At 66.7% G+C, this 55,866-nt stretch carries 50 protein-coding genes and 4 pseudogenes (2 of these 54 only partly in view); 21 read left to right on the forward strand and 33 right to left on the reverse strand.

The genetic code is table 11. The features are described from left to right. The 9 genes from MBENS4_RS20835 to MBENS4_RS20870 form a co-directional block, all read left to right on the forward strand. Positions 1 to 134: the 3' end of an NADP-dependent isocitrate dehydrogenase gene (locus tag MBENS4_RS20835; protein ID WP_039394385.1), read on the forward strand. It extends 1,096 nt beyond the left edge of the window; only the last 134 of its 1,230 coding nucleotides appear in the window; the start codon falls outside the window, past its left edge; the stop codon is at positions 132 to 134. A gap of 302 nt (positions 135 to 436) precedes the next feature. Then, positions 437 to 976: a PAS domain-containing protein gene (locus MBENS4_RS24945; RefSeq protein WP_084592268.1), complete on the forward strand. Its 540-nt coding sequence runs from the start codon at positions 437 to 439 to the stop codon at positions 974 to 976. Then, positions 937 to 1,317 (forward strand): PAS domain-containing protein, encoded by a 381-nt coding sequence (locus MBENS4_RS24950; protein WP_084592269.1) that lies wholly within the window; start codon positions 937 to 939, stop codon positions 1,315 to 1,317. Before MBENS4_RS24945 ends, MBENS4_RS24950 begins: the two co-directional genes overlap by 40 nt. A gap of 98 nt (positions 1,318 to 1,415) precedes the next feature. Then, positions 1,416 to 1,892 (forward strand): hypothetical protein, encoded by a 477-nt coding sequence (locus MBENS4_RS20845; RefSeq protein ID WP_039394387.1) that lies wholly within the window; start codon positions 1,416 to 1,418, stop codon positions 1,890 to 1,892. A gap of 207 nt (positions 1,893 to 2,099) precedes the next feature. Then, positions 2,100 to 2,591: a TadE family protein gene (locus MBENS4_RS20850; protein ID WP_084592270.1), complete on the forward strand. Its 492-nt coding sequence runs from the start codon at positions 2,100 to 2,102 to the stop codon at positions 2,589 to 2,591. A gap of 11 nt (positions 2,592 to 2,602) precedes the next feature. Beyond that, positions 2,603 to 4,255: a pilus assembly protein TadG-related protein gene (locus MBENS4_RS20855; protein WP_039394390.1), complete on the forward strand. Its 1,653-nt coding sequence runs from the start codon at positions 2,603 to 2,605 to the stop codon at positions 4,253 to 4,255. 140 nt (positions 4,256 to 4,395) lie between these two features. Continuing rightward, positions 4,396 to 5,466 carry a PA0069 family radical SAM protein gene (locus tag MBENS4_RS20860; protein ID WP_039395696.1) on the forward strand — a complete coding sequence of 357 codons (1,071 nt, stop codon included), beginning with the start codon at positions 4,396 to 4,398 and terminating at the stop codon, positions 5,464 to 5,466. Between the two features lie 115 nt (positions 5,467 to 5,581). Then, the gene (locus MBENS4_RS20865) at positions 5,582 to 6,076 is read left to right on the forward strand and encodes a hypothetical protein (RefSeq protein WP_144401019.1); all 495 of its coding nucleotides are present in this window, start codon (positions 5,582 to 5,584) and stop codon (positions 6,074 to 6,076) included. A gap of 117 nt (positions 6,077 to 6,193) precedes the next feature. Continuing rightward, positions 6,194 to 6,493 carry a hypothetical protein gene (locus MBENS4_RS20870; protein ID WP_039394392.1) on the forward strand — a complete coding sequence of 100 codons (300 nt, stop codon included), beginning with the start codon at positions 6,194 to 6,196 and terminating at the stop codon, positions 6,491 to 6,493. An 83-nt stretch (positions 6,494 to 6,576) separates the two neighbouring features. Here MBENS4_RS20870 and dnaE read toward each other — a convergent pair whose 3' ends face one another. Then, the gene (gene dnaE, locus MBENS4_RS20875) at positions 6,577 to 10,179 is read right to left on the reverse strand and encodes a DNA polymerase III subunit alpha (RefSeq protein WP_039394393.1); all 3,603 of its coding nucleotides are present in this window, start codon (positions 10,177 to 10,179) and stop codon (positions 6,577 to 6,579) included. A 456-nt stretch (positions 10,180 to 10,635) separates the two neighbouring features. Between dnaE and MBENS4_RS24410 the strand changes: the two genes are divergently transcribed. Beyond that, positions 10,636 to 11,919, forward strand: a complete 1,284-nt coding sequence (locus tag MBENS4_RS24410) for a GGDEF domain-containing protein (RefSeq protein ID WP_144401020.1) — start codon at positions 10,636 to 10,638, stop codon at positions 11,917 to 11,919. A 7-nt stretch (positions 11,920 to 11,926) separates the two neighbouring features. Here the strand turns inward: MBENS4_RS24410 and MBENS4_RS20885 are convergent, their stop codons facing one another. The 4 genes and pseudogenes from MBENS4_RS20885 to MBENS4_RS20900 all read right to left on the reverse strand — a co-directional run bounded on the left by MBENS4_RS20885 (position 11,927) and on the right by MBENS4_RS20900 (position 14,781). After that, positions 11,927 to 12,415, reverse strand: coding sequence for a glutathione peroxidase (locus MBENS4_RS20885; protein ID WP_039394394.1), 489 nt, complete (start codon positions 12,413 to 12,415; stop codon positions 11,927 to 11,929). Next, entirely contained in the window at positions 12,408 to 12,692 is a 285-nt protein-coding gene (locus MBENS4_RS20890; RefSeq protein ID WP_039394395.1) for a hypothetical protein, read from the reverse strand. The genes MBENS4_RS20885 and MBENS4_RS20890 overlap by 8 nt, the downstream gene beginning before the upstream one ends. Before the next feature lie 140 nt (positions 12,693 to 12,832). Beyond that, positions 12,833 to 13,547, reverse strand: a pseudogene (locus MBENS4_RS20895) (ABC transporter ATP-binding protein). Then, positions 13,540 to 14,781, reverse strand: coding sequence for a lipoprotein-releasing ABC transporter permease subunit (locus tag MBENS4_RS20900; RefSeq protein WP_039394398.1), 1,242 nt, complete (start codon positions 14,779 to 14,781; stop codon positions 13,540 to 13,542). Before MBENS4_RS20900 ends, MBENS4_RS20895 begins: the two are co-directional and overlap by 8 nt. A gap of 315 nt (positions 14,782 to 15,096) precedes the next feature. On the opposite strand from MBENS4_RS20900, the gene purF reads away from it, so the two are divergent. The 3 genes from purF (at position 15,097) to MBENS4_RS20915 (ending at position 17,707) form a co-directional block, all read left to right on the forward strand. Further along, positions 15,097 to 16,533: an amidophosphoribosyltransferase gene (gene purF / locus MBENS4_RS20905; RefSeq protein WP_039394401.1), complete on the forward strand. Its 1,437-nt coding sequence runs from the start codon at positions 15,097 to 15,099 to the stop codon at positions 16,531 to 16,533. After that, on the forward strand, positions 16,530 to 17,258 hold the full coding sequence (locus MBENS4_RS20910; protein ID WP_039394403.1) for an SDR family NAD(P)-dependent oxidoreductase: 729 nt from the start codon (positions 16,530 to 16,532) through the stop codon (positions 17,256 to 17,258). The genes purF and MBENS4_RS20910 overlap by 4 nt, the downstream gene beginning before the upstream one ends. A gap of 95 nt (positions 17,259 to 17,353) precedes the next feature. Continuing rightward, the gene (locus MBENS4_RS20915) at positions 17,354 to 17,707 is read left to right on the forward strand and encodes a PilZ domain-containing protein (RefSeq protein ID WP_039394406.1); all 354 of its coding nucleotides are present in this window, start codon (positions 17,354 to 17,356) and stop codon (positions 17,705 to 17,707) included. A gap of 113 nt (positions 17,708 to 17,820) precedes the next feature. Here MBENS4_RS20915 and MBENS4_RS20920 read toward each other — a convergent pair whose 3' ends face one another. Continuing rightward, positions 17,821 to 19,197, reverse strand: a complete 1,377-nt coding sequence (locus MBENS4_RS20920; protein ID WP_039394407.1) for a cryptochrome/photolyase family protein — start codon at positions 19,195 to 19,197, stop codon at positions 17,821 to 17,823. A 71-nt stretch (positions 19,198 to 19,268) separates the two neighbouring features. Between MBENS4_RS20920 and MBENS4_RS20925 the strand changes: the two genes are divergently transcribed. After that, on the forward strand, positions 19,269 to 19,970 hold the full coding sequence (locus MBENS4_RS20925) for a phosphatase PAP2 family protein (protein ID WP_242405032.1): 702 nt from the start codon (positions 19,269 to 19,271) through the stop codon (positions 19,968 to 19,970). Here the strand turns inward: MBENS4_RS20925 and MBENS4_RS20930 are convergent. Beyond that, positions 19,942 to 20,919 (reverse strand): metal-dependent hydrolase, encoded by a 978-nt coding sequence (locus tag MBENS4_RS20930; protein ID WP_084592271.1) that lies wholly within the window; start codon positions 20,917 to 20,919, stop codon positions 19,942 to 19,944. The two genes, MBENS4_RS20925 and MBENS4_RS20930, sit on opposite strands and share 29 nt — an antisense overlap. A gap of 276 nt (positions 20,920 to 21,195) precedes the next feature. Between MBENS4_RS20930 and MBENS4_RS20935 the strand changes: the two genes are divergently transcribed. Continuing rightward, complete coding sequence (locus MBENS4_RS20935) at positions 21,196 to 21,678, forward strand: RNA pyrophosphohydrolase (protein WP_039395706.1); 483 nt, start codon at positions 21,196 to 21,198, stop codon at positions 21,676 to 21,678. 91 nt (positions 21,679 to 21,769) lie between these two features. Here the strand turns inward: MBENS4_RS20935 and MBENS4_RS20940 are convergent, their stop codons facing one another. The 5 genes from MBENS4_RS20940 to MBENS4_RS20960 all read right to left on the reverse strand — a co-directional run bounded on the left by MBENS4_RS20940 (position 21,770) and on the right by MBENS4_RS20960 (position 26,969). Continuing rightward, a complete protein-coding gene (locus MBENS4_RS20940) occupies positions 21,770 to 22,294 on the reverse strand; it encodes a tetratricopeptide repeat protein (protein ID WP_242405033.1) in 525 nt (174 codons plus the stop codon). A gap of 49 nt (positions 22,295 to 22,343) precedes the next feature. Beyond that, entirely contained in the window at positions 22,344 to 23,516 is a 1,173-nt protein-coding gene (locus MBENS4_RS20945; RefSeq protein WP_039394415.1) for an RsmB/NOP family class I SAM-dependent RNA methyltransferase, read from the reverse strand. After that, a complete protein-coding gene (locus MBENS4_RS20950) occupies positions 23,513 to 23,740 on the reverse strand; it encodes a hypothetical protein (RefSeq protein WP_039394418.1) in 228 nt (75 codons plus the stop codon). Before MBENS4_RS20950 ends, MBENS4_RS20945 begins: the two co-directional genes overlap by 4 nt. A 14-nt stretch (positions 23,741 to 23,754) precedes the next feature. Next, entirely contained in the window at positions 23,755 to 25,212 is a 1,458-nt protein-coding gene (gene guaB / locus MBENS4_RS20955; RefSeq protein WP_039394420.1) for an IMP dehydrogenase, read from the reverse strand. A gap of 176 nt (positions 25,213 to 25,388) precedes the next feature. Then, positions 25,389 to 26,969 (reverse strand): M28 family peptidase, encoded by a 1,581-nt coding sequence (locus tag MBENS4_RS20960; RefSeq protein WP_242405034.1) that lies wholly within the window; start codon positions 26,967 to 26,969, stop codon positions 25,389 to 25,391. Positions 26,970 to 27,250: 281 nt separating this feature from the next. On the opposite strand from MBENS4_RS20960, the gene MBENS4_RS20965 reads away from it, so the two are divergent. After that, on the forward strand, positions 27,251 to 27,913 hold the full coding sequence (locus MBENS4_RS20965; protein WP_039394423.1) for a hypothetical protein: 663 nt from the start codon (positions 27,251 to 27,253) through the stop codon (positions 27,911 to 27,913). Positions 27,914 to 27,974: 61 nt separating this feature from the next. Here the strand turns inward: MBENS4_RS20965 and MBENS4_RS20970 are convergent, their stop codons facing one another. From MBENS4_RS20970 to sdhC, 6 genes are all read right to left on the reverse strand, one after another. Then, positions 27,975 to 29,654, reverse strand: a complete 1,680-nt coding sequence (locus tag MBENS4_RS20970) for a M56 family metallopeptidase (protein WP_039394425.1) — start codon at positions 29,652 to 29,654, stop codon at positions 27,975 to 27,977. Beyond that, entirely contained in the window at positions 29,651 to 30,049 is a 399-nt protein-coding gene (locus tag MBENS4_RS20975; protein ID WP_039394427.1) for a BlaI/MecI/CopY family transcriptional regulator, read from the reverse strand. The genes MBENS4_RS20970 and MBENS4_RS20975 overlap by 4 nt, the downstream gene beginning before the upstream one ends. A gap of 120 nt (positions 30,050 to 30,169) precedes the next feature. Then, complete coding sequence (locus MBENS4_RS20980) at positions 30,170 to 30,781, reverse strand: HdeD family acid-resistance protein (protein ID WP_039394428.1); 612 nt, start codon at positions 30,779 to 30,781, stop codon at positions 30,170 to 30,172. A gap of 241 nt (positions 30,782 to 31,022) precedes the next feature. Continuing rightward, positions 31,023 to 32,843 (reverse strand): succinate dehydrogenase flavoprotein subunit, encoded by a 1,821-nt coding sequence (sdhA, locus tag MBENS4_RS20985; RefSeq protein WP_039394430.1) that lies wholly within the window; start codon positions 32,841 to 32,843, stop codon positions 31,023 to 31,025. A 4-nt stretch (positions 32,844 to 32,847) separates the two neighbouring features. Next, complete coding sequence (gene sdhD, locus MBENS4_RS20990) at positions 32,848 to 33,228, reverse strand: succinate dehydrogenase, hydrophobic membrane anchor protein (protein ID WP_039394432.1); 381 nt, start codon at positions 33,226 to 33,228, stop codon at positions 32,848 to 32,850. Between the two features lie 16 nt (positions 33,229 to 33,244). Next, positions 33,245 to 33,637 (reverse strand): succinate dehydrogenase, cytochrome b556 subunit, encoded by a 393-nt coding sequence (gene sdhC, locus MBENS4_RS20995; protein WP_039394434.1) that lies wholly within the window; start codon positions 33,635 to 33,637, stop codon positions 33,245 to 33,247. 158 nt (positions 33,638 to 33,795) lie between these two features. Here sdhC and bla point away from each other — a divergent pair, with 158 nt between their 5' ends. Both bla and MBENS4_RS21005 read left to right on the forward strand, forming a co-directional pair. Next, positions 33,796 to 34,764, forward strand: coding sequence for a subclass B3 metallo-beta-lactamase (bla, locus tag MBENS4_RS21000; RefSeq protein ID WP_242405035.1), 969 nt, complete (start codon positions 33,796 to 33,798; stop codon positions 34,762 to 34,764). Beyond that, entirely contained in the window at positions 34,761 to 35,675 is a 915-nt protein-coding gene (locus MBENS4_RS21005) for a 50S ribosomal protein L11 methyltransferase (protein WP_039394438.1), read from the forward strand. Before bla ends, MBENS4_RS21005 begins: the two co-directional genes overlap by 4 nt. Before the next feature lie 193 nt (positions 35,676 to 35,868). Here MBENS4_RS21005 and MBENS4_RS21010 read toward each other — a convergent pair whose 3' ends face one another. Then, positions 35,869 to 36,144 carry a PilZ domain-containing protein gene (locus tag MBENS4_RS21010; protein WP_052322586.1) on the reverse strand — a complete coding sequence of 92 codons (276 nt, stop codon included), beginning with the start codon at positions 36,142 to 36,144 and terminating at the stop codon, positions 35,869 to 35,871. Positions 36,145 to 36,377: 233 nt separating this feature from the next. Here MBENS4_RS21010 and sciP point away from each other — a divergent pair, with 233 nt between their 5' ends. Further along, entirely contained in the window at positions 36,378 to 36,680 is a 303-nt protein-coding gene (sciP, locus tag MBENS4_RS24955) for a CtrA inhibitor SciP (RefSeq protein ID WP_084592273.1), read from the forward strand. Positions 36,681 to 36,788: 108 nt separating this feature from the next. Here sciP and ligA read toward each other — a convergent pair whose 3' ends face one another. The 6 genes and pseudogenes from ligA to MBENS4_RS21040 all read right to left on the reverse strand — a co-directional run bounded on the left by ligA (position 36,789) and on the right by MBENS4_RS21040 (position 43,702). Next, a complete protein-coding gene (gene ligA, locus MBENS4_RS21015) occupies positions 36,789 to 38,936 on the reverse strand; it encodes an NAD-dependent DNA ligase LigA (RefSeq protein ID WP_039394440.1) in 2,148 nt (715 codons plus the stop codon). Between the two features lie 76 nt (positions 38,937 to 39,012). Then, positions 39,013 to 39,393 (reverse strand): hypothetical protein, encoded by a 381-nt coding sequence (locus MBENS4_RS21020; protein WP_039394443.1) that lies wholly within the window; start codon positions 39,391 to 39,393, stop codon positions 39,013 to 39,015. Between the two features lie 95 nt (positions 39,394 to 39,488). Next, positions 39,489 to 40,386: pseudogene (locus MBENS4_RS21025) on the reverse strand (histone deacetylase family protein). Positions 40,387 to 40,467: 81 nt separating this feature from the next. Continuing rightward, entirely contained in the window at positions 40,468 to 40,803 is a 336-nt protein-coding gene (locus tag MBENS4_RS21030; protein ID WP_039394445.1) for a hypothetical protein, read from the reverse strand. Continuing rightward, positions 40,803 to 42,467 carry a DNA repair protein RecN gene (gene recN / locus MBENS4_RS21035; protein WP_039394449.1) on the reverse strand — a complete coding sequence of 555 codons (1,665 nt, stop codon included), beginning with the start codon at positions 42,465 to 42,467 and terminating at the stop codon, positions 40,803 to 40,805. Before recN ends, MBENS4_RS21030 begins: the two co-directional genes overlap by 1 nt. A gap of 437 nt (positions 42,468 to 42,904) precedes the next feature. Then, positions 42,905 to 43,702: an outer membrane protein assembly factor BamD gene (locus MBENS4_RS21040; RefSeq protein WP_039394450.1), complete on the reverse strand. Its 798-nt coding sequence runs from the start codon at positions 43,700 to 43,702 to the stop codon at positions 42,905 to 42,907. 182 nt (positions 43,703 to 43,884) lie between these two features. On the opposite strand from MBENS4_RS21040, the pseudogene MBENS4_RS21045 reads away from it, so the two are divergent. Continuing rightward, positions 43,885 to 45,679 (forward strand): annotated as a pseudogene (locus MBENS4_RS21045) (cation:proton antiporter domain-containing protein). Continuing rightward, the gene (locus MBENS4_RS21050; RefSeq protein ID WP_039394452.1) at positions 45,676 to 46,113 is read left to right on the forward strand and encodes a GNAT family N-acetyltransferase; all 438 of its coding nucleotides are present in this window, start codon (positions 45,676 to 45,678) and stop codon (positions 46,111 to 46,113) included. The pseudogene MBENS4_RS21045 and the gene MBENS4_RS21050 overlap by 4 nt, the downstream one beginning before the upstream one ends. A gap of 119 nt (positions 46,114 to 46,232) precedes the next feature. Here MBENS4_RS21050 and MBENS4_RS21055 read toward each other — a convergent pair whose 3' ends face one another. From MBENS4_RS21055 to ilvD, 8 genes and pseudogenes are all read right to left on the reverse strand, one after another. Further along, the gene (locus MBENS4_RS21055; protein WP_039394454.1) at positions 46,233 to 46,436 is read right to left on the reverse strand and encodes a hypothetical protein; all 204 of its coding nucleotides are present in this window, start codon (positions 46,434 to 46,436) and stop codon (positions 46,233 to 46,235) included. Between the two features lie 116 nt (positions 46,437 to 46,552). After that, on the reverse strand, positions 46,553 to 47,479 hold the full coding sequence (locus tag MBENS4_RS21060) for a glutaminase (RefSeq protein ID WP_039394456.1): 927 nt from the start codon (positions 47,477 to 47,479) through the stop codon (positions 46,553 to 46,555). Positions 47,480 to 47,669: 190 nt separating this feature from the next. Further along, positions 47,670 to 48,623: pseudogene (locus tag MBENS4_RS27670) on the reverse strand (acyltransferase family protein); the annotation flags it as partial. A 372-nt stretch (positions 48,624 to 48,995) separates the two neighbouring features. Then, entirely contained in the window at positions 48,996 to 51,653 is a 2,658-nt protein-coding gene (alaS, locus tag MBENS4_RS21065; protein WP_039394459.1) for an alanine--tRNA ligase, read from the reverse strand. Positions 51,654 to 51,754: 101 nt separating this feature from the next. Next, a complete protein-coding gene (locus MBENS4_RS21070; protein ID WP_039394463.1) occupies positions 51,755 to 53,041 on the reverse strand; it encodes a class I SAM-dependent RNA methyltransferase in 1,287 nt (428 codons plus the stop codon). Continuing rightward, positions 53,038 to 54,456 carry a bifunctional ADP-dependent NAD(P)H-hydrate dehydratase/NAD(P)H-hydrate epimerase gene (locus MBENS4_RS21075; RefSeq protein WP_039394464.1) on the reverse strand — a complete coding sequence of 473 codons (1,419 nt, stop codon included), beginning with the start codon at positions 54,454 to 54,456 and terminating at the stop codon, positions 53,038 to 53,040. The genes MBENS4_RS21070 and MBENS4_RS21075 overlap by 4 nt, the downstream gene beginning before the upstream one ends. Beyond that, positions 54,443 to 54,832 (reverse strand): hypothetical protein, encoded by a 390-nt coding sequence (locus MBENS4_RS21080; protein ID WP_039394467.1) that lies wholly within the window; start codon positions 54,830 to 54,832, stop codon positions 54,443 to 54,445. The genes MBENS4_RS21075 and MBENS4_RS21080 overlap by 14 nt, the downstream gene beginning before the upstream one ends. An 11-nt stretch (positions 54,833 to 54,843) precedes the next feature. Further along, a protein-coding gene (gene ilvD, locus MBENS4_RS21085) for a dihydroxy-acid dehydratase (RefSeq protein ID WP_039394470.1) crosses the window boundary here: on the reverse strand, positions 54,844 to 55,866 show its 3' portion. Its footprint extends 834 nt past the window's final position; the window shows 1,023 of its 1,857 coding nt (coding positions 835–1,857); its start codon lies beyond the right edge, outside the window; the stop codon is at positions 54,844 to 54,846.

Consider the following 55,866-nt stretch of genomic DNA (forward strand, 5'->3'; position numbering starts at 1 on the left):
TCGAGAGCGGCAAGATGACCAAGGACCTCGCGCTCCTGATCGGTCCGGATCAGAGCTGGATGACCACCGAGCAGTTCTTCGAGGCGATCGTCGAGAACCTCGAGAAGGAAATGAAGGCCCAGGGCCTCGGCTAAGCCGAAACCCGGCTTCCTTCATCGGAACCGACACGCGGGGCGGGCTGGACATCCAGCCCGCCCCGTTTGCGTTGGGACGAGGCACATAGGCGGCCAATACGTTCACTATGGATCATAGTGGCTGCCCGAAATCTTAAAATAGTGTTATACACTTGGCTCGTACCCTGCCCTTCGGGATCGCAACGTTCGAGACGCAGCAGGGCCATGGATCCATGTGAACGTGGACCACACGAGACCCCTGCTGCCCGTTGCAGTGGACCTGGCCAAGGCCGGGTTGGAGAGAGAAAGAGGGCACGCCAGGTATGGGCTACGTCTCAGCGGCCGAATTCGTGCGCAAGTTCGCGCGGTTTCGCGATGAATCACACGATTCGCCGGTTTTCATCACCCACCACGGGCGCGAGACGCACGTGCTTTGCCCGATTGACCTGTGGAACCGGATCGGCGGCGGCGAACCGGGCGAGAACCCGAAGCAGCGCAACGAATCGGCCAATTTCGCGCTGGCCGACTGGATCGACGATGGCATCATCGCCTGCGACGAGAACATGCGTGTGGTCTACGCCAACCGCAATGCCCACGCCCTGACCAAGTCGCAGCCCGGCACGCTGATCGGCCCCGCCCTGATCGAGGCCCTGCCCTGCATCAGCGGCAGCCTGCTCGAAGTCCAGGCCCGCCAGACGCTGGTGCACGGCCACCCGAACATGGCCGACATCCCCTCCCCCTTCGTCGAGACGCCTGGCTGCGCTTCCAGACCTTCCCGCTCGAGGACCGTCTGGCCATCCGCCTCCACGACATCACCCAGGAGGTGGAGCGCCACTTCAAGGCCAACGTCAAGGAAGCCATGATCGAGGCGCTCAACAAGCATGGCGGCGTGGCCTATGCCCGCGTCTCCGTGCGCGGCACCATCGACCGCGTCGATGCCCCTTTCTGCGAAATGCTCGACCTGCCAGAGGAGCGTCTCATCGGCGTCGCCCTCACCGACCTGGTCGATCTGCCCGACAAGGTCACCTTTCGCGAAACGCTCGAAGGCGTGCTGCGCGGCGGCGAGCCGGTCCGCCTGCACACTCACTTCCTCACCAACCGGGGTGAGACGATCCCGCTGTGCATGGCGCTGGTGAAGCTCGAAGGGGTCTACGGCAGCGAAGGTGCCATCGCCGTCCTGACCGACGAGAGCGACAGCGCCTGAAACAACCTGCCTGCAGCGGAGCAAGTGCAGAATGCCGCCGTGATGCGGCCAGCCGCCCGGAGCTTGTCCGATCCGGCTCAGTGTTCCAAGCTTGAGCAATGCCTGTCCCCGACTACCCAACCCACAGCCGCTTATCGACCCTAGCCAAATCCGCAGCAGTGGGAGCCTATGCGGGAACGGCTCTGTTCTTGCTGGCAATTGCCAGCGTTGAAACGCAGCCCTTGTTCACGTCCGCACACGAAGCGTGGATCATCCCGGTTCTCATCGCCGGGTATGGCACGTTCGCCATCCCTTTCACGGCACTCGGGCTCTGTCTCTTCGGCCTGCCTCTCCGCGCGCTTTTGGGCCCCTGGCGCGACGCACCCTGGATGGCTCTGCTCGCCGCACTGTGTGGAGCCGTGGCGGGGCTCATCTTCTTATGGCTTTTCACCGACCTGACTTGGGGGCCACTTACCCTTGCGACCTTCAAGAATGGCGCATTCGGCATCACTTGGGGAGTGCCCACAGGGCTCGCGTATTGGCATTTCGAGAGGAAGGCGTCTGCCCCTCCCGAATTGCTGCGCGGACAAAGGTAAACAGAAAATTGCAGTAACCATCTGTCCAATACGAAGGATGACGGTGCCAAACCTTTTCCTGAAATTAACCAGGCAACCAAAAGCCTCAAAACCGGGGGAATTTCCCCGGGACCTCACTGTGTAAAATACAAGGACGGTCCTTCCGAACCTGCAAACTCTCCTTTGCATTCCGCGCGCATCCTGAACGTGGAGATAAGGAGAGAGACGATGACCAAGGCTATCGGAGGAGCCATTTACCCACGTTACGCGCGGCCTCGCCGCATTCTGGCTCCCGTCGCGCGGCGCCTGGCGCGGATCCGGCGCCTGCCCGCCCACACGGGCGGCGCGGTCCTGGTGGAGGCCGCGCTCGCCCTTCCCGTCCTCATCATGCTGCTTCTGGGCGTTGTGACCTACGGCGGCTGGTTCATGGCCGCCCATTCGCTGCAGCAGGCCGCCAACGAGGCGGCCCGGGCTTCGGTCGCCGGGCTCGACGCGCTCGAGCGGCGCCAGCTGGTCGACACCAGTCTTGCCGACAGCGTCCTGCACGCCGGTACGCTCGATCCGGACCTGGTGACCGTGCGGACCGGCCTCGACGGCCAGTATTACCGCGTCACCCTCGTCTACGATGTCAGCCAGGCGGAAATGTTCAGCAACTCCCTGGTGCCCCTGCCCGGCGACACGATCGCGCGCGTGGCCACCGTCCAGCTTGCCGGGATCTGAGGAGTTGGGCCATGAAAGCACGTACAGCACGCCTTCGCCCCCTTGCCTGCGATAACGAGGGGGCTGTCACCGCCATGCTGGCAGGCTCTCTGCTCATGCTGATGGGAGTGGCAACGGTTGCCGTGGACCTGGGCGCGATCTACCTCGCGGAGCGCCGCCTCCAGGGCCTGGCCGATGCCGCCGCGATGGCCGCCGCGCAGGAAAACGCCATCGAAATGCGCCGCTCCGCCGTCCAGGGCCTCATCGACCAGAGCCGCGAGGCCGACATCGAGATCGCCGAACTCGAAAGCGGCACCTATCGCCAGGACAAGATCGTGCCCCTGGACGAACGCTTCCAGCTTGGCGGGGAGGACAGCGCCGCGCGCGTTCACCTTGTCCAGACGGTCCCGCTCTTCTTCGGACGTGCGCTCGGCTTCGAGACGGCCACGGTGCGCGCGCGCGCGACGGCCGCGCGGATCGACATGGCCGCTTATTCGCTGGGTTCGAGCCTTGCCACCGTGTCGGACGGCATTCCCAATGCGCTGCTCTCGGCGCTGATCGGGACCGAGCTCAACCTCTCGGTTCTCGATTCGCAGAACCTTGCCAGCGCCGATGTCGACCTCTTGGGGTACGCCGAGGCCCTCAAGCTGCAGGTCAATGCGAACGAGGGCACTTACGCCGAGCTGTTCGACACGCCTGTCCCGCTGGGCGATGCGCTGCGCGCGATCGGCTCGACCGCGGTCGACAGCGCCACGGTTGCCCTCATCGACCGGATCGCGGACGAGGCCCCCTTCGTTGAAGTGCGCCTTGCCGACCTCCTCGATCTGGGCCCCTACGGCGCGCTTGACTACGATCCGGGCACGGCGGGCGTGGAGGTCGACGCCTTCTCGCTGGTGCGCATGCTGCTGGAACTCTCGCACGGCGACACGCTCGACATCGAACTGGACCTGGCCGCCACCGGGCTCTCCAGCGTCCATGTGCGTCTCGTACGCGGCTATGGACTGGCGCATTCCCCCTGGCTGACGATCACCGGCGCGCGCGATTACGTCCTGCGCACGGCCCAGGCCCGGCTGCTCGTGTCCGCGCGCGTGGGTACGGGGAGCCCCTGGCTGCCATCCATCGAACTCCCCCTCTACACCGAACTCGCCCAGGCCGAGGCCACCCTCGACGATATCCAGTGCAGCGGCGATCCCGATAGCGACGGCGTGCGGCTCGGCGTGACGCCGGCTATCGGCACCATCGGCATCGGACGGCCCGACGCACAGGACATGGGGGACCTTTCGAGCCCGGTCACGCTTTCGCGCGCCACCCTCGTCAACGTGCCGCTGATTGCGCGCGTTACCGCGCTTTCGGAAGTGTCGCTGGGCGGTACGACCGGCCCGCAGGAGGTCCACTTCACCTTTGCCGACATCCGCGACAAGGTCACCAAGACCGTCTCAACGCAGGATCTGACCCAGTCGCTGGCGACCTCTCTGATCGCGCAGACCGACCTCGAAGCCCAGACGCTGGGCCTCTCGCTCAGCCTGTCCTCTGTCACCAACATCGTCGGCCATAGCCTGGCCACGATTGCCCCGACACTCGATGCGACCGTGTTCTCTCTCACGCAGGCGCTCGGTCTCCGCCTCGGGGCAGCCGATGTCCAGGTCAACAAGGTCCGCTGCGGAGTGCCTACCGTCATCGCCTGACGCATCCGGACCGATCCTCGGGAGAGCCTCCCCCCTTTCTCTCTCCCGACACCTACCGGGCCCGCCGCCAGACCCTCGGCAGCGGGCCCGGTTTCCTGCCTGGCTTGCGCCGCCCAGTCGTTCCCTGTATGTTCCGGTTCATGGAACACGCGAAAGGCAGAGGATCGGTCAGCAACCAGGTCAGCGCGCGCTTTGGCCTCGCCCGCCACGAAGCCGATGGCGACTGGCGCGATGCGCGCACCGACATCGACGGCCCGCTCCCCCCGCTGCGCACCACCGTGACCGAGCTTCGCCCGAAGAGCATCGTCTCCTTCAACCAATCGCCCGACATCCCCTTCGACCGTTCGATCAACGCGTACAACGGGTGCGAACATGGCTGCATCTACTGCTTCGCCCGGCCCAGCCATGCCTACCACGACCTTTCGCCCGGCCTCGATTTCGAAACCAGGCTCTTTGCCAAGCCCGATGCCGCCCGGTTGCTGCGCGAAACGCTGGCCCGCCGGAACTACCGCGTCGCCCCGATTGCGATGGGGACCAACACCGATCCCTACCAGCCGATCGAGCGGCGCTACCGGATCACCCGGGAGATCCTCGACCTGTGCCTGGAAGTCGGCCATCCGGTCAGCCTCGTCACCAAGTCCGACCGCATCCTTGCGGACAGCGACGTACTGGCCGAACTGGCGCGGCGCGACCTTGTCAGCGTCGGGATCTCGGTCACCAGCCTCGACGCGCGCCTTTCGCGCCTGCTCGAACCGCGCACGGCAGCTCCTGCCAAACGCTTTGCCGCGCTCGAAGCCCTGAATGCCCAAGGTATTCCCGCCCACGCCATGATCGCGCCGGTCATCCCCGCGATTACCGACCACGAACTGGAAAGCCTCGTCGAGGCGGCAGCAAAGGCGGGCTCGCGCGGAGCCATGTGGATCATGCTGCGCCTGCCACTTGAGGTCGCCCCGCTCTTTCGCGAATGGCTCGAGACCCATTTCCCCGAGCGCGCGGGCAAGGTCATGGCCATCATCCGCGAAATGCGCGGCGGGCGCGACAACGATCCGCGCTTTGGCGAGCGCTTCCGCCCCCAGAGCCCCTGGGCCGACCTCGTGCGCAGCCGCTTTCGCCTTGCCATGAAGCGCCATGGCCTTGGGCCTCCCGGCGTCCACCTCGATTGCAGCCAGTTCCGCGCGCCCTCGCCCGACGGGCAACTCAGCCTGCTGTAGAGGCCTGGGCACGATCGGGGAGCCACCGCCCATGAAACAATACACTTGCCTAATAACAAGTGCCGTGCGTTCATGGCGCCTTCGCATTGCCCACCGTGCTCCCGGAGGAAAACCCATGAACGCCGCTCTCCTCGCACTGGCTCTTGCCAGTCTTGCCCCGGCTGCGGGCGCGTCCTCCGCGCCGGACGGCCAGGCTAGGCTACCCTCGGTGAGCCGCGCGCAAGCCTGCACCCCGGACTGCCTCTCCACGACCGAGGCGGTCACCTACGCCTCCTATCTGGGCTCGAAAGCGGGCGTTGCCGGGATTTTCGAAATGCCCGTGCGCGCAGTGGGCGCGCAGAACGGTAACATCTACCTGAACTCCGAGCGCGACTACCGTGACCGCAACTGCCTGACGGTCTCCATTCCCATGCGCACTGCGCGGCGTATGTTCGGCAGCGATGATCCCGATAAGATTGCCAAGCAATTGAAGGGGCAGCGCATTTTCGTAAAAGGCATTGCCCGGCAGATCCGCATCAACTTCATCGCGAACGGCCAGCCGACCGAAAAATACTATTTCCAGATCCACGTCCTGGCCGACAAGCCCGAGCAATTGCGGCTCGCGGCCTGACGCGCGCCGCGCTCCCAGACTGCCCGCTGAACACGCGGTAATCTGCGGTTCATGGAACCGGAGGCGCGTATCCTTGGTTATTCCCGGCAACACGAAACAATAACGGGATGCGAAACCATGGCAGATGAATACGTGACCCAGGAGCGCCGCACCACCACCGAGGAACCCGCGGCCGCACAGCCTACCCACACCACCGTGATTCACGAGAGCAAGTCCTCCTCGGGCGGCAGTGGCCTTATCATTGCGCTGGTCCTGCTGGTCGCCGTCGCGGGCGGCTTCTACCTCTTCAGCCAGACGTCCTCGAGCGAGGTCGCGCGCGACAACGCCATTGCCGATGCCGCCCAGGATGTCGGCAACGCGGCCTCGCAGATCGGCGATGCGGCCGAAAGCGCAGCCGAAGGCGCCGCGAACAACTAAGCCGCCGCCCATCACATGCAAAAGGCCCGGCATTCCATATGGAGTGCCGGGCCTTTCTGCGTGCCTGGAAGGGAGCGCGGCAATCAGGCTGCGCGGCGCACGCTCTCGGGGCCCTGGCGGGCGATCAGCGATATGTTCGAGAGCCCCTCGACACTGGCGAGCTGCTCGGCAAATTCGCCATCGAGCGCGAAGTCACGCCCCAGCCGCACCCGCTGGTCACGTCCGTCGCCCAGCTTGAGCGTCGCCATCACCTCGCCCGTCCCCTTGCGCCCCGGACGCATGAGGAGGGCCAGTTCCTGCACCGCCTCGACCGTGCTGATGTCGAGACGCAGCAGCATACGCGCGCCCGCCGTCACTTCGGCCAGCGGGCGTCCGCTGCGCACAGTGACGCGCGGCGGCTCGTCCTCGCTCGGGCTGTCGAGCTCGACCTGAAGGAGCAGGCAGGCGTTTTCCTTGCCCCAGGCCACGAAGGCATCGACCATGTTCTCTTCAAAGCAGCAGGCCGAGAAGTTGCCCGAGGCGTCCGAGTAATCGACCATGACGAAGTCCTTGCCCCGCTTGGTCTTCCGCTTCTGCACGTTCTCGACCATCGCGGCCATGACGGCGCCGGTGCGCCCGCCCTCGCCGCCTCCGGCCATGAGGCTGGTGTAGGTGCGCGCGCCGTTCGCCGAGGCGACCGCACGGAACTGCTCGACCGGGTGGGCGGCGAAGTAGAAGCCGAAGACCTCGCGCTCCTTGGCCATCTGGTCCATGCGGCTCCAGGGCTTGGCATCGACCAGACGCAGGCCCTGCACGGCGTGGTCCTCGTCCCCGAAGAGACCGCCTTGCGTCGAATTGCGCTCGCGCGCGGACATGTCGGCTTCGGCGAGCAGCGTATCGGCGTTGGCGATGACCTTGGCGCGGTTGGGCTCCAGGCTGTCGAGGCCTCCTGCCGCGCCCAGACTTTCCAGCAGGCGGCGGTTCATCGAGCCTGCGGGCGCACGGCGGAAGAGGTCATCGAGGCTGGTGAACTTGCCGTTGGTCTCGCGCTCCTTGACCACCGCGTCCATGGCCTTCTCGCCCACGTTGCGGATGCCAGCCAGCGCATAGCGCACAGCGAGGCTGTCGTGGGTTTCCTCGACGATGAACTCGGCTTCAGACCTGTTGATGTCGGGCGGCGCCACCTCGATGCCGTTGCGGCGCATGTCGTCGACGAAGATCGCCAGCTTTTCGGACTGGTGCATGTCGAAGCACATGGCCGCCGCGTAGAATTCGTGCGGGTAGTGCGCCTTGAACCAGGCGGTGTGATAGGCGAGCAGCGCGTAGGCAGCCGCGTGCGACTTGTTGAAGCCGTAGCCTGCGAACTTGTCGATCAAGTCGAACAGTTCGTTGGCCTTGGGCGCGTCGATGTCGGAGACTTCCTTGCAACCCGCGACGAAGCGCTTGCGCTGCTTGTCCATCTCGGCCTGGACCTTCTTGCCCATGGCGCGGCGCAGAAGGTCTGCATCGCCCAGCGAGTATCCGGCCAGGATCTGCGCGGCCTGCATCACCTGTTCCTGGTAGACGAAGATCCCGTAGGTCTCCTCCAGGATACCCGCCAACTTCTCGTGCGGGTAGATGATCTTCTCCAGCCCGTTCTTGCGTCGACCGAAGAGCGGGATGTTGTCCATCGGGCCCGGACGGTAGAGCGAGACGAGCGCGATGATGTCGCCAAAGTTGGTCGGCTTCACGGCGGCCAGCGTACGGCGCATGCCTTCCGATTCCAGCTGGAACACGCCAACCGTATCGCCACGCTTCAGAAGCTCGTAGGTGCCCGGATCGTCCCAGCTCAGCGTCGAGAGGTCGATCGTGATGCCCCGCCGCTCCAGAAGATCGCAGGCGCGGCGCAGGACCGAGAGCGTCTTGAGGCCAAGGAAGTCGAACTTGATGAGGCCGGTGTCCTCGACGAACTTCATGTCGAACTGCGTCACCGGCATGTCCGAGCGCGGATCGCGGTAGAGCGGGACCAGCTTTTCCAGCGGCCGGTCGCCGATGACGACGCCCGCCGCGTGGGTCGAGGAGTTGCGCGGCATGCCTTCAAGCTGGACGGCAAGGTCGACGAGGCGCTTCACCTCGGGGTCATTGTTGTATTCGCGGAGGAACTCTTCCACCGGCGGCGAGGTGGAGCCGTCCTTCTCCTTCTTGCCGTTGAGCGCCTGGTCGAGCGTCCACGGGTCGGTCGGATGGTTGGGCACCATCTTGCACAGGCTGTCGACGCGGCCATAGCCCATCTGCAGGATGCGCCCGCAGTCGCGCAGTACCGCGCGCGCCTTCATCTTGCCGAAGGTGATGATCTGGGCGACGTGGTCGTGCCCGTACTTCTTCTGCACGTAGCGGATCGTCTCACCGCGCCGGGTTTCGCAAAAGTCGATGTCGAAGTCGGGCATCGAGACGCGTTCCGGGTTGAGGAAGCGTTCGAACAGCAGACCCAGCTTGAGCGGGTCGAGGTCGGTGATGGTAAGCGCCCAGGCGACCAGCGAACCAGCGCCCGAACCACGGCCCGGGCCCACCGGAATGCCGTTGTCCTTCGACCACTTGATGAAGTCGGCAACGATCAGGAAGTAGCCGGGAAAGCCCATGCCTACGATGATGTCGATCTCGAACTTCAGCCGCTTGGCGTAGTCGATGAAGTCCTCGGTGACGCCCTTCTCGCGCAAGGTCTCGTACGCGGCGGTCAGTTCCTCGCCCTCGAGGGCGAGCGCCTCGTCGAGCTCGGCTTCGCTCGCGTCGGGCCAATAGGGGGCAAGACGGCGCGCCAGGCCCCGACGCGAATCGCGCGCGAGCATGGCTTCCTCGCCCTTCTTGTCGCCGGCAAGGCTGGGCAGCAGCGCAGGACGGCGCGGCGGGACATAGGCGCAGCGCTGCGCGACGACGAGAGTATTGGCCATCGCCTCGGGCAGATCGGCGAACATCTCCTCCATGGCCTCGATCGGCTTGACCCAGCGCTCGGGCGAGGAGCGCGGACGTTCGGCGGCATCGACCTGGGTGGAGTTGGCGATGCACAGCATGGCATCGTGCGCGGCGTGAAAGGTGCTTTCCGAGTACTGCGCCGGGTTCGAGGCGACGAGCGGGATGTCGCGCGCGTAGGCGAGATCGATCAGCGCCTCCTCGCTCGCGTCCTCGACCTCCTCGCCGGTGCGGGTGATCTCGATGTAGAGGCGGCCTGGGAAGAAGCGTTCGAGCGCTTCGCAATAGCGGGTCGCCTCGGCGGTATCGCCCTTGGCGAGAAGCCGCGCGAGCGCGCCCTCATCGCCGCCCGAAAGGCAGATCAACCCGTCAGTGTAGCCTTCGAGCGAGTCGAGCTCGACGTGCGGGTCCAGTTCAAGCGGGCGTTCGAGGTGGGCGCGGCTGACATGGCGGCACAGGTTCTCCCAGCCGGTCTCGTTCTGCGCGAAGAGCGCGAGCCAGTCGATCGGGCGGTCCTGCCCCTGCGCCACGGCGCCCGGGCGGGCAACGGCGAGGAACGTGCCGACGATGGGCTGGATGCCCGCCCCCTTGGCCGCCTGGGCATAGGTGGGCGCGGCATAGAGGCCGTTGCGGTCACAGATCGCCATGGCCGGAAAACCCCGGGCTTTCGCCAGTTTCGCCATGGCCTTGGGGTCGATCGAGCCATCCAGCATCGTGTAGCTGGAGAAGATGCGCAAGGGTACGAAAGGAGAGAACGCCATGTCCGCGATCTAGGCCCCGGGCCGCGGACGGATCAAGACCTTGCGGCCATCGAATGGGGGATAGCCGCGCAGGCGGGCGCACGAGGCATGAACGCTGGTTAACGCCAAAGCACGACAATCCAGCGCTCATCCAGCGAACAAGGATACTCGCGCCACTGCGATGATTACAAAATCTTCACAATTATAGAAGCTTACAGCAACAATTTAAGACAGCCCCCCCTCTTTGCAAGCTACGCATAAAGAGTTAAGGATAGTATCCTATAGATACATCCCGGAACGAGAGCGTGCATCGGCGCGACGGACAGCAACACGGGTGAGCCGCAGGCAGCAGGGCTTAGGCCCTGCCCGCTGGCGGATGCACCCGCTCAAGATGAGGACGCCAGTTCGCCGTGCCCGATATTGCACCATCGCACCTCGCTCTTCCGGCTCGCGCCATGGCCCGGCGCTGACCCCGACATGGCGGACATCCCCACCATTGCCGTGTGCAGTACGGCGGCCGCGGCAATCCTGTGCATCGCCATGGTTCTGGCCTGGTTCAAGGACGGCCGCCCGCGCCATTCGGTCTGGCTCTTCTCACCCTTCGCGGTGGCCATCCCCGCGGGCATCCTCTTAAGCTACCCGGACGAGCTGGGCGGTGCGCCCGCGCTCGCCTTCGGCTGGTTCCTCTTCACGCTGATGTTCGGCGCGGCCTGGCAGTGTGCGCGCTATGCCGCGCGTCGACGCCCGCTGCCGATCCCCGCGCTCATCGCCTGCCTTGTCAGCCTCGTCTTCTCGCTGACGCTGGGGAACGATGCCCACTTCCCCGAATGGCGCATGTTGCCACGCACGCTCCTGATGGCGGGTTTCAGCCTGCTGAGCGCGCGCGAGTTCCAGAGCCTGCGCGACCGCCACCTGCCCTCGGCCCAGACGCTGGCCTGGATCTTCTACGCCTTCGGCGCCTACCACGCGCTGCGCGTTCCCTTCACGACGCTCCTCCCGGCCCCCTACGGTTCGCTCGAAACGCAGACCTGGGCCATCGCCAGCTTCAACTTCCTCCTAGTGCTGCAAGGACTTTGTCTGGCCGTCTTCATGACGACGCTGGGGCGCGAGCGGATCGCGCTGCACCATTTCCAGCTGGCCATGGTCGATCCGCTGACGGGCGTGGGGAACCGCCGTGCACTCGACCGGCGGCTCGCACAGCTGGCCCAGGAAGGCAGCGGGAGCGAGGGACAGGTGCTCGCGCTGGCCGTGCTCGACATCGACAACTTCAAGTCCGTCAACGACCGCTTCGGGCATGGCTTTGGCGACGTGGTAATTGCAGGTGCAGCCAATATTGCCTGCGAATTCGTCCATCATCGCAGCGTCTTTCGCCATGGCGGCGAGGAATTTGCCGTGCTCCTCGAGGCCGCCTCGCCGGACAGCGCCTACGCCCGGGTCGAACGCATCCGCGCCGCCTTTGCAGCCCGCGCACATCGCAACGCCGACCACGCGCACCTGGCGACGCTGAGCGCGGGCGTTGCCATCCACACGCCCGGAATATCGCCCCAGCAGCTTCTCGACGAGGCGGACCGGGCGCTCTATCTCGCCAAGGCGCTGGGCCGCAACCGCACGGTCCTGGCCGACGAGGCGGGTATGGCACGGCTGATGGAAGAGGCTCTGCACGCCGAGACCAGCCGCGCACCGGTGCCCCCCGCCGCCGCCACCGACGCGCAGGAAACGCAGGCCCTGGCCCCCAGCGGGCCGGAGCGCCGCCGCGCCTGAGCCTTGCTCAGAGCAGCGTCTCGATATCGCGGGAAAGTGCGACGGGCTTTTCGGTCGGGCCGTAGCGGCGCACGACATGGCCTTCGCGATCAATCAGGAACTTGGTGAAGTTCCACTTGATCGACCTGGTGCCCAGAACACCCGGCGCTTCGGCCTTGAGCCACTGGAAGAGAGGATCGGCGTTCGCGCCGTTGACCTCGATCTTGCCCATCACGGGGAAGGAGATGCCGAAATTGATCTCGCAGAACTGGGCGATATCCTCGGCCGAGCCGGGCTCCTGCCGGCCAAACTGGTTGCACGGAAAGGCCATGACCTCGAACCCGCGCGGACCGTAGGTACGATAGAGGGCCTCCAGGCCCTTGTACTGCGGGGTAAAACCGCACTTGCTGGCGGTGTTGACCACCAGCACCACCCTGCCGAGACGGTCGGCCAGGCCCACCGTCTCGCCAGAAGGCAACCTCGCCGAGAAATCGGCGATGGTGCGTGGATCAGGCATCGCCCTTGGGGAAATCCGAACGGCGGTACAGCGTGATGATCTCGGCGTACTTGAAGGTGCGGTCACCGGCCTTCTGGATCGCGTAGTCCTCACGCTTTTCCTCGGGCAGGTCCATCACGAACTCGATCATTTCGGCCACGGTCCCGCGGCGCAGGACCTTGAAGCGGTGGAACAGGCCGCCGCCGTCCTCGCACTTGTGCAGTTCGGCCGAATCGTTCCAGGCAAAGCCGGAACCGGCGCCTTCACCGCCGTGAATGGTGGAGGGATTGTCGCTCATCGCGCTTGGCCTTTCATGTTCACTCTTATGGGACCGCCCGGTGCTGACGGTAGTTGTACCGAGCTTTTGTTTCCATTTGGCAATGTCGATCGCCAAAATCAACGCGCGCGTGCCCTCGTGCGGACGCGCGCGTGCAATTTTCAGGCAAGCACGCCCTCATGCAGGCGCACCACGCGGTCCATCGCCGCGGCCAGACGCTCGTTGTGGGTCGCGACAAGCGCCGCGCTGCCCTGCCCGCGCACGAGCTCGAGGAACTGGGCAAAGACGGTGTCGGCGGTGGCCTCGTCGAGATTGCCGGTCGGCTCGTCCGCCAGCACCAGCCGGGGCGAATTGGCCAGCGCACGGGCCACCGCCACGCGCTGCTGCTCGCCGCCCGAGAGCTTGCTGGGACGATGATCGAGCCGCTTGCCCAACCCCCAGCGCGGTGAGAAGCTGGGTCGCCCGCTCCTCGCAGGCTCCGCGCGCGCGGCCGGTGATGAGCTGGGGCAGAACCACGTTCTCGATCGCGTTGAAATCGGGGAGGAGGTGGTGGAACTGGTATACAAAACCGATGTGATCGCGCCGCACCGCCGCGCGCGCGTCCTTGCCCAGGTGGCTGGCGTCGATCCCGGCGATCTCGATGCGCCCGCCAAAGCCGCCCTCAAGAAGGCCGATAGCCTGGAGCATGGTCGACTTGCCCGAGCCCGAGGGGCCCAGCAGCGCGACGATTTCGCCCGGCTGCACGGCAAGGTCAACGCCGCGCAGCACGTCGATGCGCACGCCCCCCTGCTCGAAGCTGCGGGTCACGCCTTCGAGGCGCACGACCGGATCGGTGGACGGGTCGGCCGGGGCCGGAACAACGAGGGGATCACTCATAGCGAAGGACCTGGACAGGATCGGTGCTCGCCGCCTTGAACGCGGGGTAAAGCGTGGCGAGGAAGCTGAGGACGAGCGAGAGCACGCAGATGATGACGATCTCGAGCGGATCGGTGCGCGCGGGCAGCTCGGTAAGGAAGCGGATCGAGGGGTCCCACAGGTTCTGCCCCGTCAGCGTCTCGACAAGGCGCACGACCGGCTGGCGGAAATAGAGGAAGACCGCGCCCAGGATCAGGCCCGCGACGGTACCCGCCGCGCCGATGCAGAAGCCCGCGGTCACGAAGACCTTGATCAGCGAGCGGCGCGTCGCGCCCATCGTGCGCAGGATCGCGATGTCGCGCGTCTTGGCGCGCACCAGCATGATCAGCGAGGAGAGGATGTTGAAGACCGCGACGAGGACGATGATCGAGAGGACCACGAACATCGCCACGCGCTCGACCGCCAGCGCCTCGAACAGCGAGGCGTTCATCTGCTTCCAGGTGGTGACGACGGCCTTGCCCTTGAGCTCGCGTTCCAGCGGGGCCAGGAACTCGCTCACCCGGTCGGGATCGGACGTCGTGATCTCGATGGTGCCGATGGTGTCGCCTGACAGCAGGAGCTGCTGCGCGTTGGCCATGGGCATGATCACGTAGCGCTCGTCGAGATCGTAGATCCCGATCTCGAAGATGGCGGTGACCGTGTAGGCGATCTGCCGGGGAACCGTGCCGAAGGGCGTCGGACGCCCCGCCGGGTTGATGATGGTGATGGTATCGCCCACCCGCGCACCCAGGTTCTGGGCCAACTGCGAGCCGATGGCGATGTTGCTCACCCCGTCCGCCAGCGATTTCAGGCTGCCCTCCTGCACCTTGTCGGCCAGGGCATCGATGTCCGCTTGCGTATTGCCGCGCACGAGGATGCCTTCGACCCGGCCGTTGAAGGTGGTCATCAGCGGCTGCTCGATCAGCGGCGAGGCATGGGTAACGCCGGGTGTCTTGCGCGCATTTGCAAGCACTTCCTCCCAGTTCTCCAGACGCCCGCCGTAGGCCTGCACGATGGCGTGGCCGTTGAGGCTGACGATCTTGTCGAAGAGTTCGGCGCGAAAACCGTTCATCACGCTCATCACGATGACGAGCGCGGCAACGCCGAGCATGACCGCCACGAGGCTGATCCCGGCAACGAGCGCGATGAAGCGCTCCCCCTTGCCGGGCAGCATGTAGCGCTTGGCGATGGTCCATTCGAAAGGAGAGAGTAGCAAGCGGGACGCCGCCTTCTGTGAAGAGGTGAAAACCGGATAAAACTGTGCAGGCGCCAAGCCTTAGGGTGAAGGCCTGCGGGAGGCAAGCAAGGAGCGTCCGCGCCCCCCGTGCTCGCCGCCCGGACGTGCCCGCCAGAAGCGCGCGAGACGCGTCCCGGTTCCCGCCCCAGGACGAGAGCCAGTCCGTGTCACATCCGCGCCACCTTTTCCCGTCAAGGGAACAATGGCGATGCTTGCGGGTTCACGCCTCTTGCAATTGCGGCCGATCCCTGCAAATGCGCCCTCGACCTTGACGCAGGCGCGGGCCCTCATTCCATGAACCTTACACACCCCTTTCGTGACGCCGACGGGGACAAACTGCGCGAAGAGTGCGGTGTCTTTGGCGTAATCGGAGCACAGGACGCGGCGAACATCACCGCCGCTGGTCTCCACTCCCTTCAGCATCGTGGCCAGGAGGCGGTGGGCATCACCTGCTTCTCGGGCAGCGACTTCCGGTCGCATCGCGGACTTGGCCACGTGGCCCAGGTCTTCGACAACGACACTCTCGAGACGCTTCCGGGCGCGATGGCCTCGGGCCACGTGCGCTACTCGACCACCGGTGGTTCGGGCCTGCGCAACGTGCAGCCGCTCTACGCCGATCTCGCCGCAGGCGGCTTCTCGATCGCGCACAACGGCAACATCTCCAACGCGATGACGCTCAAGCGCGACCTCGTGATGAAGGGCTCGATCTTCCAGTCGACCTCCGACACCGAGGTGATCATCCACCTCGTCGCGACGAGCCGCTACCCCACCCTTCTCGACAAGTTCATCGATGCCCTGCGCATGGTCGAGGGCGGCTACGCCCTCATCTGCATGACCAACGAGGGCATGATGGCCTGCCGCGATCCGCTGGGTATCCGCCCGCTGGTGATGGGCCGCATCGGCGATGCCATCGTCTTTGCCTCCGAAACGGTAGCCTTCGACGTGATCGGCGCGGAATTCATCCGCGCGGTCGAGCCGGGCGAGCTGGTCCAGGTGGACTTCAAGGGCACGATCTCGAGCCACCGTCCCTTCGGCAGCCCCTCCCCGCGCCCCTGCATCTTCGAGCACGTCTACTTCAGCCGTCCCGACTCGGTGATGGACGGGATCTCGGTCTACCAGGCGCGCAAGCAGATCGGCATGGAACTGGCCAAGGAATCGCCCGCCAACGCGGACGTGGTCATTCCCGTGCCCGACAGCGGCGTTCCCGCCGCCATCGGCTACGCGCAGGAATCGGGCATTCCCTTCGAACTGGGCATCATCCGCTCGCACTATGTCGGGCGCACCTTCATCCAGCCCGGCGACGCAGCGCGCCATTCGAGCGTGAAGCGCAAGCACAACGCCAACCGCGCCATCGTGGAAGGCAAGCGCATCATCCTCATCGACGATTCGATCGTGCGCGGCACGACCTCGATGAAGATCGTCGAGATGATGCGCGATGCAGGCGCGGCCGAAGTGCACATGCGCATCGCCAGCCCGCCCACGCAGCACTCGTGCTTCTACGGTGTGGACACGCCCGAGCGCTCGAAGCTGCTGGCCGCCAAGATGGACACCCAGGCCATGGCCGACTTCATCAAGGCCGACAGCCTCGCCTTCGTCACCATCGACGGTCTCTACCGCGCGGTGGGTGAGCCCAAGCGCGCCAAGAAGTGCCCGCAGTTCTGCGACGCCTGCTTCACCGGCGACTACCCGACCCGCCTAACCGACTTCGAGACCTCGGGCAGCCGGGCATGAGCGCGGCCCCGGCAACGACGTTCGAGGGCCAGATCGCCCTGGTGACCGGCGCCAGCCGGGGCATCGGGGCGGCCACCGCCAAGGCGCTCGCGGCTGCGGGTGCCCACGTGGTGCTCACCGGGCGCGACACCAAGGCGCTGGAAACGGTCGAGGAAGCGATCTTCGAGGCTGGCGGGTCGGCGACCATCGCCCCTGTCGACCTCGTCGAGCCCGACGGCATCGCGCGCCTCGCCACGGCCGTTTCGCAGCGCTGGGGCAAGCTCGACATTCTTGTCATCAACGCCGCGATCCTGCCCGAGCTGACGAGCGTCGCCGACATCGACCAGCGCGTGTTCAACAAGGCGCTGACCACGAACGTGCTCGCCTCGCAGGCGCTCATCGCCAATTTCGATCCGCTCCTGCGCAAGAGCCCGGACGCGCGCGTGATCGGCATGACCACGACCGTGGCCGGCGCCCCGCGCGCCTTCTGGGGCGCCTATGGCGCGACCAAGGCCGCGCTCGAGGTCCTGCTCGACTGCTACGCGCAGGAAACCGAAAAAACCTCGAAGATCCGCGTCGCCATCGTTAACCCTGGGGCGACCCGCACCGCGATGCGCGCACGCGCCTATCCGGGCGAGGATCCCGCGACCGTCAAGACCCCCGAGACCGTCGCCGAGCGCATGGTAGAGCTCCTTACCGAGCCTTTCCCCAGCGGGCACCGCGAATTTCTTAACCAAGCGAAGTAATCTGAGGTAAACTGCTTTCTGACAGCAAAGGCTCTTTCCTCGCGGCCGATTCCGGCCGCGATCGGCAATGCATTCAGGCGCAGGGACCCCTCATCATGGCCAGCACCGGCAAGCAGTTGTACGAGAACGCGGCGCAGGAAGATCGTAGCGCGCCGCGCGAGCGCATCTCCATTCCCGCCTCGCTGCGCGCGTCGGGCGGCAAGGGGTACCAGACCGTCGTGCGCGACCTTTCGATGTCGGGCTTCTCGGCCACGGCCATGAGCCGCATCCACCCCGGCACGTACTGCTGGCTCACCCTGCCGGGCATGGAATCGATGGCCGCCAAGGTCATCTGGTGGGACGAGGGCATGGTCGGCTGCGCCTTTGAGAACCTCATCGCCCCGATCATCTACGAAGACCTCATGGTGCGCTGGCGCCTGAAAGGCTGGCTCGGCAAGAGCGAAGGCTGAACCGGCCGAAGAAGGGGCCACCCCGCCTGTCTCCACCGGCGCCGCACGCTTGGCGTGAGGCTGACAGGTCGGGGAGCCCGAGGGCAATGGCCCTCGGAACTGCTTCCTTCTTCCTATTCCCCCTTGAACCGCTCCCAGGCTCCCAGCGCGCGTTCGCGCCCGGCGCGGTGTTCGATCAGCCTTTGCGGATAGCCTTTGGGGCGCGCCATCGGGGACGGATCGTGGATCTCGCCTGCGGGCAGGTCGGCCAGTTCGGGCACCCACTGCCGGATATAGCCCGCCGCGTCGAACTTCTCCGACTGGCTGAGCGGCGCCATGATCCGCACGAACATGTTCGAATCGACACCCGAGCCCGCGTTCCACTGCCAGTTGACTGCGTTCGAGGCGTAGTCCGCGTCCACCAGCGTGTCCCAGAACCACTTTTCGCCCTCGCGCCAGTCGATCAGCAGGTGCTTGATAAGGAAGCTCGCCGTGATCATGCGCACGCGGTTGTGCATCCAGCCGGTGTGCCACAGCTCGCGCATTCCAGCGTCGACGATGGGATAGCCGGTGCGCCCCTGCTGCCAGGCCTCCAGGTCCTCCTGCGCCTGGCCGCCGCTGCGCCAGGGGAAATCATCGAAGCCCTCACGCGCCGATGTCCCGCCATAGTCAGGGTACTGCAGGATCACGTTCTGTGCGTAGTCGCGCCAGCCGATCTCGCTAAGGAACGTCGCGACCGAGCCGCCCGCTGAAGACGTCGCATGCCACACCTGCGCGGGGGAGATCTCGCCGAAATGCAGATGGGGCGAAAGAAACGAAGTGCCGTTTCGCGCCGGCAGGTTGCGCTGCCCTTCATAGCGCGAGGCTTTCTCGGCGAAAGTCTTCAAGCGCGCCTTCGCGCCCTCCTCGCCCGGCGTCCAGAAATCGCGCAAGCCCCCTGCCCAGTCGGGCCTGGTCGGGAGCAAGCCCCAATCGTCCAGCGCCTCGCTTTCGGGCCAGCTTTCGGGCGCAGCGATGGTATGCGGGCGGTAGAGCGGATCAGGTGGGGGCAGGCGTTCGTGCAGCGCGCGCCAGAACGGCGTGAAGATCTTGTAGGGCTGGCCCGCGCCCGTCGTCACCGATCCGGGCGGCGCCAGGTAGTTGCCGTGATGAAGATGCAGCGTCAGCGCCTTGCCCACCGCCTTCTCGGCGTTGCGCCACCAGGGCTCGTAATGGCGCAGCGCATGAACCTCGCTCGCCCCCACCTCCTTCGCCAGAGCGGGGAGCACGTCCTCGCACCTGCCGCGCCGCAGGATCAGGCGCGAGCCCTTCTCCTCCAGGCCTGCGCCAAGGCTTTCCAGCGAATGGTGCAGCCACCAGCGCGAGGCCCCGCCCATGGCGCGATGCTTGGCCGTCTCGTCATCGAGAACATAGACGGGAACGACCGGCCCCTTCGCGGCGGCCTCGACCAGCGCGGCCTGGTCGGAAAGACGAAGATCCCGGCGGAACCAAACGATTACAGGTGAACTCATGGCTTGCGCAACGCCTCCCTATGCGCTGCGTTCCCTAGACCATGATTCTTTCCGAGCAAACATCCCGCCCCGTGCTTCACAGCCATCCGATCAGCCGCCGCAAGGCCCTGATCGTGGCGATCTTCGCCTGGACGGGCTTTGCGCTTCTGGCCTGGGCGGTGCTGACCGGCCACACCGCCACCATCGACCGCACCGCCCTGCTGTTCTGGCGCGACGGGGACCTGCGCCCGATCGGCCCTGTCCGCCTGCTCGAAGTCGTGCGCGACATCACGGCGCTGGGCGGTGTGCTCTTGCGCAATCTCTTCGCCCTCGCCGCCATCGTCGCGCTCGTCTTCCTGGGGCACCGCCGCGCGGCGAGCCTTCTGGGCCTGACCGTCGTGCTGGGCTGGGTGGTCGAGGTCGTGATCAAGCTGCTGGTCGGACGCCCGCGCCCGGAAATCACGCTGCACCTGACCGAAGCGGGCGGCTCCAGCTTTCCCAGCGGGCACAGCTTCAATTCGGCGGTGGTCTTCCTCGCCATCGCGCTCGCCTTTGCCGGCTTCAGTTCGCGCGAGCGGGTGCGCGTGACGATCCTGGGCGCCGCGCTGGCGACAAGCCTGATGGTCGCCTGGAGCCGGGTCTGGCTGGGCGTCCACTGGCCCGCCGACGCGCTGGCCGGGTGGCTAGGCGGGACGGCGTGGGCCTTCTCGGCCGCCGCCCTGCTCGGCCCGGCGGCGCGGCTCACCGCAGCCAAGAGCGAACGCTTCAGCGGTCCGAGCAGCGCCCTTCACTGAGGGGAAGTTCCACCTCGACCCGGAAGCCATCCGCGAACCCGCCGCGCGCGTAGCGACCGTCTCCGACCGTGACCGTATCGGTGCAGCCCTCACGCGATATGCGGGCGAAGGGCATCTGTGACCACTCGAGGAAATCGCGCAACTCGCCCGATGCCGCTATGGCCCGGCGAACCTCGGGCCGATCCATGTTGTCAGGTTCGGGCGCCAGGACGTCGCTGAGGGTCCCAGGGTCGGACAGCGGATCGTAATTGGCATAGCCGAGCGCGCCGTTCGCCCGCCAGACCACCTCGCGCCGCCAGAAGGCGATCGGGCCGGGGCTGGCAAAGACCCGGTCTGGATGGGCCCGGGGCGGCGCGTTGCGCAGCGCGGCACCCGCCATCTGCGAGATCCCGATGTTCGCGCCGATGAACAGGATTACGCCCCCAAGGCCCGCGATGGCCGCCCTGCCCGCAAAGCCCGTGCCCGCTTTCGCCCTGCGCCGAGCGAGGAAAATCCCCGCCCCCAGCATCGCCAGCAGCCAGGGCGAGACGATGAACAGCCCATCGGTGTGGAACCAGCGCGTGCTGGTGGGGGACAGGAGCTGCACCGCATAGGTATTCTGAAGGTCGAGCAAGGGATGGGTGAGCGCACCCAGATAGCACAGCGCCAGAAGCCACCAGGGACGCATCTCCAGCCCGCTCGCAAAAGTGTTCCCCCGCTTTACCTGCCAGCGATCGAGCAGCCACAGCAGCCCGGCCAGCAACGGGGGCATCACCAGCACGCCGCCGACGAGGCCATGGGTGAAGCCGCGGTGCATCGCCAGCGGCGCCCAGGGCGCCCAGCCGAAGAACACATCGATATCGGGCATGTTTGCCGCCAGCACGCAGGCCGCAAGGCCCTTGCGCGTCCGCCGCTTGAGGCCGGTTTCCGCGAGCGCCCAGCCGGTCAGGCTGTGGGTGATGTTATCCATTTTTTCCCGTATCTTGAGCGAGGTTCTGCACGGTGTATCGCGGCACACAGCCGCGCTGGCAAGGGTACTGCGGCTAACGCGCCAGGACCTCCACGGTGCCCCACCTTCGCGCAACCGAAGGGCGACTTGCACGAAAGACACGACGGAAATCGGCAAATCAGGCTGGCAAATCACAGGCGCATGGGCCATCTTCAGATCGATGCCCGCCGCGCTTTCCTCTTCCCGGATTTCCTGCCACGCGGGCTCTCATTCAATTTACCGGAATTTATCCAGGCAATGACCGATTACGCGAATCTTCCTTACCGCCCCTGCGTTGGGGTGATGCTCGTCAATGCCGACGGCAAAGTCTTCGTCGGCAAGCGAATCGACACCAAGGAGGGCAATTTCTGGCAGATGCCGCAGGGCGGCGTGGACGACGGCGAAGACCTCAGGGACGCGGCGCTTCGCGAACTGTTCGAGGAAACCGGCGTGCCCGCCGACAAGGCCGTGATCCTCACCCGCACCAAGGACGAACTGCTCTACGACCTGCCCGACGAACTGCTCGGCAAGCTGTGGAAGGGCCAGTTCCGAGGCCAGCGCCAGCACTGGTTCCTCGCCCGATTCGAAGGCAGCGATGAGGACATTGACCTCAACGCGCACGAACCGGCCGAATTCTGTGACTGGAAGTGGGTCGACGGCGATGATCTTCCCGAGCTCATCGTGCCCTTCAAGAAGCGCGTCTACCGCTCGGTGCTCGAAGAGTTCCGCGCGCTGATCTGAACCGCGCCATATCTCCAAAGCCAACGAAAAAGCCCGCTGGACCAAATGGTTCGGCGGGCTTTTTCCTAAGTCAGTTACGGTGTTGAAGCGCTTACTGGTTGGCGCTCTGCGTGCCCGGCGTGGTCTTGACCTCGGGTGCGCTCACGACCTTGGCCGCGTTTTCGGGCGAAGGGCCCCTGGCAATCGCCGCCGAAACGTCCCTGGTCTGCGCGCAGTCGGCACCGCACAGGGTCTCCAGCCGCGCAAGGCGACGGTTCGCCTTCTCGGTCGCGCCCTTTTCGGCCAGGGCAATACCCTCCCCCGCCAGGGCTGCGAGATTGCGCGGATCGCGTTCGAGCGCGATGCGGTAGTACCGGATCGCCTTGCCGGTAAGGCCCTTGGCCCGCTCGGCCTCGGCCAGCGCGACAAGGACGGCCACGCTGCCCGGCTCGACCGCCAGCGCCGCCTCGAAGGCATCGACGGCCTGCCCCGTAGCGCCCGCTTTCAGGCTTGCCTGCCCCTGCTCCATCAACGCGCTCGCACGCGGGTCGAGCGTCTCGCTCGCCTCCGAATGGAGCACGCTGGAAGAGACGGCAGCAACAAGAGAAAGGGCAACGGCAGCAGGCGTGTAACGCATCAAGAAGTCCTTGGCAGAGATCTGTTTCCGCGACATGGGCGCAAGGCTATCACAGCCGTTTGAAGCGCGCGACGAAAAACCCGTCGGTTCCGTCCTGGCCCGGCGAGAGGCGAAGCCCCGCCCCGCGTGGTGTTCCTGCGGGAAGCGCAATCGCCTCGGCCTGCCAGCCCGGATTGCGCGCAAGGAAGCCTTCGGCCTGGTCCGCACCCTCGGCATCGAGCAGCGAGCAGGTCACGAAGACGAGACGCCCGTCGGGCTTCACCAGGCTTGCCGCAATGTCGAGCAGGCGCGCCTGCGTGGCGGCGTAGCGCAGGATCTGCGTGTCGGTGAGGCGCCAGCGCGCCTCGGGGTTGCGGCGCCAGGTGCCCGTGCCCGAGCACGGCGCGTCCACCAGCACAGCGTCGGCCGCCCCGACCAGGCCGGACAGCCCGGCGGGCTCCTTGCCCGGGTTCAGGAGAAGCGTTTCAATGGGCAGCGTGCCCGCCCGCTCGGCGCGCGGCGCAAGGCGCGAGAGGCGCGTGCGGTCGCTGTCGCAGGCGATGAGGCGGCCGGTGTTGGCCATGCTTGCGGCCAGCGCCAGGGTCTTGCCGCCCGCGCCCGCGCACAAGTCCACGACCGTCTCACCGGGCGCGGCGGCCACCACTTCGCAGGTCAGCTGCGAACCGGTGTCCTGCACCTCGATGGCGCCGCTCGCATACGCCTCGGTCGGCTCGATCCGGGTGTCGGGAGGATAGCGCCATCCGTTGACGGCCTGCGTCTTCTCCGCGCCCTCGGGCAGGTCGTCCGGCGTGCCCTTGAGCGTGTTGAGACGGATATCGAGGGGCGCGCGGTCGAGCATGTGCGCGGCCGCCTCGGCATCGATGCCGCTGTTCGCCAGGCGCATCATCAGCCAGTAGGGCGCCGCCCCGCGGGCCGCCACCGGTTCATCAGCCGAGATCGCGGCGGGTGCGTGGCGCGAACCGTCGAAGAGTTCGGCGATATCGGGGTTTTCCTGGGCCACGCGCAACATCGCCGCACGGCCCGTTTCGGGCACTTCCCCGCAGGCCCGGATCGCACGGTAGGTCAACTCGCGCACCGCACGCCGGTCCTTGCTGCCGGCGAAGCGGCGCGCGCGGAACCAGTCGGCGATGATGCGGTCGGCAGGCGCACCGTTGGAGCGCGCCGCCTCGATCACGAGGTCGAGGATCTCGATCGCGGCCTGAACGCGGGCGGAAGGGGTCATCGGGAATTCTCCTGGCCGGCCCGAAACGCCTGCCAGGCGGCCTCCATCTCGGCGCCCGGAGGCACCTGGAGACATGCGTGAGGCGCCGCCTTGCGCTGCGCGGCGGCCGCCTCACATGCCTCGTGCGATACGAACAGGCCAGGGACGCGGGTGACCGGCGGAGCGGCGGACGCCGCTCCGGGATCGGCCAGCACCAGAAGCATCCAGGGAAGGAATTCCTCCATTCCCGGCCTCCGGCTCAGCGCGTCGGGTAGTTGGGCGCCTCGCGGGTGATGGTCACGTCGTGGACGTGGCTTTCGCTGAGCCCTGCGTTGGTGATGCGCACGAACTGCGAGTTCCTGCGCAGGTCCTCGATCGTGGCCGAGCCGGTGTAGCCCATCGCCGCCTTGATGCCGCCCACCAGCTGGTGGATGACGTCCTTGGCCGGGCCCTTGAAGGCCACCTGGCCTTCGATGCCTTCAGGGACGAGCTTCATCTGGTCCTTGATGTCGCCCTGGAAGTAGCGGTCGGCCGAGCCCCGGCCCATCGCACCCACCGAGCCCATGCCGCGGTACGACTTGTAGGCGCGGCCCTGGTACAGGAAGGTCTCACCCGGCGCTTCGGCGGTGCCCGCCAGCATCGAGCCGACCATCACGGTCGAGGCACCGGCGGCAAGCGCCTTGGCGGCATCTCCCGAAGTGCGAAGGCCACCGTCGGCAATGACGGGCACGCCCAGCTTGTCGGCCGCTTCGGCCGCCTCCATGACGGCGGTCAGCTGGGGCACGCCCACGCCCGCGACGATGCGCGTGGTGCAGATCGAGCCCGGCCCGATGCCGACCTTGATGCAGTCCGCACCCGCTTCGGCCAGCGCCTTGGCGGCCTCGGCGGTGGCGACGTTGCCGGCAATCACCTGAACCGAGTTGGAGATCTTCTTGGCGCGTTCGACGGCGCGCGCGACATCGGCGTTGTGGCCGTGCGCGGTGTCGATCACGACCACGTCGCACTCGGCATCGATCAGCGCTTCGGTGCGGGCAAAGCCCTTGTCACCCACGGTCGTCGCGGCCGCGACGCGCAGGCGGCCTGCCGCGTCCTTGGTCGCATCGGGATAGGTGACGGCCTTCTCGATGTCCTTGACGGTAATGAGGCCCACGCAGTGGAAGGCATCGTCGACGACAAGCAGCTTCTCGATACGGCGGGCGTGCAGCAGGCGGCGCGCCTCGTCCTGGCTGACGCCGGTGGTGACGGTCGCCAGATTCTCATGCGTCATCAGCTCGCGCACGGGCTGTGCCGTGTTGTCGGCAAAGCGCACGTCGCGGTTCGTGAGGATACCGACCAGCTTGCCCGAGCCTTCGACCACGGGAATGCCGCTGATCTTGTGCATCTGCATGAGCGCCTGCGCCTCACCAAGCGTCGCGTCGGGGGCGATGGTGATGGGGTTCACCACCATGCCGCTCTCGAAGCGCTTGACCTGGCGGACAGCCGCGCACTGTTCCTCGATGGTCAGGTTGCGGTGGAGCACGCCGATCCCGCCCAGCTGCGCCATGACGATCGCCATGTCGGCTTCGGTCACGGTGTCCATGGCCGAAGAGATAACGGGGATGTTCAGACCGATTTCGCGCGTAAGCTTCGTGCGGGTATCGGCCTGGTTGGGAACGATGTCGGACTTCGCGGGACGAAGCAGAACGTCGTCAAAGGTGAGTCCGAGCTGGATTTCCATGTGTGCCACCATGCCTTTGGGGAGATTCGTGGCGGCCCATGTAACCAAGTGGTGCGCTTTGGGCTAGGGGGCAGATGCGCTTCTTATGCCTCGCTGGTGCACAAAAACGCGTTTTTCTGGCCAAACAGCAATTTGGACGCACGTCCTGGTAGGACAGCGCGGCCTTGCGCCGGGTTTCAGGGTGCCTCGCCGCGTACGAGCGGTGCGTTGCGCGGATCGGAAAACCAGCGCCCGAGGTCGGTGAGGAGAAGCACGTCCTCGACCTCGCCTCCCAGTTCCAGCCCATGCGTCAGGTCGTCGCTGGGGCGGTGATAGTCGCTGTCGTAGAAGGCGCGCATGCGGCTGATATCACCATAGGCCGTCGTGACCATGACCGCGGGGATATCGTGCTGGAGCAGCGCCCAGCCATCCTGGCGGCGTACGAACTCGTTGGCATCCTCGCTATCGAGAAGGTCGAAGTGAGCGCGCCGGGCCACTTTCGCGATGTCCTCGTCGAGGCCCGTCATGCCCTTGCCCACGATGGCAAAGGGCGTGCCGGCGGGCGCGATGGCGACCGAGTCGATATTGAAGGCCGCCACGATGCCATCGAGCGGGACCGGCGGGTTCTCGGCAAAGGCATGGGCGCCCAGCAGCCCCACTTCCTCGCCGGTCGTGGAAAGGAAGTAGACGTCGCGCTCCAACGGCGGCCCCTTGGCCAGCGCGCGCGCCACTTCGGTGAGCGCGGCCACTCCGCTCGCATTGTCGATGGCACCATTGCAGACGGTGTCTTCGGCCGGCGGCTCGGCGCAGGTCCCGAAATGGTCCCAGTGCGCCACGAACAGCACGGCGCCCGCATCCGGATTGCGCCCGGGCAACTTGCCGATGAGGTTGTGGGTGTGAATGGTGGTGGAGCGGGTCGTGGCCTCGAACGAGGCCGAGAGACCGAGCGCAAGCGGCGTGAAGTCGGCGCGCGCCGCCTTCGCCTCCAGCGACGGGAGTGTCTGACCGGTCCCGTTGAGAAGCCCTGCCATCGCCTCGGGGCTGATGAAGGCCTCCAGGTCGCCGCCCCTCGCATCCTGCGCCAGCGCATAGCCCGAACGGCCCCGCCGGGCGACGACCTCCTCGAAACTACGCGCGCCATCGAGAACGGTGAGCACGGCGGCCGCGCCCATTTCCAGGAACGCGCTTTGCCGCGTGCCGGAGGCCGCTTCGCTCTCGCCAAGGCCGTCCAGGAGAACGACGATGCGCCCGGCCAGCTCGTTACGCGTCAACGCGCCCGCCTCGAGGTTGCCGACGAAGAGCAGGGGCGAGCGGCGCGCAAGGCCGCGCTTGCCCGAGGTCAGGACGATCACGTCTTCGGGCGTCAGCGCCTTCGTGCTGCGCCCCCGGAAGAACTGCGCCGACGAGGTCGCAGGCTCGCGCGCGACCAGGGTGACGGGCGCGAACCACTCGTTGGCCGGATCGTTGGTGCCCGAAACGAGGCCGATGTCGAACCATTCCCGGCCCAGATAGCGCAGCGTTTTCGCTTCGCCCTCGGTGCCCGGTTCGCGGCCCGCGAACTCGTCGCTCGCCAGTCTCTCGATATGGTGGCGAAGGCGCTCCTCAAGCGCGCGCTGGCCCCGGCGCGACGCGGCTTCGAGCGGAGCCGCGCCGGTCACCGCCACGAGCCCCGCAAGTGTCGCCAGCAAGGTCCGCCGGCCCCACACGCGCCAGTCCACACGCGCCACCGGCACGGCAGACAGCAGCCACACGGCGTTCGAGAACGGTCTGACGAACACGGAAGGTATCGACGTTTCCCTTGTGCGGCAGGACGCCGCAGACGCCTCATGGCACAAGCGATCCCGATGCCGCAACGGCGGTTTGCACCGTACAGGAGATGGATGGTCCCGGACCGCCCCTGGATGCCGCATGGCTTGTGCAATTTTCGCAACGGGAACGCGAACAAGTGTGATACGTTGAACGCATCAGACCGGACAGAATGTCCGGATATCAAGCCGATAGAGAAAAGCGGCCCGGCGCCTTCACCCGCTTCCAAGGCCGCTCCTATGGAGACCTCCGAATGTCCACGCGAACCCGCGCCCTCATTGCCGCCCTTGCCCTTCTCCCGCTGGCCCAACCCGCGCTCGCGCAGGGGGACAGCAAGCCGATCACCAGCAAGGATCCCTCCGCGCTCGACATCGCCAAGACGCCGGTGACCGACCTCAATCTCGACTCCAAGGAAATCCCCGAGGTGCTCACCCGCGCGGTGGAGCAGCCTTATGATCTGACCGGCCTCAACAGCTGCGCGGCCATCGGCCAGTCGGTGCAGGAAATCTTTGCCGCCATCGGCCCCGACGTCGACATTCCCAAGGAAGAACGCGACCGCATCAGCGCCGGGCGCGTCGCCAAGTGGGTGGTCTCCTCGTTCATTCCCTTTCGCGGCCTGATCCGCGAGATCTCGGGCGCGAACGACCGCGAACGTGAAGTGCGCACCGCGATCCAGGCCGGCATGACCCGGCGCGGCTTCCTCAAGGGCGTGGGCGCCTCGCGCGGGTGCGACTATCCCGCAGCTCCTGCCACCGCCGAGGACATCGCCGCCATCGAAGCCGAGCTCGACCGCCGCGACGCCGAAGACAAGGATGGCGACAAGGATGCGAAGGACGAGCGCGGCGAGGAACAGGATGCGCGCACCAGCAAGGGCGTTCCCATCGTCAACCAGCCCGTGGTCCAGGGCCAGAACTAGGCCCCGTCATGTGCGAAGGCGGGACCGGCGCTGGACCGCCCTCCCCGCCTTCTCGACGATATCAGATTTCGTCGCCGCGCAGGTCGCGCTCCACTTGCGCCCGTGCCTCGGCCAGTTCGCGCTCGATCTCGGCGAGCGCCGCGGCACGGCTTGCCGCATCGTGGCCCGCCTGCGCGGCGATCTCGTGGCGGGCGCCTTCCAGCGCGCTGAGAACGATCTGCGCGATATGCTGCGGGGGCCCCGCGCAAATCACCACATGCTCGCCGTCCTTGGATTGGCCCCGAGCCTGGGAGCGCCCCTGGGTGTCGGCCGGGCAGCGCGTGTCGATCACCATCTCGCGGCGTGTCTCCCCCACACCGTCCTGCGCGGGATGCACGATGCGCAGGGTCTTCACCTTGCCGTCCTTGGAGACGAATTCCTCCACCTTGGGTGCCTGCGCCAGGGCCTTGGCGACCATCGCCTCGATCTCGACCTCCGTCATTCCCGCACGGCGCGCCTGCCTCTCGGCCCGGCGCACGGCGCGATCGGCCGACGCGGCAACCTCATCGGCGACGGCCGGCGGAGTGGGAGGTGCCGGAGGTGCCGGGGGAATATCCCCCACGCGGGCGGGCGCCTCGGGAGCGGCAGGAGCCTCCGGCGGGAGCGGCGCGGCAACACCGCCGGGCACCGATGGTGGCGTGGGGGGCGTGAGGGGCTGTGGAACGTCGAGGTCTGTGGCCGCCGAAACATCGTCCTGCCCGCGAGCTGCGTAGCTGACCGTCGCGGTCATCGGCACCGCCACGATGGCGAGCGCAAAGAGACTGCGCGCCGCCAGCTTGCGCCAGGGGCCGGTCTCGGCCTGGTTCAGCGCCCGCAGGCGCTGGATGATCGGCTTGCCCCCGCCAAGCCCACCCGCCATCGGCGCGACCAGAGCGAGGGGTGCATGCCCGGCAAACGAGGCGATGAGCTGGCCGTAACGCGCCCTCTCGGCCCGGTCCCGCCCCGCCATCACGCGGGCATCGCAGGCGGCTTCCTGATCACCACGCAGCGCGCGCCACGAAGCCCAGGCCAGCGGATTGAACCAATGCAGCGCGAAAAGCGGCTGCAGCGCCATGATCGCAATGAGATCTCCCCCGGCGTGGTGCTCCAGTTCGTGGGCAATGGCAAAGTCCGAGGTCTCGGAATCGGCGCTGGCGAGAAACCCGAAGGGCAGCGCGACCACCTTGTCGAAGACCCCGAAGGCCAGCGGCGCAGCCACCAGCGGGCTCTCGACAATGCGCACGCGCCCAGCGGTAGCAACGGCGCGCGCATCGGCCAGAACCTGACGGCGCATCATCTGGTAATTCCACGTACGCCAGACAAGGAATGCGAGTGCCCCGGCCAGCCACAGCAGGAGAAGCGCGCTGGTCCACGGGATCTGCATCCAGGCCTCGGGCTCAGCGGGCACAGGCCCGGGATAAGGAGCAGGCTCGGCAGCAAGGACGAGCCCCGCCGCCTCGGGCGCGGCCGGAAGTGTCGCCGAAGCCTCCCCGGCGCGCGCCGAGGTCTGCGCGACGCCGACTTCCACTCCTGCCAGCCAGCGCGTGGGCGCCAGAGCTGCGGGCAAGGCCAGCGGCGGCATCACGAAACGAAGCGCAGGCAGAAGCCACAAGGCGTAGGCGGCCTGCGCACCAAAGCACCGCGCCACCGGGCGGCGAAGGAGCAGCACCAACGCCATCAGCGCGCCGGTCATCACCAGCGTATCGATCAACCATTCGGTCATGATTTCAACTCCTTGAGGAGAGCTTCGATCTCGGCAATGTCGGTATCGGTCAGCGCTTCGGATTGCGCGAGCTGGGCAAACAGCGGTGCCGCCCTGCCCCCGAACAGACGGTCGACAAGGCGGCGGCTCTCGGTCCCGACATAGTCGGACCGGGCCATGGCCGGGCTATAGAGGAAGCGCTTGCCATCGCGCGTGGTGCTGAGCGCCTGCTTGGTGACAAGCCGCGCGAGCAGGGTCTTGACCGTGGGCAGGCTCCACCCCCGCGCGGCGCAGACCTTCGCGCAGACATCCTGCGCGGAAAGCGGAGCCTCTTCCCACAGGACTTCCATCACCGCATGTTCGGCTTCGGAAATCCGCTCGCCGGGTTGGGCATTGGCTTGGGGCGTTGCGGCCACGTTTCACTCCATCGTTTACACACGTAATCGACTACGCCTGTAAACTATGAGCGTCAATCGCGCAGATGTCGTTCGCAGATGCCCCAATGCCGTTGGTCGAGCGCCACGCCCTCCAGCCCCTTACAGGCGCGAACGCACCGCGTTGCCGACCTTGCGCATGCCCAGCGCCAGAACGATCAGGAACACCCCGCGCACGGCGAACGAGATCATCAGGATCACCGCCAGAAACGCAAGGCCCGTCGCGGGCGAGGAGAACAGCAGGACGAGCCCCAGCACGAGATCGAGCGCGCCCATGAACAGGCGCCAGCCCTTGTCGTGGCGGGCCTTGAGCGCCCAGGCGATCTGCAGGACACCCGCAATCGCAAGCCACGCGCCGATCGCCCAGACGAGCGACAGCGCGCCGACCACCGGATTGAACAGGGCAAAGAGGCCCGCGACCAGGGCCAGTACGCCGAGCGCGATTTCCACCCAGCGCCCACGATGCGCCATCGAGGTAAACCCTGCCGCAATCGCGGCACCGCCGTAAAGCAGAAGCGTGATGCCCACGATGATGCCGGTCGCCACCCCTGTCGCAATGGGGTTGGTGAGGATCAGCAGACCCAGCACGAGCAGGAAGATCCCATAGGCCAGGATCCAGCCCCAGATCTTGCCCGGCGCATGGGCGAGCGCGGCCACGACCGGGTCCTTCTCGACATCGGGGGTGAGAGCGGGGTCGAGTTCTTCGCGCGGCATCGGTGTCTCCTTGGCGGGCTCACGGCCTGAAAATGTGCCCGCGCCACAGGAGGCGGGACACTGGGGAAAACACTGAGACCGGCCAGGAAGTTGCCGCCGCGCGTCGGGAAGTGCGCTTTCGCAAACGATTTTCCCGGATCGCCCGATGTCCGTCACCGCCCGTAACGCGAAAAGGCGGCGCTCCCATCCGGGAACGCCGCCTTTTGAACACCTCCCTTCGGACCGGCCGAAGGCGCCGGGATCAGTACACGCGCTTCTTGGGCTTGATGTACTCGGCATCGTCGGTGAGCGTGTATTCGTGCACCGGACGGTAGTCGAGGCGAACCTCCCCGCCCTTGCCGCCCCAGCCGTTGAACCAGGCTGCGGTGTGCTTCATCCACTCGGCGTCGTTGCGGTCGGGGAAGTCCTCGTGCGCGTGCGCGCCACGGCTTTCCTCGCGCGCATGGGCGCCGTGCAGGGTCACGGTGGCCGCACCGATCAGGTTGTCCAGCTCCATCGTCTCGACGAGGTCGGAGTTCCAGATCAGGCCGCGGTCCGAGACCTTGATGTCCTGCATTTTCTGGTAGGTCGCGGCCATGGCGGCCTTGCCTTCGGCCATGAGCTGCTCGGTGCGGAACACGGCGGCGTGGGCCGACATGTTCTGCTGCATTTCCTTGCGGATCTCGGCCGTGGGCGTGCTGCCGTCGGCGTAGCGGAAGTGGTCCAGACGGGTAAGCGCCAAGTCCGCCGAGTCCTTGGGAAGCTCGGGCTGTGCCGCGCCGGGCTTGACCGTCTCCTTGAGGCGGTGGCCGGTCGCGCGGCCGAACACCACGAGGTCGGTCAGCGAGTTCGAGCCCAGGCGGTTCGCGCCGTGGACCGACACGCAGGCCGCTTCACCCACCGCGAACAGACCCGGGACAACCGTCTCGGGGTTGCCGTCGGCACCGATCGTCATGACCTCGCCGTGGTAGTTCGTGGGAATGCCGCCCATGTTGTAGTGGACGGTGGGAACGACCGGCAGCGGCTGGCGGGTGAGGTCGACGCCCGCGAAGATCTTGCCCGACTCGGTGATGCCCGGGAGGCGCTGTGCCAGCACCTTGGGATCGATGTGGTCGAGGTGCAGGTAGATGTGGTCCTTGTTCGGGCCCACGCCGCGGCCTTCGCGGATTTCCAGCGCCATCGAACGCGAGACGACGTCGCGCGAGGCGAGGTCCTTGGCCGACGGGGCATAGCGCTCCATGAAGCGCTCGCCTTCGGAGTTGGTGAGGTAGCCACCCTCGCCGCGCGCACCTTCGGTGATGAGCACGCCCGCGCCGTAGATGCCGGTGGGGTGGAACTGCACGAACTCCATGTCCTGGAGCGGCAGGCCCGCGCGCAGAACCATGCCCGCGCCATCGCCGGTGCAGGTGTGCGCCGAGGTCGCGGTGAAGTAGCTGCGGCCATAGCCGCCGGTCGCCAGCACCACGGCCTGCGAACGGAAGCGGTGGATCGAACCGTCATCGAGGCACAGCGCGATCACGCCGACGCACTTGCCACCGTCCATGATGAGGTCGATCGCGAAGTATTCGATGAAGAAGTCCGCCGCGTACTTCAGCGACTGCTGGTACAGCGTGTGCAGCATGGCGTGACCGGTACGGTCGGCCGCGGCGCAGGTGCGCTGCACCGGCGGGCCTTCGCCCATGTTCTGCATGTGGCCGCCGAAGGGGCGCTGGTAGATCGTGCCGTCCTCGTTACGGCTGAAGGGCATGCCGGCATGCTCCAGCTCGAGGATCGCGTCGGGCGCTTCGCGCACCATGTACTCGATCGCGTCCTGGTCACCCAGCCAGTCCGACCCCTTGACGGTGTCGTACATGTGCCAGGTCCAGTGGTCGGCCGTGTTGTTCTTGAGGCTTGCCGCGATACCGCCCTGCGCCGCCACGGTGTGCGAACGGGTGGGGAAGACCTTGGTGATGCACGCGGTCTTCAGGCCGGCTTCGGCCGAACCCATCGTGGCGCGCAGACCCGAGCCACCGGCGCCGACGACGACGGTGTCATACATGTGGTCAATGATCTTGTAGGCGGAACCAGTCTTATCCTGGGTCATTCAATCAGGCTCCCAGCGCGAGGCGAAGGACGCACAGGACACCAAAAGCGGCGCCTGCGAAAACGGCGATGTTGAGTGCGGCAAGGCACGCGAACTTGGTGCCGTGGTCGTGGACGTAGTCTTCCATCATTACCTGGACGCCGAGACGGGCGTGCCAGAAGGTCGAGACGATGAGCAGGCCCATGGCGACCGCGGGGACCGGCGCCGAGATCCAGTCGATGACCGTGACGTAGGACAGGTCGTCGAGCAGGAGGATCGAGGCGGCCAGCCAGATCATCAGGAAGAGATTGCCGACCGCGGTGAAGCGCTGGATCAGCCAGTGATGCGCGCCGTGCTTGGCCGAGCCGAGGCCGCGCACGCGGCCGATGGAGGTTCCGTTACCCATGATGTCTACCCTATCTTCAGCGCAGCAGCAGGATCGCCCAGAAGGCGACGGTGAGAACGACGCCCAGCACGCTGGTCACGAGCGACCAGGTGCGGTTGCCCTTCAGCTCGAAACCGGCGCCGATATCGAGGACGAAGTGGCGAAGGCCGCTCATCATGTGATTGAAAAAGGCCCAGCTGATGCCGACCAGGACGATGTAACCAATAGGCGACGTCATGCACTTGGCGAGCAGCGCATAGGCCTCCGGGCCACTGGCCAGTGCGCCAAGCCACCACAGCAGCAGCGCGAGGCCGACAACCAGACCGTGCCCGCTCACGCGGTGCATGATCGAGACAAACATATGCGGACCCCAGCGCCAGATCTGGAGGTGCGGCGATAACGGACGGTTCTTGCTGCCAGCGGTGGCCATGTCCTTGCGAATCCCCTTGCCTGCGGCAGCCTAGGTACGCTGCCCTCGTGGAAGTCCCCCTTAGTCATTTCGCTGCAACGCGCAAGTTCCACAGTCACATCAGCGGGATTGGCGCGTGCAACTAGCCAAGTGCGGGCGCCGCGATTAAGGCGCGAGAGATGATGTTGCCCGCTCCCCGCGCGCCGATCCGGCGCCTTCGCTGCACGCGGCTTGCCGTGCTGGGCGCAGGTGCACTCGCGCTTGGTGCCCCGCACGCATTTGCGAGCACGGTTGATGCGCCCGGCGCACGGCTGGCGCGGGCCTGTGCAGGCCGGAATGGCTGGGCCGAGTCCGCCCCGCCCGCCCGCATCGCCCCGGAAACCGGGATAAAGGCATGGTATGTCGGCACTTGCGGGATTACCGCGCTGCTCCTCGATACAGGCGCGGGACTGGTGCTGCTGGATAGCGGCGTCGCCGAAGCCGCCCCGCTTGTCCTTGGCAATATTCGCAAGCTCGGTTTCGATCCGCGCGAGGTGCGCTGGCTGCTCGGCTCGCACGAGCACCACGACCACGTCGGCGGCCATGGTGCACTGCAACGCGAGACAGGCGCCCACGTCGCCGCACTTGCTGTCGCTGCGCGCAGCCTGACGCGCGGAAAAATCACTCTCGAGGACCCCCAGCGCGGCGTCGTCTCCGATTTCGCGCCCGTCCGGGTTGACCGCATCCTGGCCGATGGCGAGGGACTCGCCGTGGGATCACTCGTCTTCACGCCCCATGCAACGCCCGCGCACACCCCCGGATCGACAAGCTGGACCATCGCCAGCCGCGCCCCCGGAGCGCCCGCCATGACGCTTGCCTATGTGGACAGCGCCACGACCGTGTCGGCCGAAGGCTACCGCTTCCGCGACCATCCCGACCGCGTGGCCCAGGCCCGCGCGGGCTTTGCCGTGATCGCGACCCTGCCCTGCGACGTCCTTGTCACCCCGCACCCTTCGGCCAGCGACCTCTTTGCCCGCCTGTCGGGCCGCGAGGCGCTGATCGACGCGCAGGCCTGCGCGCGCTATGCGGCGCGCGCCTCCGAATACCTCGACCAGCGCCTCTCCCAGGAACGCGCGAACGACCACCAAGCAGAAGTACCCAAGTCATGAGCTGGAAGATTACCGCCTACGCCGACCGCGCCACCATCGAGCATGTCCTCGTCGCGCACGAGGACGCCTTCGACTGGGATCCCGAGATCGTCATCTCGGGCAGCGAGATCGCCGAGGACAAGCCCGACGACTGGCAGCTTGAAGCCTGGCTGGGCCACAAGCCCGGCAAGACCGAGACCGAGGCCCTCGCGGCGTTGTTCCCCGGCGAAGTTCCGGCCTTCGAGATCGAGGAACTGCCCGAGACCGACTGGCTGGTCTCCAGCCAGCAGGACCTGGAACCGATCCGCGCCGGCGCCTTCCACGTCCACACGCCCGAACACCCCGCGCTCGACGAAGGGGGCATCTTCGACTTCACCATCCCTGCCAGCCAGGCCTTCGGCACCGGACAGCACGCGACGACCGCCGGGTGCCTCACCATGCTCACGCACATGAAACAGCGCGGCGTCGTCGTGCGCAGCTGCGCGGATATCGGCACGGGCACCGGGCTCCTTGCCTTTGCCGCGCTGCGCCTGTGGCCCAGTGCGCTGGCCATCGCGAGCGACATCGACGCGGTGTGCCCCGCCGTGGTGGAAGCCAATGCGCGCACCAACGGCATTGCCATGGGCGAAGGTAATGGCGAACTCATCATGACCGTCGCGGCGGGCATGGACCACCCCCTGCTCCACGCGCGAGGCCCCTACGATCTTGTTCTGGCGAACATCCTCGCCGGTCCGCTGGTCGAACTCGCTCCGGACTTCGCCGATGCGCTGGTTCCGGGCGGACACCTCGTGCTTGCAGGCCTTCTGGAAACGCAGGAGCCCGCCGTGCGCCGCGCCTGCCGCCTGGCCGGACTGCGCCTGGCTGGCCGCATGGTCAACGGCGACTGGTCGATCCTCTGGCTGCGCAAGCGTCGCCGCTGGCGGGCAAGCTAAAAACAGGGACGGGAGAGATTGATCAAGGGGGCATCACCCCTTGATCCCGAACCGGGCGACCTCACCTTTCCTAGCCAGCACGGCGCAGGCAAGGTGAGATCGCCAATTTGGGGAGCCCGAGGGCCATGGCCTTCGGCAGCATTATCCTTGAATTTCTTCGAGATGAGCGCCGGACGGGGCGGCGCGCTTCAACTCAGGCCACGATCTCCAACTCGAAACGCCGGGCCGCGCGGCCATAGCGCGTCAGGATCTTCTCCGCGCCGGGATCGAGCACCCGGTCGAACGCCACGCCCACGCGATCGGCTACGCTCCAGCGCACCCGCGCCTTGATCATCCCCACTCCATCAAGCGCGAAGGCCAGTTTCTGGCCGCGCGCCAGTTCGCCGCATTCCACGACGAACTGACAGCCCGCCGACGAAACATGCCGGGCCACCACGCTGGGATGGTCGCATACGTCCCGCATCTGCATGATGCCCTCCTCCGCTGCGCCGCTTCTCCTGCACGCAAGGGTAATTAATAAATCTTAACGGCCCGTAAACTTTCGTAAACGGCGAGTTTATTGGGATATTAGCGTGAAGCCGCGATTCCTTGGCAAAATACATAATTTGCAATTAACCTTTGCAAGTTAATTAATGTTAACGCATCTTGGCAACAATAGCTGCTGTCAGGGGGGTTGGTGCTGACAATCGAGAGAGGCCAACCATGGAACATGACGAGAAACAGCGGCCCGATTCCGTAATTGGGCCCCTAGGGGAAAAACTAGAGAGGGCAACTTTACCGCCCGCAAATACTTCGCGATGGGTCGTTCGTCGCAAGGCCGAAGTTGTCGCAGCCGTCAATGGCGGTCTGCTTACGATACCAGAAGCTTGCGAACGCTATGGACTAACGCTCGAAGAACTTGCCTCGTGGCAACGCTCCATCGAACGTGAGGGCATGGCGGGCCTTCGAGCCACGCGCGTTCAGCATTACAGGCAAATGCATGAACGACAGGGACGCAAGTCCTGAACGATGACTCACGGCGACCTGTTCGGCAGGACGGGTCTGACCTCTTGGGAGAATCCCCTGTGAAGACGGGCTGACGCTTGCGGGCGCCAGCCCGTTTTACATCCCCACTCAGCCCGCCTCGGCGACGATTCTGGCCCAGGCTGCTTCGTCGATCACCGCAATTCCCAGTTCCGCCGCCTTCTTCAGCTTCGAGCCTGCGCCCGGCCCGGCGACGATAAGATCGGTCTTGGCCGAGACCGAGCCCGCCGCCTTGGCGCCAAGCCGTTCGGCCTGCGCCTTGGCCTCATCACGGCTCATCGTCTCCAGCTTGCCAGTAAAGACGACGGTCTTGCCCGCCACTTCGCTTTCCACGCTCTCCACCACGAACGGCGGTGGCGTCACTTCGGACAGGAGATCGTCCCAGACCGCACGGTTGTGCTCCTCGTGGAAGAAATCCCCCAGCGCGCCCACGACCACCGGCCCCACACCGTCAATCGAGATGAGTTCGGCGTAGGCCTCGCTCGCCTCGGCGGCGGCCTCCTCGCCGTCCTTGACGTGGGCCTTCTCGGCGATCTCGCGAAGGGCAGGAAGTGTCTCGAAACGCTTGAGAAGATCGCGCGCGGTAACGGTACCGATGTGGCGGATACCCAGCCCGAAGAGCAGGCGTGCGGCATCGGGCGCGCGGCGGTTTTCCACCGCTGCCAACAGGTTGTCCACAGACTTGTCCTTCCAGCCATCGAGCGCAAGGATATCGTCCCGGCGCTGGCGCAGGCGGAAGATGTCGGCCGGGCTTTCCAGCCAGCCCCTGGCGAAGAACTCATCGATGGTCTTCTCGCCCAAGCCATCGATGTCGAGCGCGCCGCGGCTGACGAAGTGCTTGAGACGCTCGGTGCGCTGGGCCGGGCAGATCAGGCCGCCGGTGCACCGCACGTCGACTTCGCCCTCTTCGGCCACCGCTTCCGAGCCGCACTCGGGGCAATGATCGGGGAACACGAAGGGATCGCGTACCTCCTCGCGGGTGCGGTTCTCCACCACCTGCGGGATCACGTCGCCCGCGCGCTGGATCACCACCCGGTCGCCCGGACGCACGCCCAGCCGCTCGATCTCGTCGCGGTTGTGGAGCGTGACATTGGTGACCGTGACACCGCCCACCAGCACCGGCTGCAGGCGCCCGACCGGGGTCAGCTTGCCGGTACGCCCGACCTGGATCTCGATCTTCTCCAGAGTCGTCTCGGCCTGTTCGGCGGGGAACTTGTGCGCCATCGCCCAGCGCGGCGCCTTGGCGACGAAGCCCAGACGCTGCTGCAGGTCGAGCCGGTCGATCTTGTAGACCACGCCGTCGATCTCGAAGTCGAGGTTCGCACGCCCATCCCGGATCGCGCGGTAGGCCTCGAGCAGCTCCTCCAGGCTTTCGCAGCGGCGGAACTGGGGCGAGACCGGCAGGCCCCAGGACTCGATCCGGCGGATGACCTCATGCTGGGTGTCCCCGGGCACCGCACTCGCCGCGCCCCAGCCGTGCGCCCAGAAGCGCAACGGGCGCTTGGCAGTGACTTTCGCGTCCTTCTGGCGCAGCGAGCCGGCGGCCGCGTTGCGCGGATTGGCGAACTGGCGCACCTTGGCCTCGTCGAGCGGTTCGCCCTTGCGCTCCGCCTCGGCCCGCGCCTCGTCCATCAGCGTCTCGTTGAGCGCGAGGAAGGCGGCCTTCTCCATGTAGACTTCGCCGCGCACCTCGAAGACCTCGGGGATGCCTTCCCCGGTCAGTTCCTGTACGATGTCGGGGATATGCGCGACGTTGGGCGTCACATCCTCGCCCACCTGCCCGTCGCCGCGCGTCGCGGCGCGCACCAGCTTGCCCTTCTCGTAGCGCAGCGAGCAGGAGAGCCCGTCGATCTTGTCCTCGGCGGTAACCGCCAGCGGTTCCTCGGCCGACAGCGAGAGGAAACGGCGCACCCGCGCCAGGAACTCGGCCACTTCCTCATCGGAGAAGGCGTTGTCGAGGCTCATCATGCGCACTTCGTGCGTCACCTTGCCGAGCGGCGAGGCCGCGACCTCGTGACCGACCGCGCTCGACGGGCTGTCGGGGCGCTTCAGGTGCGGAAACGCCTCTTCCAGTTCGGCGTTGCGGCGCACCAGCGCGTCGTACTCCGCGTCCGAGATCTCGGGCGCGTCCTCGGCGTGGTACTTGCGGTTGGCGCGCTTGATCTGGCGCGCGAGCCGCATCAGTTCATTGGCGGCGTCGGCTTCGGCGAGAAAATCGGGTGCGGATTCGGAACTCATGGCCCCGCTATGGCGCAAAGCGGACCAAAACGGGAGCCTGCATTGCGGCCCTGCCCCCGGCTTTTGCCACCCGCTATCAGTGGTAGATGATCTGTGCCCGGCGCATCACGACGTCGGGCATCGCGCCTTCGCCCTGTCTGAGGATGATCCGCCAGGACTTTCCGTCCTCGCCTGTCGCACCGAACATGGCTTCGGCGTCATAGCCGCCTCTCGCCAGGACCTCGTCCGGCACATGCCGCAAGTGCCAGCCGAAGTTCACATCATGCTCGTAGTGCCCCAACTCGATCCGGAACAGCGCATCAAGCGGCACCTGCGCCAGAGCCCTGTAGACCGCACTCAAAGCAACCGTTGGCGAAAACAGGCGCTGCAGCGAGCCCGCCGCCACCTTCGCGGCAAGATCGGACGGGAGCAGGCGCGCCTTCAGCGCAATCGCATCCTGGCCTTCGAACTCACCCAAGGTGATCGTGGAAAGGGCGCTGGCGACAACTGGTTGAGTGTCCGAAGGAAATGGCGACAGCCAAGCGGGATTTCCGGTCCGCGAGACGCGGAAGTTCAGCCCAGCGCGTGGCCCAGCGTCAGGATCGTACGCGCGTGGCGCTGGGCAATGGCGAGCCGGTCCGCGCCGTAGCCCCCGCCGAGCGTGCTCGCCAGCGGAACACCGCGCGCACGGGCCTCACCCGCAACCATGCGATCGCGCGCTTCCAGCCCCTCGTCCGACAGCGCGAGGCGGCCCAGCTTGTCGTCCGCGTGCGCATCGACGCCCGCCTGCAGCAGGATGAGTTCGGGCGCGAAGTAATCGAGTACCTGCGGGAGCGCGCCCGCCAGCGCCTCCAGATAGTCCGCATCGCCAAGGCCATCGGGCAATCCGATATCGAGCGAGGAACGCGCCTTGCGCGAGGGAAAGTTCTTCTCCGCGTGAAGCGACAAGGTGAAGATATCCCCCCGCCCTGCCGTCAGCGCGGCGGTGCCATCGCCCTGGTGCACATCGAGGTCGAGGATCAGGATGCGCGCGACGTCTCCCTCCTCGATCAGCCGGTTGGCCGCGAGAGCCAGATCGTTGAACACGCAGTACCCCGCGCCGGTATCGGCCAGCGCATGGTGGCTGCCGCCAGCGCTGTTGGCGGCGTATCCGTGGGCAAGTGCGAGCCGGGCCGCCAGCCACGTGCCCCCCGGCGAAAGCTGAGAGCGGCGCGAGATCCGCGCGTCGATGGCAAAGCCGATCCGGCGCTGCTTGGCGGGCGGTACGCGGCATGTGAGGACCTCGTCGACATAGGTCGGGTCATGGACCGCCTCGAGCCATTCGGGGGGGCATGACCTCAGGTTCGTGGACCGTCATCGCCGCCCCGCTCTCGCCCAGCGCGCGCATGACGAGCGCGTACTTGTCGTGCGGGAAAGTGCCGGACCGGGCGGTTTCCACCGCATAATCGGGGTGATGGACGATGTGCAGCATACCCCCGCGGTTAACCGGGCGCACCGCCGCGGTCGAGCCCCCGAGGCCACACCGCAGCGCATTGTCGCCCTGGTTCCGGCCTTACCCCATCCATACGACAGGGTTGGTGGCGCACAGGAAAACCGAGTTCAGCGCCACGAGCGCCAGATCGCGCGCGCCGCTTTCGTCCCCGAACCAGCGCAGGAAGCGGGAGAAATTCCAGGTGCCCAACACGCCCGCCAGGATCGTCCAGGCGAGGATCGCCATCCCGAAAGGGGTCATTACAAAGAGACTGAAGCCCGAGAGGGCAACCCCCACGAGGAGGAGAAGCATCCACACCGCGCAGCCAAAGGAACTGAGCGCCCAGGCCAGCGCGACAAAGGGAAAGGCAAGCGTTGCCCCGAACGCACCCAGTTCGGCGCGGGTGGGGCGACGCATCAGGCGCCCTGGAGCAGCCGGTCGGCCTGCGCGCGCGCTTCCTCGGTGACCTGCGCGCCCGAGAGCATGCGCGCGATCTCCTCCTTGCGCTCGGCCTCGCTGAGCGGGGCGACCGAGGTCTTGGTCACCGTCCCGCGCGAGGACTTGGAGATCATGTAATGGCGGTTGCCGCGCGCGGCGACCTGCGGGCTGTGCGTGACGGCCAGGAGCTGCCCGTTCGAGGCAAGGCGCGCAAGCCGCTCACCAATGGCGTCGGCCACCGCGCCGCCCACGCCCCGGTCGATCTCGTCGAAGATCACCGTGGCCGCCCCGCCCTCTTCGGCCAGCGCGACCTTCAGAGAAAGGATGAAGCGCGACAGTTCGCCGCCCGAGGCAATCTTGGCCAGCGGCGCGAAATCGGCGCCCGGGTTGGTCGAGATGAGAAATTCCACCCCGTCCATACCGCTCGCGTTCCAGCGCGCCTCGGGCAGCTTGACGACCGAGGTCTGGAAGCGCGCGGCGTCGAGCTTGAGCGGGGCGAGCTCGGCCGCCACGGCCTTGTCGAGCCGCCGTGCGGCCGAACGGCGCAGATCGTGGCGCTTGCTCGCCTTGTCGCGGTAGTCGAGCGCGGCCTTCTGTGCAGCGGCCTCCAGCCTGGCGATATGCTCGCTCCCACCCTCGATCGCATCGAGAGCGGCGCGCATCGTCGCCATCTTGCCGGGCAGGTCATCGACATTGCAGGAATGCTTGCGAGCCTGCGCGCGCAAATCGAACAGGCGTGTCTCGATGCGGTCAAGCTCGGCCGGATCGAAGGCCAGTGCCTGCGCGGCCTCCTCCAGCTTGGCCTCGCTCTCGCCCGCCTCGATCACCGCGCGGTCGAGCGCGTCGAGCGCTTCGGCGAGCAGCGCATGTTCGGGGGCGATACGGTCCAGCCGCCGTGCAGCCCCCCGCAGCGCAGCGAGCGGCGAATCGGCGCCGTCCCACAGGAAGCGCAGGCCTTCCAGATCCTCGGACAGGCGCTCGCCCTTCTGCATGTCGGCACGCGCCAGCGCGAGGGTTTCTTCCTCGCCTTCCTCGGGCGCCAGCGCCTCCAGTTCGGCAAGATGCGCCGTGAGCAATTCTTCGTCCTCGGCCGCGCGGGCGACTTCCTCGCGCGCGAGGTCGAGCGCGTCCTGCGCGCGCCGCCAGGTCTTGAAGGCGGCTTCGAGCCCGGCCAGGTCGCCACCGGCAAAACGGTCGAGCAGATCGCGGTGACCCTTGGCGTTGACGAGGCCGCGGTCATCGTGCTGGCCGTGGATCTCGACCAGGGCCGGGCCGATTTCCCGCAGGAGCGCGACGCTGACGGCCTGGTCGTTGAGCCAGGCGCGCGAGCCGCCGTCGGCCTTTAGCTGTCGGCGCAGGATGAGCGGTTCGCCCGCCTCCACCTCGATGGCAGCGCCCTCAAGAGCCGCTGCGAGGACAGCGGGCAATTCGGCAAACTCGAACGTCGCCGTCACACTGGCTCGTGCCTCGCCCGCGCGGACGAGGCCGGTGTCGGCGCGGTTGCCGATGACGAGCCCGAGCGCGTCGAGCAGGATCGACTTGCCGGCACCGGTTTCACCGGTCAGCACACCAAGGCCACGGGCAAAATCGAGGTCGAGCGCCTCGATCAGGACGATGTTGCGGATGGAGAGACGAGTCAGCATGTTCGCGAATCGTTCTACCTCACGAATTCGCTTTCGTCACCCGGCTTTACGCCTGTTAACGCGTTGTCTGCGGACCGTCCTGCCCGCGCCCTGTTCCGGTGCGACCCGAAGGGCGGATGCGTCAGGCGAGCAAGTTGAGCCCGGCGGCGATCCCCAGAGCCCAGACACCAAGGACAAGAACACACAGGGCCTCGATTTCCCAGCAGCGACCCGGGGCTTCGAAATTGTGCGGAGCAGCCATCTTAGCGAAACTTTCCTGAAGCGAATCAGCGCATCTCTCGCGCCGTTGCCCGCATCTTTTAACTCAACCCATAAAGTAGACAAAGTGAATTTTTGGCAATCGCAAAGAGCGCGGCGTACAGCTGCGCCGCATACGAGAAGCCCCCCGCAGCGCGAAGCTGCGGAGGGCTTGAAAACCGTTCGCCTAGCCCGTTCGCTCAGGCCGCGATGAAGTCGGGCGCGTTCTTGTCCATCAGCTTGTAGGCGCGCTCGTACCACTTGGAATTGGGGTAGTTGTTCTCGAGCACGGCGGCCGCCTTCTGGGCTTCCTCGGGAACACCGAGGGAAAGGTAGCACTCGACCAGGCGGTACAGCGCCTCGGGCGCGTGGCTGGTGGTCTGGAAATTGTCGACCACGGCGCGGAAACGCAGCGTGGCCGCCAGCCACTTGCCGCGCTGCTGGTAGTTGCGCCCGACGGTCATTTCCTTGCCCGCGAGGTGATCGTTGACCAGGTCGAGCTTGAGGCGCGCGTCGGCCGCGTACTGCGTGGTCGGATAGCGGCGGATGATGTCGGTGAGCGCGGCCTTGGCCTGCTCGGTCGTCTTCTGGTCGCGCGTCACGTCGCTGATCTGCTCGTAGTAGCACATCGAGATCAGGTAGTAGGCGTAAGGTGCATCCTTGTTGCCCGGGTGGATCGAGAGGAAGCGCTGCGCCGACTGGATCGCCTTGTTGTAATCGCGCGCCGCGTAATAGCTGAACGCGCTCATCAGCTGTGCGCGGCGCGCCCAGGGCGAATAGGGATGCTGGCGCTCGACCTCGTCGAAGAGCGCGGCGGCCTGCTTGGTGCGGCCGGTATCGAGACGCTCGCGCGCAGCGGCGTAGAGCGTGTCGACGTCGCGCGCGACGTAGGCGGTATCCTTGGCGCCGCCCGAGCCGCCACCGCAGCCGGCCGTGAGGACAAGGGCGCCGCATGCAGCGGCCAGGACAACGGGTTTGAGGCGCGAACGTTCGAACATGGCGCGTCTATAACCAGCGCGCGGCTGAACGCCAAGTGAAGTTGCGCACTGTTTTTCCACCCGCCCCTTCCCCGCCCAGCCCACTCCCAAGGCGATGCAAGCGGGCAACGCCAAGGACTTAGGGTGAAAACTTCGGCAGATGCGCCTTGCCTGCCCCCTCCAGCCTGCCATAGTGGCCCGCAATGGCCGGCAGCAACGAACTCTATTCCCCCGTCATGTCCGACGCCCTGGTCATCCTGGGCGCCGCGGGCATTGTCATCCCCGTCTTCAACCGCTTCAAGATCACGCCCGTGATCGGGTTCATCCTGGTGGGCCTCCTGGTCGGCCCGTTCGGGCTCGGCCGGCATGTCTTCGAGCACCCCTGGCTGACCCACATCAGCATCACCGACCCCGGCGGGCTCGATATCTTCGCCGAGTTCGGGATCATCCTCCTCCTCTTCTCGATCGGCCTGGAACTCTCGTTCGGACGCCTGTGGGACATGCGCCGGATGGTCTTTGGCCTGGGCATGATGGAACTGGTGGTGATCGGCAGCGCGCTGACCTTCATCCTTGCCGCCATCGGCCAGGCCTTTGCCGGCGCGGTGGCGCTGGGCCTCGCGCTCTCGCTCTCCTCGACCGCGCTCGTGCTCAAGATCACCAACGCGGCGACGCCCGTGGGCCGCGCGGCGCTGGCCATGCTGCTGTTCGAGGACATCGCGCTCGTCCCCATCATCTTCCTCCTGGGCGCGCTCGCCCCGCACGCGTCCGCCGACGGGATGGGCAATCTCATCCACACGCTGCTGTGGGGCGCGGCGGTCATCGCCGGACTGCTGGTGTTCGGGCGCTACCTCCTGCCCCCGCTCTTCGCGCAGGCCGCGCGCACCAAGAGCCCCGAGTTGTTCCTCGCCGCCTCGATGCTGGTGGTCATTCTCGCCTCGCTGCTGACGGCCGCGGTCGGCCTCTCGCCTATCGTGGGCTCGCTGATCGCCGGCCTCCTGATCGCCGAGACCGAGTACCATTCCGAGGTCGACAGATCATGGAGCCCTTCAAGGGCCTCGCGCTCGGTGTCTTCCTCATCACCATCGGCATGAGCATCGACCTCCTGGTGGTCTGGGAATACCTCTATTCGATCCTCGTCGCGACCGTGGGCGTGATCCTTCTCAAGGCCGTGGTCACGGGCGTTCTCCTGCGCCTGATGGGCGCGCGGCGCGGCACCGCGACCGAGACCGGCATTCTCATGTCGAGCCCCTCGGAGACGACCCTCATCGTACTCTCGGCCGCCGCCACGGCGCAGCTCATCCAGCCCGGCACCAACCAGTTCTGGCAGATCGTGACCGCCATCGGCCTTACCGTCACCCCGCTGCTTTCCATGTTCGGCAAGATCGCCGCGCGCCGGGTCGACCAGGTCGAGGCCCCCACCACCCGGCCGAGACCGAGGACAAGCCGAGCACGATCATCATCGGCTTTGGCCGCGTGGGCAAGCTGGTGGCCGACATGCTGACCCGCCACGACCGCCCCTACATCGCGATCGACACCGACACCGACTTCATCGCCGATGGGCGCGCGCAGGGCTACAACGTCGCCTTCGGCGATGCCGCGCGCGGCGATGCGATGGAGCGCCTGGGTGCCGAGAACGCGGCGGCGGTCATCCTCACCATGGACGTCCCCGTGACCGCGCAGCGCATCGTGCGCAAGCTGCGCCAGCAGTACCCCGACCTGCCGATCATCGCCCGCGCACGCGATGCCGAACACGCCGCCCTGCTCTACCGCGCCGGCGCCACCCACGCCGTGCCCGAGACGCTGGAAAGCTCGCTCCAGCTGTCCGAGGCCGTGCTGGTCGAGACCGGCGTGCCGATGGGCCCGGTCATCGCCTCGATCCACGAGAAGCGCGACACCTTGCGCGAACAGATCATGGAACAGGGTGGCCTTGCGGAAAAGCCCGCCCTGCGCTCGGGCGTCCTCACCAAGGACCGCGAGACACCGGGAGCCGCGCAATGAGCGTTGAGGTCCGCCCTGCGCGGCGCGGCGATCTCGGCGCGATCCTCGCCTTGGAGGAGGCCACCTTCCCTGAGGAAACCTACGGCGAGATCGCGCTGCGCCAGTTCATCGACCTGTTCCCGACACGCTTTCTCGTCGCCGAGAGCGCGGAGACGGTTGCCGGCTATGCGCTGGGCGGGATCGACGATGCGGGCGAGGGCTGGCTGCTCTCGCTGGGCGTCAGCCCGGCCTTCCAGGGCCAGGGTATCGGAACACGCCTGCTCGGCGCGGTGCTGGCGGCGCTGGACGATGCCCCGGTGATCCGCCTGACGGTCCTGCCAGATAACGACCACGCGGTCGCGCTCTATGAAAAGAATGGATTTTCGACCGAGGCCTTGCGCCCGGACTACTATGGCCCCGGGCAGGATCGCCTGGTCATGGTGCGCACCCGCTGAGAGAGGGTCGTGCGCCGCGCTCCTTGTCCGAGCGCCCTGGCCCCCTCGCGTCTTGCCGCGCCGATAGGGGCCCGTGCCTGGATCAACAGGCTTGATTCGCGTTAACCAGATGCAACCCGTCAGTTGGTCTCGATACGAATGCAGGCATGGAAGGCACCGTCATCCTCGTCCTGCCGGTGCCAGACCTCGACGACTTCGAGATGGAGCAACTCCGCGTCGATCTCGAGCGCGAGGAATTCCCCCTTGTGCGGCAGGAAATCGAACTCGGTCGCGAACAGCGGCTCCTCGTCGTCCTCATCCGCAAAAACATCGACATACGGCATGCAGAAACCTCCCGAACGTAAAAAACTAAGTGAAAGTTCCTATATCATTTTGCATAATGAAATAAATTCCTAATTCGATTTCCAGATTGCCCCGAATAGGCACAAACAAAACTTTATTACTTGCGTGCCTCAAACACGGACCACCCGGTCGCGTGGACCAGTTTCTCCAGCGCGACTTGCCCAAGGTGTGAATTGCCGCTTGCGTTGAGCCCCGGCGACCAGACCGCGATACTTGCCCGTCCCGGCGCCACGCACAGGATTCCTCCGCCAACCCCCGACTTGCCCGGAAGGCCGATGCGGTAGGCGAAATCCCCCGAATTGTCGTAGTGCCCACAGGACATCATCAGCGCATTGATACGCCGCGCCCGGCGCGCCGTGACGATCCGGCGGCCTTCGACCTGCCCCGAATCCATGAGATAGCGCCCGGCCATCGCGAGTTGCCGGCAGGACATGGAAAGCGCGCAGAAATGGAAATAGGTCCCCAGCACCTTGGCCACCTCGCCCTGGATATTTCCAAAGGCGCGCATGTAGTTGCCAAGGGCCATGTTGGTAAAACCGGTCTCTTCCTCGGCCCGCGCCACGGCGCTGTCGATCACGATCGTCTCGTCACCCGCCAGTTCGCGCACGAAGCGCAGCATCTGCCCGATCGCCTCACGCGGTTCGAGATGGCCGAGCAGCACGTCCGTGACCACGATAGCGCCCGCGTTGATGAAGGGATTGCGCGGTATGCCCCGCTCGCTCTCCAACTGGACGATGGAGTTGAAGGCCGACCCCGAAGGCTCGCGCCCGACCCGGCTCCAGAGCTGATCGCCCACCGTACCCAGCGCCAGCGTGAGGGCGAAGACCTTGGATATGGACTGGATCGAGAACGGCTCGTGCGCATCCCCCGCCGTGTGCACGGACCCATCTTCCAGAACCACCGCGATCCCGAACTTGCCCTCCGACACACCCGCCAGCGGCGGGATATAGTCCGCCACCCGGCCGCGTTCCCGGCGGGTCGCCATGTCGGCGGCAATTTCTTCGACCAGATGCGTGATATCCATGGCAAAAATCGTCGCACAGGCCGCGCCGGGCCGCCAGCGCTAATCGCAAGGCATCCCCCCCGGCCGGGAGGCTAGAGCGCCAGTCCCGGGCCACGCCCGCTAAGCCGCCCCCTACCGCGCAGGTACGCGTGAGAGGCACTTCCACGTGCCGGTGAAAGGCCAGGCTCACAAGCGGCACGAGCACGACCATCAACGCCACCATCACCACCAGCCCAGCCACACTCTGGGTCAGACCCGCCGCTTTCCAGGCCTTGCTCACGAACTGCAGGACGAAGACGTGGACGAGGTAGATCGCGTAGGACGCATCGCCCTGGCGATGCAGCCAGGCGGCCCGCAGCGTAATTCCGCGCCGCTCCAGCGCCACGGCGCCCAGCACGACAAGCGCGGCGAGCATCGCCCCCCACAGATCGGGATGCGGCAACCCGGCCGGAACGTAGAGCACCTCGAGCGCGCAGAGCCCCGCAGCGCCCGCCAACATCGCGCCAACGGCCAGAGCCGGTGCCAATCCGGACGACGAAAGGCTCCGCGCGAGCAGCATCCCGAGAGCAAAGGCCAGCACGCAGTCGGCGCCCCAGTACCCGGCCAATCCCCCTGCACCGGACACCTGCGCCAGCCACAACAGGGCCAGCGCGCCGCATGCCAGCGCCACCCGCCCGCGCCGCGGCGCCAGCAGGCAGAGCGCAAAGAGTAGGTAGAAGCCCATTTCGTAGTTCAGCGTCCACCCGACCACCAGGATCGGCCGACGCACAGCGTCCAGCTCGGTAAAGTCGGGAAGGAAAAAGAGCGCAGCAAGAAGCGCATCGGGCGTGATCGCGCCCCGGTCGAACAGCCGATACCCCGCCGCGATGCCAAGTGCGGCCAGCCCGGTCAGCAGCCAGTAGATCGGCACGATCCGCACGATCCGCTGGACCAGGAACGCCCCCGGGGAAGGACCCTGCCGGTCACTGCGCGTCACCACCAGAAAGGCCGAGAGCACGAAGAATATATCCACCCCGCGCGCGCCCAACGCCGGAAGCTCCGGAAACCGTCCCGGAGCCGTATAGTGCGCAAGGTTGTTCGCAATATGATGCGCCACAACCATGTACGCAGCCACGGCGCGCAACGCCTGTACGTTGACCAGGACAGGGCCCGCAGATCCCGGCATCGATGTCTCGCTTAAGGATGCGGCGAAAATGCCGCGCCTCGTAGCCTACCTCGCCGTGCGCGTTCACGGGGAGTAGAAACGGCTCCATTGTGGAGCCATGACCGGGAGCATCGGCCCCGAATTAACAAGAATGAAGTCAAAAAGGAGGTTCCGAGGGCCATCGCCCTCGGGCTCCCAAAACGGGCGACCTCACCGTTCTCGGCCAACGTGGCGCGACAAAGGTGAGGGAGCCAGTTCGGGGGTCAAGGGGTAATAACCCCTTGAAAAAATACGTCTTCCACCCTTCCCACGGCCCACAACGAAAAACGCCCGAGGGCTAAGCCCCCGGGCGTCTATCCTGGTTCGTCACCGCAGGACGCGGCGAAGGAACAATCAGCCGGCCAGCGCGGCCTTTACCGCGGCAATCGCCTCGGCGCCCTTGGAACCGTCCGGGCCGCCGCCCTGGGCCATGTCGGGACGGCCACCGCCGCCCTTGCCGCCCATCGCGGCAACACCGGCGCGCACCAGCTCCACGGCCGAGGCCTTGTCCTTGAGATCGTCGGTGACGGCGACCGCAATCGCGCCCTTGCCCTCATTCACCGCGACAATCGCGGCAACGCCCGAGCCGATGCGCTGCTTGGCCTGGTCGAGCAGCCCGCGCAGTTCCTTGGGGTCGAGCCCTTCGAGCACCTGGCCCGAGAAGGTGATCCCACCCACGTCCTCGTCCGCCGGGCCCGAAGCTGCACCGCCGCCGCCAAGGGCCAGCGCCTTTTTGGCTTCGGCAAGTTCCCGTTCCAGCTTCTTGCGCTCGTCGAGCAGGGCCACGACGCGCTCGGTCACTTCGTCGGGCGTCGTGCGCAGCGCCGAGGCCGCGGCCTTGAGCGCTTCCTCACGGGCGACGAGCCACTGGCGCGCGCCCTCTCCGGTCAGCGCCTCGATACGGCGCACGCCCGAGGAGACGGCGCTTTCCGAGACGATGCGGAAGAGGCCGATGTCGCCAGTCGCGTTGACGTGGGTGCCCCCGCACAGTTCGACCGAGTAGGACCGCTTGCCATCGGTGCGGCCCATCGAGAGGACGCGCACTTCATCGCCGTACTTTTCGCCGAAGAGCGCCATGGCGCCCGCCTCGATGGCATCGTCCGGGGTCATCAGGCGCGTCATCACGCCCTCGTTCGCGCGGATTTCCGCGTTCACTTCGGCTTCGATGGCGGCGATGTCCTCGTCGCTCAGAGCCTTGGGATGCGAGAAGTCGAAACGCAGTCGGTCGGCCGAGACCATCGAGCCCTTCTGGGTCACGTGATCGCCCAGACGGTCGCGCAGCGCCTGGTGGACAAGGTGCGTGGCCGAGTGGTTGGCGCGGATCGCGTCGCGGCGCGCGACATCGACCGACATCAGCACCGAATCGCCCAGCTTGATCGTACCGGCCGTAACCGTGCCCGACATGGCGTGGAGGCGACCCAGGGGCTTCGCGGTATCCTCGATGGTGATTGCAAGATCGCTGCCCGGAACCGCGCCGGTGATCGTACCCGCATCGCCGACCTGGCCGCCCGATTCGCCGTAGAACGGGGTCTGGTTGGTCAGCACCGTGACCTTCTCGCCCGCCTTGGCCTCGGACACTTCCTTGCCATCGACAAGCAGCGCGACAACGCGGCCCTCGCCAGTGGTGGCGGTGTAGCCGGTGAACTCGCTCGCCCCTTCGCGCTCGGCGATGTCGTACCAGATCTCGGCATCGGCGGCCTGGCCCGAACCCTTCCACGCGGCGCGCGCGGCGGCCTTCTGCTGGGCCATCGCGGACTGGAAACCTTCTTCGTCGACCGAAATGCCGCGCGGGCGCAGCGCATCGACGGTAAGGTCATAGGGGAAGCCGTAGGTGTCGTAGAGCTTGAAGGCGGTCTCACCCGCCAGCGTCGCGCCCTCACCCATGTCGCCGGTCGCCTCGTCGAGGAGCTTCAGACCGTTCGACAGCGTGCGGCGGAACTGGACTTCCTCGCGCTCCAGCGTTTCCTCGATGAGGGGCTGCGCGCGGCCGAGTTCGGGGAAGGCCTGGCCCATTTCCGCAACGAGCGCGGGCACGAGGCGGTGCATCAGGGGATCCTTGGCGCCGAGCAGGTGCGCGTGACGCATGGCGCGGCGCATGATGCGGCGAAGGACGTAGCCACGCCCCTCGTTCGAAGGCAGCACGCCGTCGGCAAGAAGGAAGCTGGTCGAGCGCAGGTGATCGGCGATCACGCGGTGGCTGGCACGCTGGTCGCCCTCGGCCTTCACGCCGGTCAGCCCTTCCGAGGCCGCGATGAGGTTGCGGAAGGTGTCGATGTCGTAGTTGTCGTGGACACCCTGCATGACGGCCGAGATGCGCTCCAGGCCCATGCCGGTGTCGATCGACTGGTTGGGCAGGTTGCCGACGATCTCGCCGCCCGCCTGCTCGAACTGCATGAAGACGAGGTTCCAGATCTCGATGAAGCGGTCGCCGTCTTCCTCGGGCGATCCCGGAGGGCCACCCCAGATGTGGTCGCCATGGTCGAAGAACACTTCCGAGCACGGGCCGCACGGGCCATCATCGCCCATCGTCCAGAAGTTGTCCTTGGTCGGGATGCGGATGATGCGGTCATCGCCCAGCCCGGCAATCTTCTTCCAAAGCTCAGCCGCTTCCTCGTCGGTGTGGTAGACGGTGACGAGCAGCTTCTCCTGGGGAAGCGCCCATTCCTTCGTCAGCAGCGTCCAGGCGTTGAGGATCGCCTCTTCCTTGAAATAGTCGCCGAACGAGAAGTTGCCGAGCATTTCGAAGAAGGTGTGGTGACGCGCGGTGTAGCCCACGTTGTCGAGGTCGTTGTGCTTGCCGCCGGCGCGCACGCACTTCTGCGAGGACGTCGCGCGGGTGTAGTCGCGCTTTTCCTGGCCCGTGAACACGTTCTTGAACGGCACCATGCCGGCGTTCACGAACATCAGCGTCGGGTCGTTGTACGGGACCAGCGGCGCGGACTGGACCTGTGCGTGGCCCTTGGATGTGAAGTAGTCGAGAAAGGACCGGCGGATATCGTTCGTCGTCTGCATGCAAGCGCCGATAAGCTACCCGGGCGGGGTCGGCAAGACGCTGCGTGCGGTCAGACGGTTCGTTTTGGGCGATGAAACGGGGTTTTGTGCGGTGGGAGCGCTCAATCTTCCCCGTCGCGCACGAAGTAGCTCGCCAGTTCGACGTGGGTGGACCAGCGGAACTGGCCGACGGGGCGCAGTTCGACGAGGCGGAAGCCTGCTTCGATCAGGCGCGCGCCGTCGCGCGACCAGCTCGAGGGGTTGCACGAGATATAGACCACGCGGTTGACGCTCGAATCCGCGATGCACTCCACCTGCTCACGCGCTCCAGCGCGGGGCGGGTCGAGGAGGACGGCTTCGAACTTGGACAGTTCATCGGCCATGAGCGGGTTGCGGAAAAGATCGCGGTGGGCGCTGAAGACCGGGCACTGGGCGCGGTCAGCGCCCGACTTGCCGGCAAGATGCACGTCGCGCGCGGCTTCGGCGGCGAAAACCTTGCACGTCGGCCCCGCCAGCGCGAGGGCGAATGTGCCAAGGCCGGAGAACAGGTCAGCCACGGTGGCCGCATCGCCGATCCATTCGCGCGCGGCCGAGACGAGCGCGTCCTCGCCGTCCTTGGTCGCCTGAAGGAAGGTTCCCGGCGGAAACGGCACCGGCGTGTCGCCCAGCGTCACAGTGACGGGCGCGGGCTCCCACACGGTCTCGTAGCCATAGCCACCGTCCATGGTGAGGCGCGCGAGGCCGTGGCTTTGCGCGAAGTCCAGCATCGCCTCGGCCGCGGCCAGGCCCTCGGCGGTGAGACCCTTGACGCCCAGGTCCACGCCCTGGTCGACCAGTGTCATCTCGATGTCGCAGGCCATGCGCGGCATCGCGTTCGGAGAGGACTTGGCGTTCTTGCCCCCCTTCCCGCGCGGGCCCTTCTTGACCGGCGCGGCCTTACCCATGGTGATGAGCAGCTTGCGGATCGGGCCCAGCAGCGCGGTGATCTCGGGGACGAGAACCGGGCACTCCTCCAGCTCGACGAGCCGGTGCGACTTGGCTTCCCGAAAGCCGATGACGATGCGCCCGCCCGAGCTTTCGGCGCGCAGCGACGCACGGCGGCGCGCGCCCGGCGGCGAAAGATAGGGCGCCGTAATCGTCTCCGCGCCCAGTTCCTGCGAGGAGGAGGCGTTGGCCACGCGCGCCTCGACGAAGCCCTCCAGCGTTTCGGCATCGAGCTGCTGGAGCTGGCAGCCCCCGCAGCGCCCGAAGTGCTTGCAGGCCGGCTCGATGTGGTGCGGCCCCCATTCGAGGGTACCATCGGCGCGCAGGATATCGCCCGGCGCCGCGCCCCAGGCAAAGCGGCCCGAGGCGGTTACACCGTCGCCCTTGGAGGCGATTCGCAGGATTTCTTCGTTTTGCTCGTTCACAGGCAGGCCGCTAGCGCAGCCGGTATCGTTTCGGCAAGCTGCGATGCGGTGAAAGGCTTGGGCGCAAGGCGCGCGGCCTCGCCGTGGAGCCACACGCCTTCGCACGCTGCCACGAACGGATCGAGGCCCGTCGCAAGGCGGCTGGCGATGGTGCCCGCGAGCACGTCGCCGGTGCCCGCGGTCGAGAGCCAGGCCGAGGCACGCGGTGCGCAGGCCAATTGCCCCTCCGGCCCGGCGATCACCGTGTCCGGCCCCTTGGCGACGATCACCATGCCGCTCGCGCGGGCCAGCGCCACGGCGCGTTCGATGCGGGTGGTGCCTTCCTCGCACGCAAACGCGCGTTCGAGCGCAACCAGTTCGCCCTCGTGCGGGGTGGCGATGAGCGGCGCGCTGCGTTCGGCGAGAAGGCGCGGGCCCAGGAGCACCAGCGCATCGGCGTCGAGGACAACCGGCACCGGGTCGGCTAGCGCTATGGCCAATCGTTCCCGCGCCGCGCCGTCGCGGCCAAGGCCCGGGCCGACGAGGATCGCGGCGTTGCGGTGATCGGAAAGAAGGTCCGAGACAGGTCCGGTTTCGACGACAAGGTCGCTTGGGCAGTTGCGCTTACTCTCTGCGAAGAGCTTGACGTAGCCCGCCCCTGCCCCTTGCGCGGCGGTGCTGGCAAGGATCGCGGCGCCCGGCATCGCGCCGCCCACGACCGCAAGCAGCCCGCGCGTGTACTTGTGCGCGTCGGCCAGGGGGGCCGCGATCTCGGGCCGCGCGATGGCCTGCGCGGCGTCCTCAACCGGCGTCACACCGATGGGAACGAGCCGAAGCGCCCCCATGCGCGCGCTTGCGGGCATCAGGAAATGCGCGAACTTCCAGGCGCCAAGCGCCAGCGTCAGGGTGTAGGCGGGCAGGTCCTCGTTCAGGAGGAGCCCGGAATCCGATGCAATGCCGCTGGGCATATCGACCGCGACCGCCTTGGCATGGCGCGCGGCAAGATTGGTTACAAGCTCGCGGTGCGCATCCTCCAACGGGCGCGATAGGCCGCTTCCGAAAAGGCAGTCGACGAAGACCTCGCCACGCGGAAGGTCCCCCTCTCCCTCGTGCACCTCGCCCTGGTAGAGCGCGCGGGCGGTCTTCGCCGCCTCGGTCACGGGTGCCATCGGCGCGATGACCACGACCTGGCCGCCGCGCCGCCGCAGGCTTTCGGCAATGACATAGCCATCGCCGCCGTTGTTGCCCGGCCCGCACAGTACGCTCACCGCATTGCCGCCTGAGACGCGCCAGACCCAGGCCGCCGCGCCCTGCCCGGCCCGCTGCATCAGTTCATCGACCGAAATGCCGTCAGCGATCAGCGCCTCTTCGGCGGCGCGCATCTGCGCAACGGTCAGGATCTGGTCGGAGGAGGCGTAAGTATCAACGTGGGTCATGGCTCTTCATCGTTACCGGAAAGAGATAGCGGTCGGTCCCCAGCGTTACTTCCATCCGGTCCTCACCCAGCCGCGCGACGATGGCATCCGCCCCGTCGCTGGGAGCAAGCCCGGATCCATCGGTCTGGACGTCGAACCGGCGAAAACCCCCATCGGGGTGGCGCACCACGAGGGTGAGGACACCGCCGCGCACCACGCGCTCGACCGCGCAGACGGGTTTGAGCTCTGTCGCCCCCGCCAGCGCGCAGGGGATGTGCTCCTCGCCCTCGGCCACCTCGGGCGGCGTATCGGAGGAGGAACAGGCCGCGAGCCCGCCCACGGCAAGCAGCAGGGCAATCATGCCCCTGCCGCCTGCCCTGGACCGGCTGCGTGCCATGCGCGTTATCCTCAGCCGCGCTTGAGCTGGGTGACGTCGCGCACCGCGCCCTTGGCGGCGCTGGTGGTCATCGCCGCGTAGGCCTGCAGCGCGGCGGAAACCTTGCGCTTGCGCGGGTGGACCGGCGACCAGGCGTCCGGCCCGCGAGCGTCCTGCGTGGCGCGGCGCGCGGCCATTTCCTCGTCGCTCACCATCAGGTTGATGGTGCGGTTGGGGATGTCGATCTCGATCGTGTCGCCGTTCTCGACAAGGCCGATCTCGCCGCCCTCGGCCGCCTCGGGCGAGACGTGGCCAATGGAGAGGCCCGAGGTGCCGCCCGAGAAGCGCCCATCGGTGAGGAGCGCGCAGGCCTTTCCGAGGCCCTTCGACTTGAGGTAGCTCGTCGGGTAGAGCATTTCCTGCATGCCCGGCCCGCCGCGCGGACCTTCGTAGCGGATCACGACGACGTCGTTTTCCTTGACCTGTCCGCCCAGGATCCCGGCCACGGCCGCGTCCTGGCTTTCGTAGACGCGCGCGGTGCCGGTGAACTTGAGGATGCTCTCATCCACGCCCGCCGTCTTCACGATGCAGCCATCGCGCGCGATGTTGCCGAACAGCACGGCAATGCCGCCATCCTGGCTGAAGGCGTGCTCCTTGGAGCGGATCACGCCGCCTTCGCGGTCAAGGTCCAGTTCCTTCCAGCGGTTGGCCTGGCTGAACGCGGTCTGCGTGGGCACGCCGCCGGGCGCGGCCTTGTAGAAGTTCTGCACGCTTTCATCGTTCGTCCGGCTGATGTCCCAACGGTTGAGCGCATCGCCGAGCGTCCGGGCATGCACGGTCGGGCATTCCGAGTGCAAAAGGCCCGCGCGGTCGAGCTGGCCCAGGATCGCCATGATGCCGCCTGCGCGGTGCACGTCCTCCATGTGAACGTCGGCCTTGGCGGGCGCGACCTTGGAGAGGCAGGGAACCTGGCGCGAGAGACGGTCGATGTCGGCCATCGTGAAATCGACGCCCGCTTCCACGGCGGCGGCCAGAAGGTGCAGGACGGTGTTGGT

It is taken from the genome of Novosphingobium sp. MBES04 (assembly GCF_000813185.1).
In the GTDB taxonomy this organism is placed as follows: Bacteria; Pseudomonadota; Alphaproteobacteria; order Sphingomonadales; family Sphingomonadaceae; genus Novosphingobium; species Novosphingobium decolorationis.

What these genes read in the sequence shown, in the direction of transcription:
- MBENS4_RS21010 (WP_052322586.1), bottom strand. Translation starts at nt 36,144, where the DNA reads ATGCAGATGCGGGACGTATGCGACCATCCCAGCGTGGTGGCCCGGCAT.
- MBENS4_RS20870 (WP_039394392.1), top strand. Translation starts at nt 6,194, where the DNA reads ATGGCAGATGAATACGTGACCCAGGAGCGCCGCACCACCACCGAGGAA.
- MBENS4_RS20980 (WP_039394428.1), bottom strand. Translation starts at nt 30,781, where the DNA reads ATGCCGCGCGAAGAACTCGACCCCGCTCTCACCCCCGATGTCGAGAAG.
- dnaE (WP_039394393.1), bottom strand. Translation starts at nt 10,179, where the DNA reads ATGGCGTTCTCTCCTTTCGTACCCTTGCGCATCTTCTCCAGCTACACG.
- MBENS4_RS24410 (WP_144401020.1), top strand. Translation starts at nt 10,636, where the DNA reads ATGGCGGACATCCCCACCATTGCCGTGTGCAGTACGGCGGCCGCGGCA.
- MBENS4_RS21055 (WP_039394454.1), bottom strand. Translation starts at nt 46,436, where the DNA reads ATGCCGTATGTCGATGTTTTTGCGGATGAGGACGACGAGGAGCCGCTG.
- sdhC (WP_039394434.1), bottom strand. Translation starts at nt 33,637, where the DNA reads ATGGCCACCGCTGGCAGCAAGAACCGTCCGTTATCGCCGCACCTCCAG.
- MBENS4_RS20970 (WP_039394425.1), bottom strand. Translation starts at nt 29,654, where the DNA reads ATGACCGAATGGTTGATCGATACGCTGGTGATGACCGGCGCGCTGATG.
- MBENS4_RS20885 (WP_039394394.1), bottom strand. Translation starts at nt 12,415, where the DNA reads ATGCCTGATCCACGCACCATCGCCGATTTCTCGGCGAGGTTGCCTTCT.
- MBENS4_RS21080 (WP_039394467.1), bottom strand. Translation starts at nt 54,832, where the DNA reads ATGGCACGCAGCCGGTCCAGGGCAGGCGGCAGGGGCATGATTGCCCTG.
- sdhA (WP_039394430.1), bottom strand. Translation starts at nt 32,843, where the DNA reads ATGACCCAGGATAAGACTGGTTCCGCCTACAAGATCATTGACCACATG.
- MBENS4_RS20855 (WP_039394390.1), top strand. Translation starts at nt 2,603, where the DNA reads ATGAAAGCACGTACAGCACGCCTTCGCCCCCTTGCCTGCGATAACGAG.
- ligA (WP_039394440.1), bottom strand. Translation starts at nt 38,936, where the DNA reads ATGAGTTCCGAATCCGCACCCGATTTTCTCGCCGAAGCCGACGCCGCC.
- MBENS4_RS21040 (WP_039394450.1), bottom strand. Translation starts at nt 43,702, where the DNA reads ATGTTCGAACGTTCGCGCCTCAAACCCGTTGTCCTGGCCGCTGCATGC.
- MBENS4_RS21050 (WP_039394452.1), top strand. Translation starts at nt 45,676, where the DNA reads ATGAGCGTTGAGGTCCGCCCTGCGCGGCGCGGCGATCTCGGCGCGATC.
- MBENS4_RS20850 (WP_084592270.1), top strand. Translation starts at nt 2,100, where the DNA reads ATGACCAAGGCTATCGGAGGAGCCATTTACCCACGTTACGCGCGGCCT.
- MBENS4_RS20945 (WP_039394415.1), bottom strand. Translation starts at nt 23,516, where the DNA reads ATGACCCCTTCCGCCCGCGTTCAGGCCGCGATCGAGATCCTCGACCTC.
- sciP (WP_084592273.1), top strand. Translation starts at nt 36,378, where the DNA reads ATGGAACATGACGAGAAACAGCGGCCCGATTCCGTAATTGGGCCCCTA.
- sdhD (WP_039394432.1), bottom strand. Translation starts at nt 33,228, where the DNA reads ATGGGTAACGGAACCTCCATCGGCCGCGTGCGCGGCCTCGGCTCGGCC.
- MBENS4_RS21030 (WP_039394445.1), bottom strand. Translation starts at nt 40,803, where the DNA reads ATGCGTCGCCCCACCCGCGCCGAACTGGGTGCGTTCGGGGCAACGCTT.
- MBENS4_RS20935 (WP_039395706.1), top strand. Translation starts at nt 21,196, where the DNA reads ATGACCGATTACGCGAATCTTCCTTACCGCCCCTGCGTTGGGGTGATG.
- MBENS4_RS20930 (WP_084592271.1), bottom strand. Translation starts at nt 20,919, where the DNA reads ATGGATAACATCACCCACAGCCTGACCGGCTGGGCGCTCGCGGAAACC.
- MBENS4_RS20890 (WP_039394395.1), bottom strand. Translation starts at nt 12,692, where the DNA reads ATGAGCGACAATCCCTCCACCATTCACGGCGGTGAAGGCGCCGGTTCC.
- MBENS4_RS20950 (WP_039394418.1), bottom strand. Translation starts at nt 23,740, where the DNA reads ATGGAGGAATTCCTTCCCTGGATGCTTCTGGTGCTGGCCGATCCCGGA.
- MBENS4_RS20845 (WP_039394387.1), top strand. Translation starts at nt 1,416, where the DNA reads ATGCCTGTCCCCGACTACCCAACCCACAGCCGCTTATCGACCCTAGCC.
- alaS (WP_039394459.1), bottom strand. Translation starts at nt 51,653, where the DNA reads ATGCAGACGACGAACGATATCCGCCGGTCCTTTCTCGACTACTTCACA.
- guaB (WP_039394420.1), bottom strand. Translation starts at nt 25,212, where the DNA reads ATGGAAATCCAGCTCGGACTCACCTTTGACGACGTTCTGCTTCGTCCC.
- MBENS4_RS20915 (WP_039394406.1), top strand. Translation starts at nt 17,354, where the DNA reads ATGGCCAGCACCGGCAAGCAGTTGTACGAGAACGCGGCGCAGGAAGAT.
- MBENS4_RS20910 (WP_039394403.1), top strand. Translation starts at nt 16,530, where the DNA reads ATGAGCGCGGCCCCGGCAACGACGTTCGAGGGCCAGATCGCCCTGGTG.
- MBENS4_RS21060 (WP_039394456.1), bottom strand. Translation starts at nt 47,479, where the DNA reads ATGGATATCACGCATCTGGTCGAAGAAATTGCCGCCGACATGGCGACC.
- MBENS4_RS21005 (WP_039394438.1), top strand. Translation starts at nt 34,761, where the DNA reads ATGAGCTGGAAGATTACCGCCTACGCCGACCGCGCCACCATCGAGCAT.
- MBENS4_RS20865 (WP_144401019.1), top strand. Translation starts at nt 5,582, where the DNA reads ATGAACGCCGCTCTCCTCGCACTGGCTCTTGCCAGTCTTGCCCCGGCT.
- purF (WP_039394401.1), top strand. Translation starts at nt 15,097, where the DNA reads ATGAACCTTACACACCCCTTTCGTGACGCCGACGGGGACAAACTGCGC.
- MBENS4_RS20920 (WP_039394407.1), bottom strand. Translation starts at nt 19,197, where the DNA reads ATGAGTTCACCTGTAATCGTTTGGTTCCGCCGGGATCTTCGTCTTTCC.
- MBENS4_RS20860 (WP_039395696.1), top strand. Translation starts at nt 4,396, where the DNA reads ATGGAACACGCGAAAGGCAGAGGATCGGTCAGCAACCAGGTCAGCGCG.
- MBENS4_RS24945 (WP_084592268.1), top strand. Translation starts at nt 437, where the DNA reads ATGGGCTACGTCTCAGCGGCCGAATTCGTGCGCAAGTTCGCGCGGTTT.
- bla (WP_242405035.1), top strand. Translation starts at nt 33,796, where the DNA reads ATGATGTTGCCCGCTCCCCGCGCGCCGATCCGGCGCCTTCGCTGCACG.
- MBENS4_RS21075 (WP_039394464.1), bottom strand. Translation starts at nt 54,456, where the DNA reads ATGACCCACGTTGATACTTACGCCTCCTCCGACCAGATCCTGACCGTT.
- MBENS4_RS20965 (WP_039394423.1), top strand. Translation starts at nt 27,251, where the DNA reads ATGTCCACGCGAACCCGCGCCCTCATTGCCGCCCTTGCCCTTCTCCCG.
- MBENS4_RS20940 (WP_242405033.1), bottom strand. Translation starts at nt 22,294, where the DNA reads ATGCGTTACACGCCTGCTGCCGTTGCCCTTTCTCTTGTTGCTGCCGTC.
- recN (WP_039394449.1), bottom strand. Translation starts at nt 42,467, where the DNA reads ATGCTGACTCGTCTCTCCATCCGCAACATCGTCCTGATCGAGGCGCTC.